General features: G+C 51.6%; 56 protein-coding genes and 2 pseudogenes (1 of these 58 running past the window's edge). 35 read left to right on the top strand and 23 right to left on the bottom strand.

Annotated elements, in window-relative coordinates; genetic code table 11:
• Positions 1 to 44, top strand: the final stretch of a protein-coding gene (locus J1779_RS07690) for a RidA family protein (protein ID WP_122095115.1). It extends 301 nt beyond the left edge of the window; only the last 44 of its 345 coding nucleotides appear in the window; the start codon falls outside the window, past its left edge; the stop codon is at positions 42 to 44.
• A gap of 63 nt (positions 45 to 107) precedes the next feature.
• On the opposite strand, the gene J1779_RS07685 is transcribed toward J1779_RS07690, so the two are convergent.
• Entirely contained in the window at positions 108 to 749 is a 642-nt protein-coding gene (locus J1779_RS07685) for a bifunctional 4-hydroxy-2-oxoglutarate aldolase/2-dehydro-3-deoxy-phosphogluconate aldolase (protein WP_056770031.1), read from the bottom strand.
• A 201-nt stretch (positions 750 to 950) separates the two neighbouring features.
• Positions 951 to 2,426, bottom strand: coding sequence for a glucose-6-phosphate dehydrogenase (gene zwf, locus J1779_RS07680; RefSeq protein ID WP_056770028.1), 1,476 nt, complete (start codon positions 2,424 to 2,426; stop codon positions 951 to 953).
• Between the two features lie 408 nt (positions 2,427 to 2,834).
• Between zwf and J1779_RS07675 the strand changes: the two genes are divergently transcribed.
• From J1779_RS07675 to J1779_RS07650, 6 genes are all read left to right on the top strand, one after another.
• On the top strand, positions 2,835 to 3,704 hold the full coding sequence (locus J1779_RS07675) for a MurR/RpiR family transcriptional regulator (protein WP_056771891.1): 870 nt from the start codon (positions 2,835 to 2,837) through the stop codon (positions 3,702 to 3,704).
• A gap of 199 nt (positions 3,705 to 3,903) precedes the next feature.
• Positions 3,904 to 5,346, top strand: a complete 1,443-nt coding sequence (gene pyk / locus J1779_RS07670) for a pyruvate kinase (RefSeq protein ID WP_056770023.1) — start codon at positions 3,904 to 3,906, stop codon at positions 5,344 to 5,346.
• A 643-nt stretch (positions 5,347 to 5,989) separates the two neighbouring features.
• Complete coding sequence (locus J1779_RS07665; protein ID WP_274388800.1) at positions 5,990 to 7,546, top strand: pyridoxal phosphate-dependent decarboxylase family protein; 1,557 nt, start codon at positions 5,990 to 5,992, stop codon at positions 7,544 to 7,546.
• A gap of 13 nt (positions 7,547 to 7,559) precedes the next feature.
• Positions 7,560 to 8,870, top strand: coding sequence for a lysine N(6)-hydroxylase/L-ornithine N(5)-oxygenase family protein (locus tag J1779_RS07660; RefSeq protein WP_217203385.1), 1,311 nt, complete (start codon positions 7,560 to 7,562; stop codon positions 8,868 to 8,870).
• Positions 8,871 to 8,882: 12 nt separating this feature from the next.
• A complete protein-coding gene (locus J1779_RS07655) occupies positions 8,883 to 11,267 on the top strand; it encodes a GNAT family N-acetyltransferase (protein WP_217203383.1) in 2,385 nt (794 codons plus the stop codon).
• 81 nt (positions 11,268 to 11,348) lie between these two features.
• Entirely contained in the window at positions 11,349 to 12,566 is a 1,218-nt protein-coding gene (locus J1779_RS07650; RefSeq protein WP_217203381.1) for an MFS transporter, read from the top strand.
• A gap of 73 nt (positions 12,567 to 12,639) precedes the next feature.
• On the opposite strand, the gene lpxM is transcribed toward J1779_RS07650, so the two are convergent.
• The 3 genes from lpxM to znuA all read right to left on the bottom strand — a co-directional run bounded on the left by lpxM (position 12,640) and on the right by znuA (position 16,013).
• Positions 12,640 to 13,620: a lauroyl-Kdo(2)-lipid IV(A) myristoyltransferase gene (gene lpxM, locus J1779_RS07645; protein WP_122095105.1), complete on the bottom strand. Its 981-nt coding sequence runs from the start codon at positions 13,618 to 13,620 to the stop codon at positions 12,640 to 12,642.
• A 106-nt stretch (positions 13,621 to 13,726) separates the two neighbouring features.
• Positions 13,727 to 15,061 carry a murein DD-endopeptidase MepM gene (gene mepM / locus J1779_RS07640; RefSeq protein WP_217203379.1) on the bottom strand — a complete coding sequence of 445 codons (1,335 nt, stop codon included), beginning with the start codon at positions 15,059 to 15,061 and terminating at the stop codon, positions 13,727 to 13,729.
• Between the two features lie 19 nt (positions 15,062 to 15,080).
• Complete coding sequence (gene znuA, locus J1779_RS07635) at positions 15,081 to 16,013, bottom strand: zinc ABC transporter substrate-binding protein ZnuA (RefSeq protein WP_217203377.1); 933 nt, start codon at positions 16,011 to 16,013, stop codon at positions 15,081 to 15,083.
• Between the two features lie 95 nt (positions 16,014 to 16,108).
• Here znuA and znuC point away from each other — a divergent pair, with 95 nt between their 5' ends.
• On the top strand, positions 16,109 to 16,867 hold the full coding sequence (znuC, locus tag J1779_RS07630; protein ID WP_056769997.1) for a zinc ABC transporter ATP-binding protein ZnuC: 759 nt from the start codon (positions 16,109 to 16,111) through the stop codon (positions 16,865 to 16,867).
• On the top strand, positions 16,864 to 17,649 hold the full coding sequence (gene znuB, locus J1779_RS07625) for a zinc ABC transporter permease subunit ZnuB (RefSeq protein ID WP_056769994.1): 786 nt from the start codon (positions 16,864 to 16,866) through the stop codon (positions 17,647 to 17,649). Before znuC ends, znuB begins: the two co-directional genes overlap by 4 nt.
• Positions 17,650 to 17,723: 74 nt before the next feature.
• Here the strand turns inward: znuB and J1779_RS07620 are convergent, their stop codons facing one another.
• A complete protein-coding gene (locus tag J1779_RS07620; RefSeq protein WP_217203375.1) occupies positions 17,724 to 19,070 on the bottom strand; it encodes a cation:proton antiporter in 1,347 nt (448 codons plus the stop codon).
• A gap of 138 nt (positions 19,071 to 19,208) precedes the next feature.
• On the opposite strand from J1779_RS07620, the gene J1779_RS07615 reads away from it, so the two are divergent.
• Positions 19,209 to 19,514 carry an EthD family reductase gene (locus J1779_RS07615; protein ID WP_217203373.1) on the top strand — a complete coding sequence of 102 codons (306 nt, stop codon included), beginning with the start codon at positions 19,209 to 19,211 and terminating at the stop codon, positions 19,512 to 19,514.
• Between the two features lie 100 nt (positions 19,515 to 19,614).
• Here the strand turns inward: J1779_RS07615 and J1779_RS07610 are convergent, their stop codons facing one another.
• The gene (locus J1779_RS07610) at positions 19,615 to 19,941 is read right to left on the bottom strand and encodes a hypothetical protein (RefSeq protein WP_056769987.1); all 327 of its coding nucleotides are present in this window, start codon (positions 19,939 to 19,941) and stop codon (positions 19,615 to 19,617) included.
• A gap of 465 nt (positions 19,942 to 20,406) precedes the next feature.
• On the opposite strand from J1779_RS07610, the gene J1779_RS07605 reads away from it, so the two are divergent.
• The 7 genes and pseudogenes from J1779_RS07605 to wrbA all read left to right on the top strand — a co-directional run bounded on the left by J1779_RS07605 (position 20,407) and on the right by wrbA (position 25,530).
• A complete protein-coding gene (locus J1779_RS07605) occupies positions 20,407 to 22,458 on the top strand; it encodes a YadA C-terminal domain-containing protein (protein ID WP_217203371.1) in 2,052 nt (683 codons plus the stop codon).
• Between the two features lie 58 nt (positions 22,459 to 22,516).
• The gene (locus tag J1779_RS07600) at positions 22,517 to 22,933 is read left to right on the top strand and encodes a hypothetical protein (protein WP_056769980.1); all 417 of its coding nucleotides are present in this window, start codon (positions 22,517 to 22,519) and stop codon (positions 22,931 to 22,933) included.
• Entirely contained in the window at positions 22,930 to 23,172 is a 243-nt protein-coding gene (locus J1779_RS07595; RefSeq protein ID WP_217203369.1) for a hypothetical protein, read from the top strand. Before J1779_RS07600 ends, J1779_RS07595 begins: the two co-directional genes overlap by 4 nt.
• An 18-nt stretch (positions 23,173 to 23,190) precedes the next feature.
• Positions 23,191 to 23,475, top strand: a complete 285-nt coding sequence (locus J1779_RS07590; protein ID WP_217203367.1) for a hypothetical protein — start codon at positions 23,191 to 23,193, stop codon at positions 23,473 to 23,475.
• 440 nt (positions 23,476 to 23,915) lie between these two features.
• Positions 23,916 to 24,248 (top strand): annotated as a pseudogene (locus J1779_RS07585) (STM2901 family protein); the annotation flags it as partial.
• Positions 24,242 to 24,568: a DUF1493 family protein gene (locus tag J1779_RS07580; RefSeq protein WP_217203364.1), complete on the top strand. Its 327-nt coding sequence runs from the start codon at positions 24,242 to 24,244 to the stop codon at positions 24,566 to 24,568. The pseudogene J1779_RS07585 and the gene J1779_RS07580, both read left to right, overlap by 7 nt.
• A 362-nt stretch (positions 24,569 to 24,930) precedes the next feature.
• The gene (wrbA, locus tag J1779_RS07575; RefSeq protein ID WP_136374854.1) at positions 24,931 to 25,530 is read left to right on the top strand and encodes an NAD(P)H:quinone oxidoreductase; all 600 of its coding nucleotides are present in this window, start codon (positions 24,931 to 24,933) and stop codon (positions 25,528 to 25,530) included.
• 72 nt (positions 25,531 to 25,602) lie between these two features.
• On the opposite strand, the gene fusA is transcribed toward wrbA, so the two are convergent.
• A complete protein-coding gene (fusA, locus tag J1779_RS07570; RefSeq protein ID WP_056769966.1) occupies positions 25,603 to 27,708 on the bottom strand; it encodes an elongation factor G in 2,106 nt (701 codons plus the stop codon).
• 302 nt (positions 27,709 to 28,010) lie between these two features.
• Here fusA and J1779_RS07565 point away from each other — a divergent pair, with 302 nt between their 5' ends.
• Positions 28,011 to 28,364 (top strand): ArsR/SmtB family transcription factor, encoded by a 354-nt coding sequence (locus tag J1779_RS07565; protein WP_056769964.1) that lies wholly within the window; start codon positions 28,011 to 28,013, stop codon positions 28,362 to 28,364.
• Here J1779_RS07565 and J1779_RS07560 read toward each other — a convergent pair.
• Entirely contained in the window at positions 28,361 to 29,278 is a 918-nt protein-coding gene (locus J1779_RS07560) for a LysR family transcriptional regulator (protein ID WP_217203363.1), read from the bottom strand. The two genes, J1779_RS07565 and J1779_RS07560, sit on opposite strands and share 4 nt — an antisense overlap.
• A gap of 122 nt (positions 29,279 to 29,400) precedes the next feature.
• On the opposite strand from J1779_RS07560, the gene J1779_RS07555 reads away from it, so the two are divergent.
• Positions 29,401 to 29,985 carry a chromate transporter gene (locus tag J1779_RS07555; RefSeq protein ID WP_056769960.1) on the top strand — a complete coding sequence of 195 codons (585 nt, stop codon included), beginning with the start codon at positions 29,401 to 29,403 and terminating at the stop codon, positions 29,983 to 29,985.
• A complete protein-coding gene (locus tag J1779_RS07550) occupies positions 29,985 to 30,503 on the top strand; it encodes a chromate transporter (protein WP_390972295.1) in 519 nt (172 codons plus the stop codon). Before J1779_RS07555 ends, J1779_RS07550 begins: the two co-directional genes overlap by 1 nt.
• Positions 30,504 to 30,563: 60 nt before the next feature.
• On the opposite strand, the gene J1779_RS07545 is transcribed toward J1779_RS07550, so the two are convergent.
• Positions 30,564 to 30,851: a Bor family protein gene (locus J1779_RS07545; protein ID WP_056769956.1), complete on the bottom strand. Its 288-nt coding sequence runs from the start codon at positions 30,849 to 30,851 to the stop codon at positions 30,564 to 30,566.
• A gap of 255 nt (positions 30,852 to 31,106) precedes the next feature.
• On the opposite strand from J1779_RS07545, the gene J1779_RS07540 reads away from it, so the two are divergent.
• From J1779_RS07540 to J1779_RS07530, 3 genes are all read left to right on the top strand, one after another.
• A complete protein-coding gene (locus tag J1779_RS07540) occupies positions 31,107 to 33,068 on the top strand; it encodes a glycoside hydrolase family 3 protein (RefSeq protein WP_217203361.1) in 1,962 nt (653 codons plus the stop codon).
• 383 nt (positions 33,069 to 33,451) lie between these two features.
• Entirely contained in the window at positions 33,452 to 35,569 is a 2,118-nt protein-coding gene (locus J1779_RS07535) for a TonB-dependent siderophore receptor (RefSeq protein WP_217203359.1), read from the top strand.
• A 360-nt stretch (positions 35,570 to 35,929) separates the two neighbouring features.
• Positions 35,930 to 36,850: a L,D-transpeptidase family protein gene (locus J1779_RS07530; protein WP_056771888.1), complete on the top strand. Its 921-nt coding sequence runs from the start codon at positions 35,930 to 35,932 to the stop codon at positions 36,848 to 36,850.
• 415 nt (positions 36,851 to 37,265) lie between these two features.
• Here J1779_RS07530 and tcyN read toward each other — a convergent pair whose 3' ends face one another.
• The 7 genes from tcyN to J1779_RS07495 form a co-directional block, all read right to left on the bottom strand.
• Complete coding sequence (gene tcyN, locus J1779_RS07525; protein ID WP_056769950.1) at positions 37,266 to 38,018, bottom strand: L-cystine ABC transporter ATP-binding protein TcyN; 753 nt, start codon at positions 38,016 to 38,018, stop codon at positions 37,266 to 37,268.
• The gene (tcyL, locus tag J1779_RS07520; protein ID WP_056769946.1) at positions 38,015 to 38,683 is read right to left on the bottom strand and encodes a cystine ABC transporter permease; all 669 of its coding nucleotides are present in this window, start codon (positions 38,681 to 38,683) and stop codon (positions 38,015 to 38,017) included. Before tcyL ends, tcyN begins: the two co-directional genes overlap by 4 nt.
• 77 nt (positions 38,684 to 38,760) lie before the next feature.
• A complete protein-coding gene (gene tcyJ / locus J1779_RS07515) occupies positions 38,761 to 39,561 on the bottom strand; it encodes a cystine ABC transporter substrate-binding protein (RefSeq protein ID WP_056769944.1) in 801 nt (266 codons plus the stop codon).
• Between the two features lie 176 nt (positions 39,562 to 39,737).
• Positions 39,738 to 40,748 carry a D-cysteine desulfhydrase gene (locus J1779_RS07510; protein ID WP_217203357.1) on the bottom strand — a complete coding sequence of 337 codons (1,011 nt, stop codon included), beginning with the start codon at positions 40,746 to 40,748 and terminating at the stop codon, positions 39,738 to 39,740.
• A gap of 177 nt (positions 40,749 to 40,925) precedes the next feature.
• Positions 40,926 to 41,432, bottom strand: a complete 507-nt coding sequence (fliZ, locus tag J1779_RS07505; RefSeq protein ID WP_056769939.1) for a flagella biosynthesis regulatory protein FliZ — start codon at positions 41,430 to 41,432, stop codon at positions 40,926 to 40,928.
• Between the two features lie 54 nt (positions 41,433 to 41,486).
• The gene (locus tag J1779_RS07500; RefSeq protein ID WP_056769937.1) at positions 41,487 to 42,209 is read right to left on the bottom strand and encodes an RNA polymerase sigma factor FliA; all 723 of its coding nucleotides are present in this window, start codon (positions 42,207 to 42,209) and stop codon (positions 41,487 to 41,489) included.
• Between the two features lie 290 nt (positions 42,210 to 42,499).
• The gene (locus tag J1779_RS07495) at positions 42,500 to 43,939 is read right to left on the bottom strand and encodes a flagellin N-terminal helical domain-containing protein (RefSeq protein ID WP_217203355.1); all 1,440 of its coding nucleotides are present in this window, start codon (positions 43,937 to 43,939) and stop codon (positions 42,500 to 42,502) included.
• Between the two features lie 253 nt (positions 43,940 to 44,192).
• Between J1779_RS07495 and fliD the strand changes: the two genes are divergently transcribed.
• From fliD to J1779_RS07470, 5 genes are all read left to right on the top strand, one after another.
• Positions 44,193 to 45,620, top strand: a complete 1,428-nt coding sequence (gene fliD, locus J1779_RS07490) for a flagellar filament capping protein FliD (protein ID WP_217203353.1) — start codon at positions 44,193 to 44,195, stop codon at positions 45,618 to 45,620.
• Positions 45,621 to 45,631: 11 nt separating this feature from the next.
• Positions 45,632 to 46,069 carry a flagellar export chaperone FliS gene (gene fliS, locus J1779_RS07485; protein WP_217203351.1) on the top strand — a complete coding sequence of 146 codons (438 nt, stop codon included), beginning with the start codon at positions 45,632 to 45,634 and terminating at the stop codon, positions 46,067 to 46,069.
• Positions 46,044 to 46,406, top strand: a complete 363-nt coding sequence (gene fliT, locus J1779_RS07480) for a flagella biosynthesis regulatory protein FliT (protein WP_122095064.1) — start codon at positions 46,044 to 46,046, stop codon at positions 46,404 to 46,406. Before fliS ends, fliT begins: the two co-directional genes overlap by 26 nt.
• Positions 46,407 to 46,759: 353 nt before the next feature.
• Positions 46,760 to 47,464 (top strand): helix-turn-helix transcriptional regulator, encoded by a 705-nt coding sequence (locus J1779_RS07475; RefSeq protein ID WP_238485097.1) that lies wholly within the window; start codon positions 46,760 to 46,762, stop codon positions 47,462 to 47,464.
• Positions 47,465 to 47,606: 142 nt separating this feature from the next.
• On the top strand, positions 47,607 to 47,783 hold the full coding sequence (locus J1779_RS07470; RefSeq protein ID WP_013575783.1) for a GhoT/OrtT family toxin: 177 nt from the start codon (positions 47,607 to 47,609) through the stop codon (positions 47,781 to 47,783).
• Positions 47,784 to 47,849: 66 nt separating this feature from the next.
• Here the strand turns inward: J1779_RS07470 and J1779_RS07465 are convergent, their stop codons facing one another.
• Positions 47,850 to 48,008: a YqaE/Pmp3 family membrane protein gene (locus tag J1779_RS07465; RefSeq protein ID WP_072158030.1), complete on the bottom strand. Its 159-nt coding sequence runs from the start codon at positions 48,006 to 48,008 to the stop codon at positions 47,850 to 47,852.
• Between the two features lie 68 nt (positions 48,009 to 48,076).
• Positions 48,077 to 48,331 (bottom strand): hypothetical protein, encoded by a 255-nt coding sequence (locus tag J1779_RS07460; RefSeq protein ID WP_056769914.1) that lies wholly within the window; start codon positions 48,329 to 48,331, stop codon positions 48,077 to 48,079.
• A 407-nt stretch (positions 48,332 to 48,738) separates the two neighbouring features.
• On the opposite strand from J1779_RS07460, the gene J1779_RS07455 reads away from it, so the two are divergent.
• Positions 48,739 to 49,014 carry a hypothetical protein gene (locus J1779_RS07455; RefSeq protein WP_056769912.1) on the top strand — a complete coding sequence of 92 codons (276 nt, stop codon included), beginning with the start codon at positions 48,739 to 48,741 and terminating at the stop codon, positions 49,012 to 49,014.
• 90 nt (positions 49,015 to 49,104) lie between these two features.
• Here J1779_RS07455 and J1779_RS07450 read toward each other — a convergent pair whose 3' ends face one another.
• Positions 49,105 to 49,374 carry a hypothetical protein gene (locus tag J1779_RS07450; protein ID WP_056769909.1) on the bottom strand — a complete coding sequence of 90 codons (270 nt, stop codon included), beginning with the start codon at positions 49,372 to 49,374 and terminating at the stop codon, positions 49,105 to 49,107.
• Between the two features lie 142 nt (positions 49,375 to 49,516).
• Between J1779_RS07450 and J1779_RS07445 the strand changes: the two genes are divergently transcribed.
• Complete coding sequence (locus J1779_RS07445) at positions 49,517 to 49,717, top strand: DUF7736 domain-containing protein (RefSeq protein ID WP_056769906.1); 201 nt, start codon at positions 49,517 to 49,519, stop codon at positions 49,715 to 49,717.
• A 68-nt stretch (positions 49,718 to 49,785) separates the two neighbouring features.
• Here J1779_RS07445 and J1779_RS07440 read toward each other — a convergent pair whose 3' ends face one another.
• Complete coding sequence (locus tag J1779_RS07440) at positions 49,786 to 49,959, bottom strand: hypothetical protein (RefSeq protein WP_162997812.1); 174 nt, start codon at positions 49,957 to 49,959, stop codon at positions 49,786 to 49,788.
• Between the two features lie 329 nt (positions 49,960 to 50,288).
• Here J1779_RS07440 and J1779_RS07435 point away from each other — a divergent pair, with 329 nt between their 5' ends.
• Positions 50,289 to 50,753: a GNAT family N-acetyltransferase gene (locus tag J1779_RS07435; RefSeq protein ID WP_122095616.1), complete on the top strand. Its 465-nt coding sequence runs from the start codon at positions 50,289 to 50,291 to the stop codon at positions 50,751 to 50,753.
• Between the two features lie 48 nt (positions 50,754 to 50,801).
• On the opposite strand, the gene J1779_RS07430 is transcribed toward J1779_RS07435, so the two are convergent.
• Positions 50,802 to 51,041: a hypothetical protein gene (locus J1779_RS07430; RefSeq protein ID WP_056771880.1), complete on the bottom strand. Its 240-nt coding sequence runs from the start codon at positions 51,039 to 51,041 to the stop codon at positions 50,802 to 50,804.
• A gap of 114 nt (positions 51,042 to 51,155) precedes the next feature.
• On the bottom strand, positions 51,156 to 52,061 hold the full coding sequence (locus J1779_RS07425; protein WP_056771877.1) for a bestrophin family protein: 906 nt from the start codon (positions 52,059 to 52,061) through the stop codon (positions 51,156 to 51,158).
• Positions 52,062 to 52,731: 670 nt separating this feature from the next.
• Here J1779_RS07425 and J1779_RS07420 point away from each other — a divergent pair.
• The 4 genes and pseudogenes from J1779_RS07420 to J1779_RS07405 all read left to right on the top strand — a co-directional run.
• Positions 52,732 to 54,942 (top strand): phosphoglycerol transferase I, encoded by a 2,211-nt coding sequence (locus J1779_RS07420; RefSeq protein ID WP_217203349.1) that lies wholly within the window; start codon positions 52,732 to 52,734, stop codon positions 54,940 to 54,942.
• Between the two features lie 812 nt (positions 54,943 to 55,754).
• Positions 55,755 to 56,114 (top strand): GtrA family protein, encoded by a 360-nt coding sequence (locus J1779_RS07415; protein ID WP_217203347.1) that lies wholly within the window; start codon positions 55,755 to 55,757, stop codon positions 56,112 to 56,114.
• Positions 56,114 to 57,031 (top strand): glycosyltransferase family 2 protein, encoded by a 918-nt coding sequence (locus tag J1779_RS07410; protein WP_217203344.1) that lies wholly within the window; start codon positions 56,114 to 56,116, stop codon positions 57,029 to 57,031. Before J1779_RS07415 ends, J1779_RS07410 begins: the two co-directional genes overlap by 1 nt.
• Positions 57,032 to 57,329 (top strand): annotated as a pseudogene (locus J1779_RS07405) (hypothetical protein); the annotation flags it as partial.

Raw genomic sequence — 57,329 nt, 5'->3', positions numbered from 1 at the left:
ACCCGAAATACAAGATTGAAATCAAGATCATCGCCGCCCGCTAAGCGCCGATCGTCAGACGAAAAAAAACCTCCGAACTGGAGGTTTTTTTATTTCTGAGCGATAAATCAGCTGGCAGCGCCCGACACGGCTTCTTTCGCTAATTCAGTAATGCGTGCGTAATCGCCGCTTTCCAGCGCGTCAGCAGGCACCAGCCACGAACCGCCAATGCACAGCACGCTTTTCAGCGCCAGATAGTCGCGGTAGTTCTTCGGTGTGATCCCACCGGTTGGGCAGAAACGCACCTGCGGGAACGGCCCGGCGATTGCCTGCAACGCTTTCACGCCGCCGTTAGCTTCCGCAGGGAAGAATTTGAACTCACGCAGACCGGCATCCAGACCCATCATCAGTTCAGACACGGTGCAGATACCTGGGATCAGCGGAATCGACCCGGCGTTTGCAGCTTTCAGCAGCGCATCGGTCAGGCCAGGGCTGATGGCAAACTGCGCACCGGCTTCGGTCACTTCGGCCAGTTGCTGAGGGTTAAGCACGGTCCCCGCACCAATGATCGCTTCCGGCACTTCTTTCGCAATCGCACGGATAGCATCCATCGCACAGGCAGTACGCAAGGTGACTTCCAGCACACGCACGCCGCCAGCAACCAGTGCTTTGGCCAGCGGTACCGCGTGTTCCAGCTTATTGATAACAATCACAGGAACAACCGGCCCTGAGGTCAGAATCTGTTCCGCGCTTGTTTTCCAGTTTTTCATCTTGTTCTCCGTTCATGCCCGCAGGCATCGTTGTGATTGATGGCGCGCCCCTGCCACAGGGTCCGGCAACTTTTTCTGAATGAAAAAATCAGCGGAAACCGACCACACCCGATTGGACAATACTACTATTCCTAACTGCTAAAAGACTTGATGTGTCATAAAAAAACGCTGCATAAGCAGCGTTTTTCTGGTGAAGAGCGTTTACTCGAACTCATTCCATGAACGACCATCTCGGGTGATCATCGCAACGGACGCCACCGGACCCCATGTCCCTGACTGGTACGGTTTTGGTGCTTCACTTTCCGCAGCCCAGGCATTCATGATGGAGTCGACCCATTTCCAGGCTTCTTCCACTTCATCACGACGCACGAACAACGCCTGGATCCCGCGCATGGTTTCCAGCAGCAGACGCTCATAAGCATCAGCAATATGCTGTTCGTTGAAGGTTTCGGTGAAGCTCAGATCCAGCTTGGTGGTTTGCAGACGGTGTTTGTGCTCCAGACCCGGTACTTTGTTCAGGACTTCGATCTCGATACCTTCATCCGGTTGCAGACGAATGGTCAGCTTGTTCTGCGGCAACTGCTGGTAAGAATCACGGAACAGGTTCAGAGCAGGGTTTTTGAAATACACCACCACTTCTGAACATTTGCTCGGCAGACGTTTACCGGTACGCAGATAGAACGGCACGCCCGCCCACTGCCAGTTATCGATATCCACACGGATAGACACGAAGGTTTCGGTGCTGCTGGTTTTTTTCGCGCCTTCTTCTTCCAGATAGCCAGGGACTTTTTTGCCCTGAACAAAACCGGCGGTGTACTGCCCGCGCACGGTGTTTTCACGCACGTTGGACTGATCGATGCGGCGCAGGGAACGCAGCACTTTCACTTTTTCATCACGGATGCGGTCGGTGCTCAGATCGGCCGGTGGAGACATGGCGATCATGGTCAGAATTTGCAGCAAGTGGTTCTGGATCATGTCGCGCATCTGACCCGCGTCATCGAAGTAACCCCAGCGGCCTTCGATACCGACTTCTTCAGCCACGGTAATCTGCACGTGGTCGATGGTGCGGTTGTCCCAGTTACTGGCGAAGAGGTTGTTGGCGAAACGCAGCGCCAGCAGGTTGAGTACCGTTTCTTTGCCCAGATAATGGTCGATACGGTAAACCTGAGATTCAGCGAAATATTCCGCTACCTGATCGTTGATAACCTGAGAAGACTCCAGAGAGTGACCCAATGGTTTTTCCATCACGACGCGCGCAGGCTCTTTGTTCAGCCCGGCTTCACCCAGACCCCGGCAGATAGCGCCGAAGTGACTTGGCGCAATCGCGAAGTAGTTGATGGTGGCGCGGTTCTGCTGGTCAAGCATTTTGCCCAGCACTTTAAAATGCTTCAGATCGTTGACATCAAGGTTACAGAAATCAAGACGGGCACTGAGTTTTTCCCACAGTTCCGGATCAATTTTTTCTTTCATGAAGGTGGTCAGCGCTTCTTTGACCACTTCGGTATAGGCCGCTTTGTCCCATTCCGCACGTCCGACACCGATGATGCGGGTATCAGGGTGAATGTGACCTGCTTTCTCTAACTGATACAGGGAAGGCAACAGTTTACGGCGCGCAAGATCGCCTTTTGCACCGAAAATAACCAGGTCACACGCCTGGGCTGTCTGGGTTACCGCCATGTTCTTCTCCTTAATGCAGGAATACCTTTTATATATCGGGCTGCCAATGCTTAAGCTGCAACCTGAATATCCGGGTACATATTGTAATTTTATTTCAGCAACAATGTACTCTGATTGCCCGTAAGCCGTAAACCTTGATCTGACTGCCCGCTGGCTCCGCGTAAAAACCCTTTTTTTATCATCACACTTCGGGATGCCATGAAATCCGGCTGTATCCTGTAATTTTATGACAAAACCGGACGGAATTTACCATACTGAAAGTTAGATCTCGGTCAAACTCTGACAAAAAAAGCCGTTATTTCGCCTGACTGACGCTGCCAACACGTTAATGCGCGTAGTATATTTTCATCAAACAGACAGGATTTCCTCTTTTCAAAGAAATCGTCGAAACCTATGAGTGGCATGCTTATGAATACGTTGGAAAAAATCCAGACTCATCTTGACATTCTGAGCAAGTCAGAACGTAAAGTGGCCGAAGTTATCCTGGCATCACCGAACATTGCTATCCACTCAAGTATCGCCACTCTGGCCCGCATGGCCGATGTCAGTGAACCTACTGTAAACCGTTTTTGCCGTCGCCTCGACACAAAAGGGTTTCCAGATTTTAAATTGCATCTGGCACAAAGCCTGGCGAACGGCACACCTTACGTTAACCGTAACGTTGACGAAGGGGACAGCGTCAGCGCCTATACCAGCAAAATTTTCGAATCCGCCATGGCAAGCCTCGATCAGGTGAAAAACACCCTCGACATCGCCGCCATCAACCGCGCCGTTGATTTACTGACTCAGGCCAAAAAGATTTCCTTCTTTGGGCTGGGCGCATCCGCCGCCGTGGCGCATGATGCCATGAACAAATTCTTCCGCTTCAACATTCCCGTGGTCTACTTCGACGATATCGTCATGCAGCGCATGAGCTGTATGAACTCCAGCGAAGGCGACGTGGTTGTGTTGATTTCGCACACCGGCCGCACGAAAAATCTGGTCGAGCTGGCACAACTGGCGCGTGAAAATGACGCCACCGTGATCGCCATTACGTCTTTTAACACCCCGCTGGCCCATGAGGCTACGCTGGCCCTGCTGCTTGACGTCCCGGAAGACACCGACGTTTACATGCCGATGGTGTCACGTATTGCCCAGCTCACGCTGATTGACGTGCTGGCGACCGGTTTTACACTGCGCCGCGGCACAAAATTCAGAGATAACCTGAAGCGCGTCAAAGAAGCATTGAAGGAATCGCGCTTTGATAAAGGGATCTTAATCCCGGTGCAGCCTGAGTAAATAAACATATCAGTAACAAGTTGCAGATTTAATAGGGAGTCTGGCAGAAAATCTACGCGCAAAGTGCGTTGGCGACGGCCAGACAGGAGGTCAGCGAGTCATACAGGTGACACTCTTTTGTATGACAATTACACCTTAATCCAATGTGGACTCGCTGTTTTTACACATTATCAGGCATCAGTTAACGAACGGAGTAAGTATGTCCAGAAGGCTCAGAAGAACGAAGATCGTTACCACACTCGGTCCCGCTACCGACCGCGATAACAACCTTGAGAAAATCATTGCCGCCGGCGCAAACGTCGTGCGTATGAACTTCTCGCATGGAACGGCTGAAGATCACATCCTGCGCGCCAACAAAGTGCGTGAGATTGCCGCCCGCCTTGGCCGCCACGTGGCGATCCTCGGTGACCTGCAAGGCCCTAAAATCCGCGTATCCACCTTTAAGGAAGGCAAAGTCTTCCTCAACATCGGTGACAAATTCCTGCTTGATGCCAACATGAGCAAAGGCGAAGGCGACAAAGAGAAAGTCGGCATCGACTATAAAGGTCTGCCTGCTGACGTCGTGCCCGGCGATATCCTGCTGCTCGATGATGGCCGCGTACAGCTGAAAGTGCTCGAAGTTCAGGGCATGAAAGTCTTCACCGAAGTGACCGTTGGCGGCCCGCTGTCCAACAACAAAGGCATCAACAAACTGGGCGGGGGTCTTTCCGCAGAAGCCCTGACCGAGAAAGATAAAGCAGACATCATTACTGCCGCGAAAATGGACGTCGATTTCCTGGCCGTTTCCTTCCCGCGTACCGGTGAAGACCTCAACTATGCCCGCCGTCTGGCGCGCGCCGCTGGCTGTAATGCACAAATCGTCTCGAAAGTGGAACGCGCCGAAGCCGTTGCCAGCGACGCGGCGATGGATGACATCATTCTGGCGTCTGACGTCGTGATGGTCGCACGTGGTGATTTGGGTGTGGAAATCGGTGACCCGGAACTGGTCGGTATTCAGAAGAAACTGATCCGCCGCGCCCGTCAGCTGAACCGTGCGGTGATCACCGCCACGCAGATGATGGAATCGATGATTACCAACCCGATGCCAACCCGTGCGGAAGTCATGGACGTGGCGAACGCCGTGCTCGACGGCACCGACGCCGTGATGCTGTCAGCGGAAACCGCCGCCGGTCAGTACCCGTCTGAAACCGTCGCGGCGATGGCGCGCGTGTGTCTGGGTGCGGAAAAAATCCCAAGCATCAACGTTTCCAAGCACCGTCTGGACGTGGAATTCGATAACACCGAAGAAGCCATCGCCATGTCCGCCATGTATGCGGCCAACCACCTGAAAGGCGTGACGGCGATTATCTCGATGACGGAATCGGGGCGCACCGCGCTGATGCTGTCGCGTATCAGTTCCGGCCTGCCGATCTTTGCCATGTCCCGTCACGAACATACGCTGAACCTGACCGCGATTTACCGTGGTGTGACACCGGTGTTCTTCGACAGCCAAAACGACGGCGTGGCGGCCGCTCAGGACGCCGTGAATCTGCTGCGTGATAAAGGCTACCTGCTCTCCGGTGATCTGGTGATCATCACTCAGGGCGACGTCATGAGCACCATCGGCACCACTAACACCAGCCGCGTACTTCGTGTGGAATAAACACAAAGCCAGCAAATAAAACTGTAATAAAATATTATTTAAGCCGGCTGAAAAGCCGGTTTTTTTATTTCTGCCAAAAACAAGCCGTTCCCCTGTTTTTAATGAGGCCATCTCAAGGGATGAACTGATCATTATTTTGCCATTCCGGTGTCATATTGATGAGGTTTTTATCTCTGCGTGGATCCGCTCCGTTTTATTACCCCTTCGCTTATTACGTCTAAATATAACTTTTTGCCTTCTCAGGCTGCCGTCTGAATGTCTAAAAATGAATAAGAAATACAGATTACTCCGCTGGGATTATCAGTAATTTGATTCATCACCGGCCAGTTATGTGATATTCGTCACATAAAAACATGAAATACGCCGGTATGTGATAAATGTTCAATGCCAACATTGAATGATAATGATTTGCATTTATAATGATTCGCATTCGTTAAATCCTTGTATAAATCCGCACTAAGGAAATCAGACAAGAGAAAACACTGTAAATTTTTGTTAAATCAGACTTTAAAAGCACACTCTTTGCAGGCGTGGCCACCGGCCCTGCCCGCAGACGCACACGTTCAAAACATGATCCCTGTAAATTCCGGGCGGACGCCCCACGCCCGCAGCGGAATAAATGCCACACAAACAAGGTGCCAAAATGAGCCAGATGAATAATTGGGAATTAATGCAAACACCTGCCGAAATGCAGACCCAAATAAGCAAAAATCAGGGCTATATTTTCAATCAAAATAGCACGCCGGAATGGCAGGCGCAGATCGAGCAAGGCATTGCGTTAATTAAATCTCACATAAACCATACGGAAAAACCTTTTTCCGGCGTGTCGCCCGCTGAATTAGCTGAGCAGTTTCGTCATATTGATTTAACCAAACCTTTAGCCGGAACCCGGCTGGCGCTGGAAGAACTGGATGATTTATATCTCCAGCATGCCGTCTATTTCCATCATCCAAAATACCTTGCTCACCTCAACTGCCCGACGGTGGTTCCCTCTCAGCTGGCGGAGTTATTTATCAGCGCGATCAACTCCTCCGTCGATACCTGGGATCAGAGCGCAGGCGGGACGTTGATTGAGCAGAAGGTGATCGACTGGACGCTGGCGCGCATCGGTTTCGGCGCGCAGTCGGACGGCATTTTCACCAGCGGCGGCACCCAGTCCAACCTCATGGCGATGCTGCTGGCACGCGACAGCTACTGCAAGCGCACCCGCCCGCAGCACAGCATCAAGCATCAGGGGCTGCCACCGGAAGCGAACCGCTGGCGCATCTTCAGCTCTCAGGTCAGCCACTTCAGCATTCAAAAATCCGCCGCCCTGCTCGGCCTGGGCTATGACGCCGTGGTGCCGGTGGCCTGTGACAGTGCGTTTCGCATGGACATCGGTGCGCTGAAAACCGAAATTGATCGCTGCCATGCCGAAGGCCTGATCCCGATTGCGATTGTTGCCACCGCTGGCACCACCGACTTTGGCAGCATTGATCCGCTGAATGAGATTGCAGAGATCTGCCGTAAAGAAAAAATCTGGATGCACGCCGATGCCGCGTACGGTTGCGGATTGCTGGTGTCGCCGCAGCATCGTCAGCGTATCGAAGGCATTCATCTGGCCGATTCGGTTACCGTGGATTATCACAAATCCTTCTTCCAGCCGGTCAGTTGCAGCGCGTTTCTGGTCAGCGATCACAGCCATCTGGAGCACGTTACCCACCATGCGGAATACCTCAATCCGTTGAGCGCCAAGCTGGAGGGCACGCCAAATCTGGTGAACAAAAGTATTCAGACCACCAAACGTTTTGATGCCCTGAAAATGTGGCTGACGCTGCGCGTCATGGGCCAGCAGGCGCTGGGTGAGTCCTTCGACGTGTTGCTGCAACGTGCCATCGAAACCCATCAGATGATGGAAAACAACCCGAACATCGAGGTGCTGCATAAGCCCGAACTGAGCACGCTGGTGTTCCGCTTTGTTCCGCGCCTGTCCATGAGCCATGAACAGATTGATGCGATCAATGCCGACATCCGCAAAGCGATTTTCCGCGACGGCAGCGCGGTGATTGCCGGCACGAAAGTCCATCAGCGCCAGTACCTGAAGTTCACCCTGCTCAACCCGATGACCACCACGGAAGACATCGCCGATGTGCTCGGCCTCATCACGCATTACGGCAAAGAACTGACTGCCGCCGCGCTGAGCGCCGCTAAAAACCGGTAACAGGAGCTGTACTATGAACATCAACCCGACCACACAAACTTATGATTTCATCGCCATCGGCATCGGCCCGTTCAACCTCGGGCTGGCCTGTCTGACCGAGCCAGTGGACGCGCTGAACGGCCTGTTCTTAGACCAGAATGACGGCTTTGACTGGCACACCGGCATGATGCTGGAAAGTGCCCATTTGCAAACCCCGTTTATGGCGGATTTAGTGACCCTGGCCGATCCGACCAGCCGTTACAGCTTTCTGAATTACCTGAAGCAGCAAGGCAAGTTGTACTCTTTTTACATCCGTGAAAACTTCTTCATGATGCGCAAAGAGTTCAATCAATACTGCCAGTGGGCATGCGAGCAGCTTACCAGCCTGCAATTTTCCACCCGTGTGGAACTGGTGACCTGGGATGCCGCGCTGGAGTGCTATCTGGTTCACGCGCGATCCACCAAAAGCGGTGAACAGCAGGTTTACCGCGCCAGACGTCTGGTGCTCGGCACCGGCCCATCGCCGTGGATGCCCGCCTGCGCCCGTCAGGCCGGTGGCAACGTGCATCATTCCTCGGCTTACCTGCCAAATAAAGAGCAGGTGCAAAACGCCAAATCCATCACCGTGGTCGGCAGCGGCCAGAGCGCGGCGGAGATTTATTACGACCTGCTCTCAGATATCGAAAAGTACGATTACCATCTGACCTGGGTGACCCGCGCCCCCCGTTTCTACCCGCTGGAATACAGCAAACTGACGCTGGAAATGACCTCGCCGGAGTACATCGATTATTTCCATGACCTGCCGATGAGCAAACGTGACCAGCTCAACCGCGAACAAAAAGGGTTGTACAAAGGCATCAACGCCAGCCTGATCAACGATATCTACGATCTGATGTACACCAAGCGCCTCGACGGACCGCTGAAGGTCGATATGTACACACACTCCGAGCTGACGGATCTCACCCGCAACCGCAACGGCACCCTTGAAATGCACCTGTTGCACCATGAACAGCAGCAGGAATATCGCCACAAAACCGAATCGGTGATCCTCGCCACCGGCTACAGCTATCAGCCGCCGCAGTTTATCGAAGGGATCCACAACCGCATCCGCTGGGATAAAGCCGGACGCTACGCCGTTAACCGTAACTACAGCATTGATGCGCACAACCAGATTTTCGTGCAAAACGCCGAGCTGCATACCCACGGTTTCGTCACGCCGGATCTGGGTATGGCGTGCTACCGCAACAGCACCATCATCCGCGAAATGCTCGGCAAAGAAGTCTACACAGTGGAAAAATCCATCGCCTTCCAGACTTTCTGCGCCCGCAGTCTGGCAGACAAATAAGGAGATCAGGACATGTTTGATACAACCCCAGCCAGCCTATTTTCCTGCCCGCGTGACGCCGGATTGCTGACCCTGCGCCCGCTGAATCTGGCGCAGGACGCCCCGGTGTTGCACGGATGGATGACCCGTCCCTATGCCCATTTCTGGGGAATGCAGAACAGCAGCGTCGCGGAGGTTGAGGCGTTTTACCGTGATCTGACCGCCGGAAAACCCCATGCGGCGCTGATGGGCGAGATTGATGGCCAGCCGCGCTTTTTAATCGAATGCTATCCGGTGCAGGATGATCCGCTGCGTGAACATTATGACGTCCAGCCGGGCGACATCGGCATGCACATTTTGCTTTCACCGGCAGAAAAACCGCTGCCCGGTTTCAGCTGGCAGGTGTTTTCCGCGGTAATGGAATACCTGTTCAGCCTGCCCGACGTCAGACGCGTGGTGGTCGAGCCAGACGTGCGCAACGAGAAGATCCACACCCTGAATAAACGTGCCGGTTTCCGTTATCAGAAACAGGTTCAACTGACACACAAAACGGCCTGGCTGGCATTTTGCCAGCGTGAAGATTTTTTGCAGGCCAGCCAGAAGGAAAACACCCACATGACATCTGATCACTTGCAATCCGGCCAGCACCTGCAACCTGAGATCTGGTCCAGGGCTAACGCCCTGCTGTTGCGTAAATGCCTTTCCGAACTGACCCACGAACGCCTGCTCGCCCCTGAAGCATTGCAGTCCGACGGCGTCTGGACCGTTTACCGGCTGGCCGTTCCGGCGTCTGAGGTGGAATACCGATTCCGCGCACGCCAGTTGCCTCTCAACGACTGGATGATCGATCTCGACAGCATTCAGCGTCTGGACAACTTCACCGCGCAGCCGCTTGATGCCCTGAAATTCATCATTGAATTTGCCGAACAGATTGGCATTTCGCAGGCCATGCTGCCGACCTATATGGAGGAAATCAGCAGCACGCTTTACAGCAGCGCCTACAAACTGGCGAACAATCACACCACCGCCAGACAACTGACAGAAGCCGATTTCCAGACCGTGGAAACCAGTATGACGGAAGGTCATCCGAGCTTTATTGCCAACAATGGCCGCATCGGTTTTGATGCCGGTGATTATGTGCGTTATGCCCCGGAGGCCGCGAATCCGCTGAAATTAGTGTGGGTGGCGGTACATCACGACAAAGCGCATTTCGCCAGTACGGAGAATTTGCCGTATGAAAAACTGATCGCCGAAGAGCTGGGCGACGCGCAAATTTGTGCGTTCACGCAAAAGCTGGTGGATATCGGCGTCGATCCGAAAAACTACTACTTCATGCCGGTGCACCCGTGGCAGTGGCAGAATAAATTACTCACCGTTTTTGCCCCGGACATCGCCCGTCAGTTCCTGATTTTCCTCGGTGAAGGTGAAGATCAGTATCTGGCACAGCAGTCGATCCGTACGTTCTTCAACGCCAGCCAGCCGCGTCACCGTTATGTGAAAACGGCGCTCTCCATTCTGAACATGGGCTTTATGCGCGGGCTTTCGCCTTATTACATGGCGACCACACCGGGCATTAATGAATGGCTGGCAGAGCTGGTGGAAAACGATACGTATCTGCAGTCCACCGGCTTCAAAATTTTACAGGAAGTGGCGTCCCTCGGTTATCACAACCATTACTTCGAAGAGGCCATCAAAGGCGACAGCGCCTACAAGAAAATGTTTGCGGCCTTGTGGCGTGAAAACCCGGTGGCGCAGTTGCAACCTAATCAGCGCCTGATGACCATGGCCGCGTTGCTGCATACCGATAAACATGGCGATGCGCTGATTGTTGAGATGATTAAATCCTCCGGTCTGGGCACCAGCGACTGGCTCAAGCGCTACATGCATGCGTATCTCAGCCCGCTGCTGCACTGCTTCTACCAGTATGATTTAGTGTTTATGCCGCACGGCGAAAACCTGATCCTGCGTTTTGAAAACAACATCCCGGTGAATGCGTTCATGAAGGATATTGCTGAAGAAATTGCAGTGATGAACCCGCATGCCAGTCTGCCGGAAAAAGCCAAACGGCTGGCGGTGGATGTCCCGGAAGAGCTGAAAATCCTGTCAATTTTCACTGACGTTTTCGCCGGGGTATTCCGCTTTATCGCCCGTATTCTGGAAGAGCATGGTGACTATCCTGCCGGACAATTCTGGCAGGTGGTGGCGGAAGTGGTGCGCGATTATCAGATTCAGTATCCCGAACTGGCCGAAAAATTTGCCCGCTATGACATGTTCGGTCCGGAGTTCACCCACTCCTGCCTGAACCGTCTGCAACTGGCGAATAATCAGCAGATGATCAACCTGTCCGATCCGGCACAAAACCTGAAATTCGCCGGTACGCTGGAGAACCCGATCGCAGCCTACGCCAACAAATACTAAACACAGATTTATTTGGTGCGTTTTTAGCGCGGCCTGAGAGGGCCGCGCTTTTCTGATTTTACGTCGTGGAGAATGATTGTTATGTCGTCCGTTTCCGACCCTGCCTCAGGGCTGAATGTTCGCCGGTGGCTCTTCCCGCTGTCACTGGTGCTGTTCGAATTCGCCACCTACATCGCCCACGATATGATCCAGCCGGGCATGTTGCAGGTGATCAGCGATTTCAGCGCCAGCGCTGACTGGGTGTCCACGTCACTGACCGCCTACCTGTGCGGCGGTATTTTACTGCAATGGCTGCTTGGCCCGCTTTCTGACCGGCTTGGCCGCAGGCCGGTATTGCTCACCGGCGTGGCCTTTTTCACCCTGACCTGTTTTCTGACTGTCTTCACGCAAAGTATCGAACAGTTCATTCTGATGCGATTTTTACAAGGGATGAGTCTGTGCTTTATCGGCGCCGTGGGGTATGCCGCGATTCAGGAAGCGTTTGATGAAACGCTGAGCGTAAAACTGATGGCACTGATGGCAAATATCACGCTTATCGCCCCGCTGCTCGGGCCGCTGGCCGGTGCGGCGTTCATCCATTACGCGCCCTGGAAAATGATGTTTGCCCTGTTCTCGCTGGTGTCGGCACTCTCATTTTGGGGGTTGTGGCGCAGTATGCCTGAAACAGCGACGGGCCGTGATGGCCGCTTTTCAATGCGCCGCCTGCTGGCTGATTATCGCGAAGTGCTGAGTAATAAAGGCGTGATCCTTGGGTCGCTGTCCATCGGGCTTATCACCCTGCCGCTGCTGGCATGGGTCGCGCAGTCGCCGGTGTGGCTGATTCAGGATGCCGGAATGACGCCGCTGCAATACGGCGGGTTGCAGGTGCCGGTGTTCACCGGGCTCATCATTGGCAATATCGCACTGAGCAAACTCAGCGGCAACGTTAACATCCGTACCCCCATCTGGCTCGGCCTGATCCCGATAACGCTGGGGCTGGCGATCGCCGCTGGTGCAGCCCTGTTCATGACCCACGCGTGGCAATGGATTATCGCCGGGCTTGGCCTGTACGCGCTGGGTACCGGGCTGGTGAATGCCGGACTTTACCGACTGACACTGTTTTCCAGCCCGACGGGGAAAGGCACCGTGGCGGCGGCGCTCGGGCTTATCACCATTGTGGTGTTTGCCGCGGGTATCGAAGTGGCGAAAAAACTCTATTTCGCCCAGGGTAGCGGCATCTTTATGCTGGCGGGTTTGGTAGCCGGTCTGGCCGGAGCGGTGCTGATTGCTGCGTTTTTGTCGAAAACGCAAAAAAACTGACCCGCGCACCAGGATTGCCTAAAAAGCAAAAGGCTGAGGTTTAACACTCAGCCTTTTTGTTTTTCTTTCACCGTTATTTTTTCGGGAAAAGCTCTTTGCGGGAATAAGGTTCCGGCTCGCCCGGTTTACGGGTTTTTAGCAGTTTAAGGATCCAGGTGTATTGCTCAGGATTCGGCCCCACCAGCAATTCCACTTCTTCATTCATCCGGCGCGCAATGGTGACGTCATCGGCGGTGGCCAGATCGTCCATCGGCGGGCGCACAAAGATATCGAGCCGTTGCTCGTGGCCGTTATACACCGGGAACAGCGGCACGATAGCCGCGCGACACACTTTCATCAGCCTGCCGACGGCGGGCAGCGTGGCTTTATAGGTCGCAAAGAAATCGACAAACTCGCTGTGCTCCGCACCGTGATCCTGATCGGGCAGATAGTAGCCCCAGTATCCCTGTCGCACTGAACTGATGAAGGGTTTAATGCCGTCGTTGCGGGCGTGCATTCTGCCGCCAAAACGACGGCGCACGGTATTCCATAAATAGTCGGTCAGCGGATTTTTTTGATTGTGGAACATGGCCGCCATCGGCTGACCACTTGCCGCCATCAGCATCGCCGGGATATCCACGGCCCAGCCATGGGGCACCAGGAAAATCACGTTTTTGCCCGCGGCCTGCATCTGGTCGATGATTTCTTTACCGTGCCAGTGAACGCGATCCATGATTTTTTTCGGGTCACGCAGCGCCAGCTCAGCCATCATCACCATCGACTGCGGTGCGGCGGCAAACATTTCATCAATGATGTGTTCACGCTCGGCTTCCGGTGTGTCTGGCAGGCAATACAACAGGTTGATTTGCGCACGGCGGCGCGCACCTTTGGCGAATTTCCCGGCCAGGCGGCCAAGACTGCCTAAAATCGGATCACGTATTTTGGCAGGCACGTATGCCATACCGGCCATCGCACCGACGCCCAGCCAGACGCCCCAGTAACGCGGATGGTAAAAGGCTTTCTGAAATTGCGGAATAAATTCAACAGGCGTTCGTTTTTCTTTTTCTGGCTGCATACTCAGGCTCTTATGACAAATTCTGGCTTAATGATAAGTGCAGTGATTTATTTTGCAATAAATCACTGCACGTCAGCATGTAGCACGGGGGCAGGATCCTGAATAATCAGTCCAGCTTGAGTTGCGGCACGACTTCGCGAACGGTGGCCAGATAGGTACTGCGATCTTTGCCGGTCAGCCCTTCGGTACGAGGCAGTTTGGCGGTCAGGGGATTGACGGCCAGCTGGTTGATCCACATTTCAAAATGCAAATGCGGACCGGTAGAACGTCCGGTGTTACCTGAAAGCGCAATGCGATCGCCACGTTTCACTTTCTGGCCCGGTTTGACCAGCAACTTACGCAGATGCATGTAACGGGTCATGTACTGACGGCCATGGCGGATCGCCACATAGTTACCGGCCGCCCCGCCATTTTTGGCCACAACCACTTCGCCATCACCGACGGCCAGCACCGGCGTTCCCACCGGCACGGCGAAATCGACGCCACGGTGCGGTGCCACACGGCCAGTCACCGGATTCAGACGACGTGGATTGAAGTTAGATGACACACGATATTGCTTACCGGTCGGGAAACGCAGGAAGCCTTTTGCCAGGCCGCTGCCGGTACGATCGTAGAACTTACCGTCTTCCGCACGCACCGCGTAATAATCTTTACCGCCGGTGCGCATATGAACCGCCTGCAGCTGGCTCTGTTCATTTTTACCGTTCAGCACTTCGTGAGACATCAGAACGGCGAAATCATCACCTTTCTGTAATTTACGGAAATCGAGCTGCCATTGCAGCGCTTTAATGACGGCGCTGACTTCAGAACTGCTCAGCCCTGCGGCTTTGGCGCTGGTGACAAAACTGCCGTTCAGCCGCCCCTTAATGACGCTGTCTTTCCAGTCGCCCTGCAGGGTTTCGAGGGAAGATTTAAAGCCGTTACCTGTGCGGTCAAAGGTGTAGGTTTCGCGGCGGGATTTCTCCCACGTCAGGCGCTGTAAGTCGCCGGCGTCATTGAGGGTCCAGGAGATTTGCTGACCAATTTTCAGGTTACGCAAATCCCGGTTGGCGTCGGATAATGCCGCGATCTCGGACATATCAATGCCGTACTGATTCAGGATGCTGCTGAGGGTATCACCGGTGGACACCACATATTCATGCACGCCCGCTTCGTTGACGATTTTATCGTCGAGATCATCCTGTGGGATGTCATCTTCAGCGGGTGAAGTTTGATCGATAGGCTCACTGGCTTCGGGAAGCAGCGAACGCAACTGTTCGTGGTCGAGGGCGATACTTTTAACAATAGGTCGGGTATCTGAGAGGTCGTTATCCGGGTGATAGGCTAACGGCCTCCAGACGGCAACGGCCAGTGTGACAACGGTAAGCGACCCCAGCATGATGCGGTGGGGCCGGGGAAGGTTGCTATACGCCATAGCGATAGATCGGGCGATCAGCTGCACTTAATTCTGTCCTTTTAGCTTACTTCAGGCAGCTCAGGTATTGGTTCGTCAGCTGTGACAGGAAGTTCACGTAGCTGTCCGCACCCAATGCAACGCCGCTCCCCAGCGGATCCAATGTGCCCATACGCACTGTTGTCCCCTGGGCAACAGCCGATATGACGGCTGGCCTGAATTGTGGCTCAGCAAAAACGCATGTCGCTTTTTGCTCAACCAACTGAGTTCGAATGAGATGTAAACGCTGTGCGCCGGGTTGAATTTCGGGATTGATCGTAAAGTGACCAAGTGGCGAAAGGCCGAAGTGTTTTTCAAAGTAGCCATAAGCATCGTGAAAAACAAAATATCCCCTACCCTGCACAGGCTGCAGCATAGTACCAATATTTTTGTCAGTTTTTGTCAGGCTTTCCTCAAAACGTGACAAGTTTGCATCTAATTGTTGCTTTTTCTGCGGCATGAGTTCGAGAAGTTTGTTATGGATCACGATCGCCGTCTCGCGAGCTATCTCCGGAGACAGCCAGACGTGCATGTTGTATTCACCGTGATGATGCTCTTCATCGTCATGCCCGGTGCCGTGATCGTGGTCATGTTCGTCATCATCCGTGCCTTTCATCAGCAACGGTTTTACCGCCGCCAGCGTGGCAATTTCGACCTGACGGTTCGCCGATAACTGCGCGGCAGGCTTGGTCATAAAAGCTTCCATTTCCGGCCCGACCCACACCACCAGATCCGCACTGCGAATGCGCTGAATGTCAGAAGGACGCAGCGCAAAATCGTGTGGCGATGCGCCATCCGGCAGCAGCACCTCCGTTGGCGTCACACCTTCCGCAATGGCTGAAGCGATAAAACCCAGTGGACGAACAGACGCCAGAACGGCGGCCTGCGCGCTGAAAGCCGCGGTGGAACTGAGGATTGCGGCAGCCAGGAACATCCGTTTAACGCTTTTTTTCTGTATCATGCGGGGTGAACTCATCTTCATGTTGGGGGAAAACTGGTTATTTTTCGCGAAACGCAATATTATAACATCCGATTTGTTCTGCAAGACCCAATGACATGCCCACATTAGCAACGCTTAAAAATATTTCGGTCACTTTCGGTTCCCGCCGCGTGCTGTCTAACATCTCGCTGGCGTTACAACCGGGAAAAATCCTCACCCTCCTTGGCCCGAACGGCGCAGGGAAATCGACGTTAGTGCGCGTCGTGCTTGGCCTGATTGCGCCAACCGAGGGCACCATGACCTGCGAACCCAACCTGCGCATCGGTTATGTTCCGCAAAAAATTCACCTTGATCCCACCATGCCGCTGACCGTCAGCCGCTTTATGCGTCTGAAGCCCGGCGTTAAAAAAGCCGACATTTTGCCTGCGCTGAAACGCGTTCAGGCAGCGCACCTGCTGGAACAGCCTATGCAAAAACTGTCCGGCGGTGAGAATCAGCGTGTATTACTGGCGCGGGCATTAATGAACAGCCCGCAGTTGCTGGTGCTGGATGAACCGACTCAGGGCGTTGACGTCAACGGTCAGCTGGCGCTTTATAACCTGATCGACAGCCTGCGCTGCGAGCTGGGTTGCGCCGTGCTGATGGTGTCGCATGACCTGCATCTGGTGATGGCGAAAACGGACGAAGTGCTGTGCCTCAATCAGCACATCTGCTGCTCCGGATCCCCGGAAGTGGTGTCCACACACCCTGAATTTATTGCCATGTTCGGTAACCGCGGTGCGGAACAACTGGCGATTTACCGCCATAACCACAACCATCGTCACGATTTGAAGGGAAAAGTCATTTTACGCAACAGCGGAGGTCGTGACGCATGATCGCTCTATTATTACCCGGCTGGCTGGCGGGTGTGTTGCTGGCGATTGCCGCCGGTCCGCTGGGCTCTTTCGTGGTCTGGCGCAGGATGTCCTATTTTGGCGACACGCTGGCGCATGCGTCTTTACTCGGCGTGGCGTTTGGTCTGCTGCTCAATATCAATCCGTTTTACACCGTGATTGCCGTGACCTTACTGCTGGCGCTGGTGCTGGTTGTGCTCGAACGTAAACCGCATCTGGCGGTGGATACCCTGCTCGGCATTATGGCGCACAGCGCGTTGTCACTCGGCCTGGTGGTTGTCAGCCTGATGTCCGGCGTTCGCGTGGATCTGATGGCGTATCTTTTCGGGGATTTGCTGTCTGTCACTTACAGCGATATCTGGATGATCGGCTGCGGTGTGGCGGTGGTGATCGCCGTGCTGTGCTGGCAATGGCGCTCGTTGCTGTCGATGACCATCAGCCCGGAACTGGCGCACGTCGATGGCGTCAATCTGCAACGCTCGCGGGTGATTCTGATGCTGGTGACGGCGCTGACAATAGGCCTGGCGATGAAATTCGTCGGTGCGCTGATCATCACCTCACTGCTGATCATCCCTGCCGCCACGGCCCGCCGCTTTGCCAAAACACCGGAACAGATGGCGTCAGTGGCGGTGGCTATCGGGATTGTGGCGGTAACGGCCGGTCTGGCACTTTCGGCATTTTACGATACACCGGCCGGTCCTTCGGTGGTGCTTTCAGCAGCCGTGCTGTTCATGTTCAGTCTCGGCAAAAAGCAGACGGCCTGAGTCAGACCGGTAAAATAAAAACGGACGCCACTGAGCGTCCGTTTTTATTTATCCCGCAAGTATTTCTGCGGCGATCACTCCTGTTCTTGCGCGGCCTCCCGCCTCGCCTGCCGCCAGTGCATCACCGGCGAAACCGTTAAGCCGTGGATCACCACGCTGGCGACAATGACCGTGAACGCGATATTGGTCATGTAACTGGCTTCTGCGCCCTTCAGCCCGTGGGTATAAGCGTAAGCAATATAGTTCATGCTGCCTATCCCGCGAATGCCAAACCAGCCGATCATCAGCCGCCGCCCGCGCGGCACGCTCACGCCGAGAGTCGTGATGTACACCGACAGCGGACGAATGACGATAAACAGCAGCGCTGCGAAGACAAGCCCCATCGGTTCCCAGTGTTCAGCAAGCGTGATGCCCAGCACCGTGACAATCCCGGCTGCGAACAATCTTTCAATGGTGTCACCAAACGAGAGCGCGTCTCCGACCATCAGACCGATAGAATTGGCAGGCCGTTCCGCCGACATGGAATGCCGCTGATGCGGATTAACCAGCCCTTCTGCCGGCGGCGGGCGCGTGCCTTCGGTGAGATCTTCCGGCGGATTAAGCGTCCAGACACGTAACTCCGCACTGCGTAACCCGACGCCTGCCGCAAATGCCGCCAGAAAACCAGAGGCATCGACACTTTGCGCGACGGCATAACTCAGTGCGATCAACGCGAGCGCCAGAAAATCACTCGGCGCCACCGAACGCTGGCGGCTGTGGAAACGCGTCGCACTCAACCCGACCAGCCGTCCCATCGCGTAACCAATCGCCAGCCCGCCCATCAGTGCCCAGACCACATCCCGCCAGGCCCAGTCCCACAGTGCCGCCGATGAAAGGCCGTCTTGCGCGGTAAACAGCATCAGTGCCAGCATCAGAATGGGTAACGCAGAACCGTCGTTCATCCCCGCTTCGCTGGACAACGCCACGCGTAATCCGTCGTCGTCATTGGCATCATTCACCGCAATCATGCTCGCCAGCACCGGATCGGTCGGCGCAATGATCGCCCCCAGCGCCAGAGCCAGCGGCCAGGAAATCCCTGCCAGATAGTGGGCCAGCGCGGTAACACTCAGCACCGTCAACAACATCGCCGGAAAAGCCAGCAGCACACCGACCCGCCAGCTCTGCGAGCGGAACGGCAAACGCAATTTCAGACCGGTGATAAACAGCGAAGCCGCCATGGCGATTTCGGTAAAGCGTGCGGTGAGCGTCGAGTATTCCACCAGGTCAACGTGTAATAAGTCCAATACCCAGGGGCCGCAGATGATGCCTGCTGCCAGATACACCCCAAAGGTGGTCACAGGCGCACGCGAAATCCAGCCTGATGCCAGTGACATAACCAGCAGCAGTCCGCCGACCGCCGCAGTCCATTCTAAAAAACCCATGTAAGCTCCCTGAAATTAAGATCTTTTAAGCGTAGTACATCGTCAGCCGGGGTGTGACGCCGGGCACAAAAGGCGCGGCGGGATCGGCGGGTGTACGCTAAAATATGTTTTTCATTCCTGCAAAAAGGTTCATAAAAAATGATTAAATACAGTGTGCTATACCCAAATGTCAAAAACGGAACCTTTGATCATGAGTACTACCGCAATGTGCATTTACCGCTGATCAAAGAAAAGATGGGCGCGTATTGCCACTCCTATGCCATCGACAAGATCCAGGATGGCGCTCCGGCAGATACGCCATTTATCGCGGCCTGCCACATTTACTGCCGCTCGATAGAAGATTTTGAGAAAGTTATGAAGGATCACGCTGAGGAGTTTGTGGCGGATGTGGCCAACTTCACCAATATCGAACCGGTTAAGATGATTTTCGACGTGGTGGTTTAAAACATCGGACGATAAAAAAGGCGATTACTCCGTGGCCCTGAACGGGTTAATCGCCTGATTTAATGTGTCTCTGACAACGTTGCGAAGTCAGATTCAACATCTATTTCGTGAGTAATTTTTTAATCGGCGCACTCGGTTCCCGCCTGATGGTATGCAAAAACATCTGTGCTTTATCATTGGCCGCGTAATCCGCTGTCACACCAAAATCCTGCACCATTGCCCACTTCTCAAACAGCACTTCATCACTCTCGCGCATAAACCAAAGCATTCTCACTGCCGTCACGGCCACCTGTGGGATTTGGGTAACAGTACCGTTAATCCACTTATTCAGGGTGCTGCGTGGCAGTCCAAGCAGAATACACAACGCGGGCTGATCTATTCCGAGCCGCTGGACATAGTCCAGGAATTCTTTTGCGTTATCTGCCATTCACTTATCTCCAGTTCTTATAACCCTGCGCATTGTACAGGAATCTCGTAGAGATTTCATGCCGTCGCTAATCGCTACGAAAAATCCTAGTTTTTACCCTCTCAGACACAACAAAAAGCGCCCAATAGCGACAAATACACGCGCTACATGAAACATATTCATGTAGCGCTATAAGTTTACGTTTCTTGACATAAGTCAAATGCATGGTGAATGTGTGAAGAAAGTCACATTCACGGCATGTATGATTTTCATAGGGAGACAAGAAGAGCGTTCTGATAATGCTTCTTATTTGTCGCTATCAGATACTTATTTCAATGTCGGAAAAAACTTATGAATTCCCATGTTACAGAGCGCAACACTCAAATCATCGCTGCCTACACAGCGGGGAACCGTAATAAATCAGAATTGGCACGCTATTTTGGTGTATCCGCAACAACAGTCCGGCGTGTGCTGGCAGGTGTTGTGATGACGATGACGGCGACCTCTGCAGCACATGCTGATTTGTTGAAAGACTACACCGATATGGGGTTTTCAAATTTCACAGCGAAGTGGGTAAACATGACCGCCAGTGAACAGGCCACTGTGCGGGAAGCGCTTCGTAGCGAAGGCCATGAAAATCTCTTATTAGATCTTGGGGATAAATTAAACCAGTCAGCGCCGGAAATCATTCAGCCAGCACAACCGCAGGCCACGCCTCACAATCAGACCCTCGCGCCGACCCTGACCGCACAGCTGACGCCGCAGGCAACCCCACAGGCCACGCCGCAAAAAATGGCCGTCGCACCAACCCTGACCACGCAGCTGACGCCGCAGGCTACGCCGCAAAAAATGGCCGTCGCGCCGACCCTGACCGCGCAGCTGACGCCGCAGGCAACTCCGCAGGCCACGCCGCAAAAACTGGCAGTCGCACCAACCCTGACCGCGCAGCTGACGCCGCAGGCAACCCCGCAGGCTACGCCGCAAAAACTTCCTGTTGCACCAACGTTGACCGCGCAGCTGACGCCGCAGGCAACTCCGCAGGCCACGCCGCAAAAACTGCCCGTCGCACCGACCCTAACCGCGCAGCTGACGCCGCAGGCAACCCCGCAGGCTACGCCGCAAAAATTGGCCGTCGCGCCGACCCTGACCGCGCAGCTGACGCCGCAGGCTACGCCGCAAAAACTGGCCATCGCGCCGACCCTGACCGCGCAGCTGACGCCGCAGGCAACCTCGCAGGCCACGCCGCAAAAACTTCCTGTTGCACCAACGTTGACCGCGCAGCTGACGCCGCAGGCAACCCCGCAGGCCACGCCGCAAAAACTGCCCGTCGCGCCAACCCTGACCGCGCAGCTGACGCCGCAGGCAACCCCGCAGGCTACGCCGCAAAAACTGGCCGTCGCGCCGACCCTGACCGCGCAGCTGACGCCGCAGGCTACGCCGCAAAAAATGCCCGTCGCACCTACCCTGACCGCGCAGTTGACGCCGCAGGCAACCCCGCAGGCCACGCCGCAAAAAATGGCCGTCGCACCGACCCTGACCGCGCAGCTGACGCCGCAGGCAACTCCGCAGGCTACGCCGCAAAAAATGCCCGTCGCACCTACCCTGACCGCGCAGTTGACGCCGCAGGCAACTCCGCAGGCTACGCCGCAGAAAATGCCCGTCGCACCAACCCTGACCGCGCAGCTGACGCCGCAGGCAACCCCGCAGGCCACGCCGCAAAAACTGGCCGTCGCGCCGACCCTGACCGCACAGCTGACGCCGCAGGCAACCCCGCAGGCTACGCCGCAAAAAATGGCCGTCGCACCGACCCTGACCGCGCAGCTGACGCCGCAGGCAACTCCGCAGGCCACGCCGCAAAAAATGGCCGTTGCACCGACCCTGACCGCACAGCTGACGCCGCAGGCAACTCCGCAGGCCACGCCGCAAAAACTGCCCGTCGCGCCGACCCTGACCAAGCAGCTGACGCCGCAGGCAACCCCGCAGGCTACGCCGCAAAAACTGGCCGTTGCTCCAACGTTGACCGAACAGTCAACTGTTGAGAAAACCCCAATACGGGCTGCAAACTCATCCACAGTTCAGGAAGTCACCTCAACCCCGGCTCAGCAACCGGTGGTTAAGCAAGAAGTTCGTTCAACTTATTACGATAAACAAATCACGGCGCTGAACGCAGCCGCTGAACAAGATCACGCCGAAGTCCTTGCTGAATCTCACAGCCGCGCAGTGGGTGATGCCAACACGCTGAGCCAGGCAAATGATTACACCAATAAAAAGTTCTCTGACCTGAAATCTGAAGTCGATGACAACAAAGATCAGGCTAATGCAGGCACCGCGTCCGCCCTCGCTGCTGTCGGGATCCCACAGGTAGAAGCAGGTTCTGACTTCATGGTCGGTGCCGGTGCGGGCACTTATGGTAATCAGTCTGCCATTGCGGTGGGTGTATCAGGCCATATCACCGCAAAAACAGTGACCAAATTAGCGGTAACCGGCGACACAAATAACGGTGTCGGTGCTTCCGCAGGTATTGGCTGGAACTTCTAAACTCATTAAACAGCCAGCCCCACGGGGCTGGCCTCACTTCAGGAAAAGGCAGACTGACATGAAAAAAATTTTTGTCATTGTAGCTATCACGTTGCTCGCGGGCTGTTCCACTCAGGCGTCAAGAATGGCGAACTGCCAGGCACAGGGGATTTCAAAAGATACCTGTTACCTCGCCGAGCAAAATCGTCAGACCGGTATACAAAATGCGGCACTGAAGCAGGCCATGGAAAATGCCGCCAGTCAGTACGGCCAGGCGACGAAAAAAGTCATTCACGCGAAGATTAAGGGGATTGATATCAAAATCTTTCCCGGCGATAAGCAAGGGTATATCGAAGGGACTGCAGCATATCTTGATGAAGATAACGCGGATGCTCAGGTCTATCGCAAAGGTATTTTCACAGCGATTTATTACAAGCGCACACACAAGCTGGTTCTGATGCGCAACGGTCAGATTTACGGTCGGGCGACAACATGAAAAGACATCATACCGATCAGTTTAAACATCTGTCGCCGGAGCAGCAGCTTACCTGCCTGAAGATGCTTCAGCGCGTGGAGGAGACGCCGCTGTCCAAAGGGATCACCGGTTTCGCCGTCTCGGTGATCATGAATAACGGGCATACCGCGACGCTGAGTAAGTTCATCGCGCAACCTGAAGAAGTATCCGTGTTAGTCAGCTGGAACAATGATCAGCGCGGTAATGACCGCAGGGATTAATAAGGACGTTTTGCTCCCATGCATGTGATAGACCTGACCAGAAAAGAGCGTTCGTCTACCGGCGTTTTGTTTCTGCATACACTGAAAGACAAAGGGTATGTTTACCGGCTGAAAAGAGTTGAAGTGGAAGAACTGACGCTGCGTTTAATTAAACTCAATCATTTTCACCATTTTTCCAGCATGACCGGTATTCATACCTCAAAGATTTATAACGATAAAATCGAGGCAGCGAAGAGCCTGTGTCACTTTATAGAAAAGGTGACCGGCGCAAAATGCACGGCAGATATTTTAAACACGTATTAAATTGAGGTAAGGAGGATGAGCGCGGCATAAAATCGCGCTGAAATCTGTTTTCAATCTTACCGTTATAGAATCCAGCGCGATCTGCCCCGAATCTCCCCATCCCAGATTTCAACACCCGTTTCACTTGCCCGCACATAGCTACCCGTTGAAAGGATTGGTGTAACACTCGATGACATCGTCGTTGCTTATCATAAGTGGGTTAGAATCAGCAAAAATCGCCAACAAAGAACTTTAGCGAGATTTGAGGATATGTTTTGCCCCATAGGCCCGCTCGCTCATTCACCCGCTCCTACTGAATCTGAATCCCTTCAAAGCGGCACACAAGCTGCTCCCGGTTTATCTTAGGTGCACTGCACCTACGCCAGACCAAACTTAAGTCAAATTAACCATGCGAATATCGCTCCGCTTGCTTTAACATAACCTTACTTTTCATATGGGGTGGCGTGGCTGATTTAGCAGGGCTTGCGATGTTCATACTTGGCCAGCCAATCATGATTACACGCGCCAAGCCGATGGGGACAACCAAGGGGACCTCACCGCTGAGCTACTATTTGCGTCAGTGGCTGAAGACTGAGGTGAAGCAGTGGCCGACCCTGACCACCGGGAGTATAAAACGCCTAAAATTCTCATATGTCAGCAATCTTGGTGCATTTGTCGGACGATGGACTCCCTTCCTTGGTGTGATAATTCTGGCGAGTGATATTTCCCAAATTGTCTGGAAAAGCACCAACCGTTACAACTCAATCGCCAATGAGAAAGACCGCCTATGGTAAGTAATGAGGATATTCTTGACTGGTATAATGCAGGATGGAACAAGTCAGGGAAATGGCCTGTCACGATTGACACCAGCCTCACCACGGGGCGTTATGTCTGGGTGTGGGAGACGGGTGAAGAAATCATGGAAAGTTATACCAAGACCTTTGGTGCAGACATGACAGGGTTTAATTTCCTGAAATACTGGCCCGATGAGAAAGGTATGATTCCTAACTTCCTGCTTCCGAAATCTCGCCGTGTGAAGAGTGTTGAACCTTCCCCGCTAACACTCCGTATGCTCGCAGAATCTGCGCGGGCTGGAAGATGGCTTTATGATTAAAATTTTCCCGCTAAATGAGCCCGGACGGTGTTTAACATTTACGGCACCTGCATGCCGTAAAGCATTGCAGAGCAAGTGGCGATGCTAAATTTTAAGTCAGGCAGTGATGTCCCATTCATACCTTACCGGGAATAAGTGGCTCTATAAATAAGCCATCATGCCCTAATTAATTGAAGAGTCTGTTCAAAAAATTGCGTTTGTAAGTCACGCCTTATGCGCGGACGATGAACTCTCTTGCTCATCACAACGCTGAGTCTGGCGCAGGAGTTAACGTGGGATTTTTAAGCGAGATTTTCGCCCGAATTGCCGGCCAGAAGTCTGCACCCCATCCGGTAACAACATCACCTCAACAGGAGTTAACAATGGCAAAAGTACTGGTTCTCTATCATTCCATGTATGGTCATATTGAAACGATGGCGCAAAGCGTTGCCGAAGGTGCACGCAGCGTACCCGGTGTTGAAGTCACGATAAAACGCGTCCCTGAAACCATGCCTGAAGAAGCGTTTAAGGCTGCGGGTGGCAAAACCGGTCAAACGGCAGACGTTGCTTCTCCGGCAGAACTCGCTGATTACGACGCCATCATTTTCGGCACACCAACCCGCTTTGGTAACATGACCGGTCAGATGCGCACCTTTCTTGATCAAACCGGCGGCCTGTGGGCCAAAGGCGCACTGGCAGGCAAAGTCGCCAGCGTATTCAGCTCAACTGGCACCGGCGGCGGTCAGGAAATGACTATCACGTCGACCTGGACCACCCTCGCCCATCACGGCATGATCATCGTGCCAATCGGTTACACCACCCCGGAATTGTTCGATATTTCACAGGTTCGCGGCGGCACGCCTTATGGCGCGACCACTATCGCCGGTGGCGATGGCTCACGTCAGCCGAGTGCCGAAGAGCTGCGTATTGCCGTGCATCAGGGTAAACACGTCGCCACGATCACCAGCAAACTGGTCGGTTAATTTTTTTAAAAACCCCAAAAAAAAGGGTTCGGCATCCATTGCCGAACCCTTTTAGTTTTTACGTTTTAACGCTTATTTACCACGCGACGCAATGATGTTTTCAGCGACATTGCGCGGTGCCTCGGCATAGTGATTGAACTCCATGCTGTAGGTTGCACGGCCTTGCGACATTGACCGCAAAACGGTGGAATAACCGAACATTTCAGACAATGGCACTTCGGCTTTGATAATTTTACCGCCGCCGCCCGCGATCTCTTCCATGCCCTGCACCGTGCCGCGACGTGACGACAAATCACCCATCACGCCACCGGCATACTCTTCCGGCGTTTCCACTTCCACTTTCATCATCGGTTCGAGAATCACCGGGTCCGCACGTTTGGCCGCTTCCTTGAAACCAAAGATCGCCGCCATTTTGAACGCCATTTCCGAGGAATCGACCTCGTGGTACGACCCGAACGTCAGCGTGACTTTCACGTCGACGACCGGATACCCCGCCAGAATGCCGTTATTCAGCGCTTCTGTTACCCCTTTCTCAACGGCAGGAATAAATTCACGCGGAACAACGCCCCCTTTGGTCGCATCCACAAACTCAAAACCGGTGCCTGCCGGCAGAGGTTCAAGCGTGAACACCACGTGGCCGTACTGGCCTTTACCGCCGGACTGACGCACAAATTTCCCGTCCACATCTTTCACCGTTTTACGCACCGTTTCGCGGTACGTGACCTGCGGTTTACCGATGTTAGCTTCCACGCCAAACTCACGTTTCATGCGGTCGACGATGATCTCCAGATGCAATTCCCCCATACCGGAAATGATCGTCTGCCCGGATTCCTCATCAGTACGGATACGGAACGACGGGTCTTCAGACGCCAGCCGCGACAGCGCAATGCCCATTCTCTCCTGGTCGGCTTTGGTTTTCGGCTCGATGGCCTGCGAGATCACCGGATCCGGGAACTCCATGCGCACCAGCGTAATAATGTCAGACGGGTCGCACAGCGTTTCGCCGGTTGTCACGTCTTTCAGCCCCACGCAGGCGGCGATATCACCGGCACGAATTTCGTCGATCTCGATGCGGTCATTAGCATGCATCTGCACGATACGGCCAATACGCTCTTTCTTGCCGCGCACCGGGTTATATACGCTGTCGCCTTTTTTCAGCACGCCTGAGTACACCCGGACAAACGTCAGCTGGCCGACATACGGGTCAGTCATCAGTTTGAACGCCAGCGCCGAGAACTTCTCGCTGTCATCGGAATGACGAAATATCTCGTTGCCGTCTTCGTCAGTACCCGCGATTGGCGGAATATCCAGCGGCGAAGGCATCAGTTCGATCACGGCGTCGAGCATGCGCTGCACGCCTTTATTCTTGAACGCGCTGCCGCACAGCATTGGCTGGATTTCACCGGCGATGGTACGCAGGCGCAAACCTTCGGTGATCTCATCCTCGGTGAGCGCGCCTTCTTCGAGATATTTATCCATCAGCCTGTCATTGGCTTCTGCCGCTGCCGACACCATTTTCTCGCGCCACTCTTCCGCCAGCGCCTGTAACTCCGCCGGGATCGGTGCATAACTGAAGGTCATGCCCTGCGTTTCGTCATCCCACAAAATGGCGCGCATTTTGCGTAAATCCACCACGCCCGTGAAATGCTCTTCGCTGCCGATCGGGATAACGATCGGGATCGGATTGGCTTTCAGGCGGTCCACCATCATCTGGCGAACGCGGAAGAAATCTGCACCCTGACGGTCCATTTTGTTCACAAAAGCCAGGCGCGGCACTTTGTATTTATTCGCCTGACGCCACACGGTTTCAGACTGAGGCTGCACGCCGCCGACGGCGTCATACACCATCACCGCGCCGTCGAGAACGCGCATGGAACGTTCCACTTCAATGGTGAAATCCACGTGCCCCGGTGTGTCGATAATATTAATACGATGCTCATCGAACGAGTGATCCATCCCGCGCCAGAAACAGGTCACCGCGGCGGAGGTAATAGTGATGCCGCGCTCCTGTTCCTGAGCCATCCAGTCTGTGGTCGCACCGCCGTCATGCACTTCTCCCAGCTTATGATTCATGCCGGTATAGAAAAGAATACGCTCGGTGGTGGTGGTTTTACCTGCGTCGATGTGTGCTGAGATACCGATATTGCGGTAGCGCTCGATTGGCGTTTTGCGAGCCATATAACGTCCTTACTGGTTGATGGCTAAGTTGGCGGGGAGTGGTTTTCACGTCCCGTCACAAAGTATTGGGTACTAAATTTCTTAATGCGGAGAGTATACTACAATTGTACGTGTATATTCGTACAATTAATTTGGTCTATCAATGAAATTGGTCACAGGCCGTCACGTTGTACAGCCGTTGAGGGATAGGCTATATTGCGCGGCCGCCGATAATTTAAAATTTTAGCCAAAATAATTCTGGTTGCAGGAAGGCGGCAAATGCATCTGCAACCTGAAGTATGACGGGTAAAGAGGATAGTCCGATGATAGCCAATCACCCCGAACGCGAGCAGATCCGCCTTGAAAATGTCCTGACTGCGCTGGGTAATCCGTTACGTCTGGCCGTGGTACGCACGCTGGCAAAAGGCGGCGAACATCCGTGCGGAACATTATTGCAGGGGCTGTCGAAATCGACGCTGACTCACCACTGGCGCGTATTACGTGACAGCGGCGTGATCTGGCAACGTCCGGATGGCCGCGCCAACTTGCTTTCACTGCGCCGCGACGATCTGGACGCCCGCTTCCCCGGCCTGCTCGATTCCCTGCTTAACGCCATCGAATCCGACGGCATTACGCTGGAATCCACCCAGAAACATATCTCCGAGCAACACCTTTAATTTTCCGCCAGTTGTGATTTCACCAGCGAACAGAACGTATTAATGATAGACGATCCGTGGCTGTCCTCCCGCCGGGCGAGATAAAGCGGTGCGCTGAGTTTTGTGGTGGCATCGAGAGGCAGAAACACCACGCCGTCGCCACCGAGGCGGGTCATCGAAGCGGGCACAATCGAAATGCCCAGCCCTGCGCCCACCAGACTCAGACACGACGTCAGCCGTGGCGCTTCCTGCACAATGTGCGGGCTGAAACCGGCGCGGACATACGCCGCCAGTATTGCATCGTACAGCCCCTGCCCGGCGCGCCGCCGGTACAGCACAAAAGGCTCGTTACTCAGTTCTTCCAGTTTTAAAGGCTGATCGCCCGGCTGAGAGGCCAGCCGATGTCCCGCCGGAACCGCCACCCACATCGGTTCTTCCAGCACTTTTTCCATCTCTAATTCCGGCATATCTTTTACGCGCATGCGCACAAAAGCGACGTCAAGCTGCCCGGCCACCACGCCCGCCAGCAGCTCACCGCTGCCATTTTCCTCAAGCAGGGTGCTGACCGACGGGTAAATTTCACGATACCGGCGCAGCAGTGCGGGCACAAAGGTATGCAGAGCAGCAGAGCTGGTGAACCCGATGCGGATGCGCCCCTGTTCACCCAGCGCCGCGCGTTGCATCGCAGCGCTCAACTGATCAGCACGCGCCAGCACGGCACGGGCTTCATTCAGCAACACTTCACCGGCTTCAGTCGGGATCACCCCGCGCGGCAAACGCTGTAACAAGGCCACGCCGAAATCCTGCTCCAGCCCCTGCAACAGACGGGTTAGCGGGGGTTGCTGGATAAAAAGCAATTCTGCGGCGCGGGTAATGCTCCCGGCCTCGACAACGGTCACGAAGGCATTCAGACGTTTCAGCTCAATCACTGCCATACTCTCCAGGTATCGGTATTCACTATTATAGGCATTAGACATCATGGCACGTCGACGCGCATGATCCTCAACAGAATTTACGCCTTTGGCATCATTGAATTACATTTAGGGAGAGTGCAGCAATGGCCGACTGTTCACAGGAAAAAATCATGCTCGATCTGGAAGAACACACCGCACCGCAACCCGATTGCGGACAACTGTTTATGGGCTTTTTCGTCCTCGGGCTGACCGGGTTTGGCGGCGTTCTGCCAATGGCACGACACATGCTGGTGGATAAACGCCGCTGGCTGACTGCCGATCAGTTCACCGAGTTGCTCGGGCTGTGTCAGTTTCTGCCGGGCGGCAATATCATCAATTTGTCCGTTGCGCTGGGAATGGAGTTTCGTGGCCTGCGCGGTGCGCTCTCGGCCATTCTGGGGCTGATTCTGGCGCCGACCCTTTGCGTGGTATTGCTCGGCCTGATTTACGCACGCTATCAGAATGAACCGCTGGTGGAGCATCTCTTTGCCGGAATGGCGGCTGCGGCAGCGGGTTTACTGCTCTCAACCGGCATAAAAATGCTGGCCCCGCTGCGCGGAAAATGGCTGCAACTGGCGCTGGTCGCGGCGGGCGTAGTGGCCATCGCCCTGTTTCGTATACCGATGCTGCCGGTCATGCTGGTGCTGGCACCGGTCAGTATCTTCATCTGTGCAAAAGGGAAATTCTGATGACAGTTTTATTTTCGCTGGCCCTGTTGTTCACTGAACTTTCCCTGCTGGCCTTCGGCGGCGGGAACACTATTTTGCCGGAAATGCAGCGTGCAGTGGTCGATGTGCATCACTGGATGAGCGCGCAGGAGTTTAGCGCCCTGTTCGCCCTGGCGCAGGCAGCCCCCGGCCCGAATATGATGATCGTACCGCTGATCGGCTGGCAGGTGGCGGGTTGGTCCGGGCTGCTGGTGTCATCTCTGGCGAAGTTCGGCCCGTCATCCATCGTCACGCTTATCGTGATGGGTGGGTGGAAACGCTACAAAGACCGGCCATGGCGGCAAGTGATCCAGCGCGGACTGGTGCCGGTCACCGTCGGGCTGGTGGTGTCGAGCGGATTGCTGATCGCCGAAGCCTCCGCCACCAACGCCCTGATGGGCGGCATTATCGTGGTGTGCACCCTGCTGGCGATGAACAAACGCATCCACCCCCTCTGGGTGCTGGCCGCCGGTGCGTTGCTGGGGCTGGTATTGGGTTAACGGTTCTTTCCATTAAAAAGGCTGCCACAGGGCAGCCTTGATGGGGTGTACCAGCGCGAATTAAGAACAGAATACGCGGGCTTCACGCGGGGTATAAATACCAAAGGTCACCAGCCCCAGCAGGCCGTTGACGAAAGTTTGTTGGGTTTCAACGCGAACCACTTTATCCGCACCACCGCAGACTTTCGCTGCATCGATGGATTTCTTCTGACCAATACCGCTGACGAAGAAGTGATGTGTGGTCACTTGCTTAGGCGCAGTGGCAATCCCCTGACCCATGTTGAAAGTTTGCTGTGCACAGCCGGATAACAGAACGGCAACGGCCGCCGCAAGAATAACCTTTTTCATGACAATCCCTTTATAGAAGACCCTAACGGTCAATAAGTATCGATATCAGTCTGCCGGTGCGCCCTGTAAAAAGCGGGCGGGATCAGCAGATTCAAGGGTGTTATCGGAAGACTGACGGAAAAATTTAGGCTAAAGACTGAAAACAGTGCATTTATTGTGGTTTTTTAATTGCGAACCCGATCTCAGCATCTTTCCAATATATAGCGTATTGATGATTTATTGAGTTTCTATATATATCAATCGTTAAGGATGATAATGAAAACGACACCTCTGAGCCTTGCCATTTCTGCCCTTCTGCTTTCTACTGCTGCCGCCTCCGCCAACGATACCCCGCCCGAACTTAGCCAGCGTGAAGTCACCCTGCTGACCGTTGACGGCTTGCCGTTCAAAGACCTTAACCGCTCCGGGAAACTGGAACCTTACGAAGACTGGCGGCTGACCCCTGAAGAACGCGCTGCGGATCTGGTAAAGCGTATGACGCTGCAGGAAAAAGCCGGCGTGATGATGCACGGTTCGGCACCGACGGCCAACAGCCCGATCGGCGCAGGCACACATTATGATTTGGCGGCAGCGGAGAAAATGATTTCCGGTGCCAGGGTGAACAGCCTGATCACCCGGCTTTCAGCGGAAGACCCGGCGGTGATGGCGGAAGAGAACAATAAATTACAGCAGATTGCCGAAAAGACGCGGCTCGGTATTCCGGTCACCATCAGCAGCGACCCGCGTAATTCTTTTGAGTATCTGATTGGCGCCAGCACCTCTTCCGGCAAATTCACCCAGTGGCCGGAAACCTTAGGGCTGGCGGCCATTGGCAACGAGAAAGTCACCCGCCGCTATGCCGATATCGTGCGTCAGGAATATCTGGCCGTCGGCATTCGTGAAGCGCTCTCGCCGCAGGCCGATCTGGCAACCGAGCCGCGCTGGGCGCGCATCAGCGGCACCTTTGGCGAAGATCCGACCCGCGTTCACAACATGGTGCGCGGTTACGTGGAAGGCATGCAAAACGGTGCCGATGGCCTGAATCAGGGCAGCGTGATTTCGGTAGTGAAACACTGGGTCGGCTACGGTGCGGCGGAAAACGGCTACGACAGCCACAACGTCTATGGCAAAAATGCCGTCTTTCCCGGCAACAATTTGAAAGAGCATATTTATCCGTTCACCGGCGCATTTGAAGCCAATGTCGCCAGCGTCATGCCGACTTATTCGATCCTGAAAGATGTTTCCCTTGAAGGCAAACCGCTGGAACAGGTCGGTGCAGGGTTCAGCCACCAGTTGCTCACCGATATTTTGCGCGGGCAATACGGCTTTAAAGGCGTGGTGCTGAGCGACTGGCTGATCACCAGTAATTGCGAAGGCGAATGTCTGAACGGTTCGCCGCAAGGCAAAGACCCGGTGCCGGGCGGCATGTCCTGGGGAGTTGAAACCCTGACACCGCAACAGCGTTTCGTAAAAGCGGTGCTGGCAGGTGTCGATCAGTTTGGCGGCGTAACCGATTCACAGCTGCTGGTTAACGCGGTGAATGAAAAGCAACTGACAGAACAGCGCCTTGATGAGTCTGTCGTGCGTATTCTTGAACAAAAATTCCGCACAGGCTTATTTGAAAATCCGTACGTTGATGTGCAAAAAGCCGTGCAAACCGTGGGTCGTGCCGACTGGCAGAAAGAAGCAGATTCAGCGCAAGGGCATTCTCTGGTGTTACTGCAAAACACCGGTGACACATTGCCGCTGAAGAAGGGCCAGAAAATCTGGCTGTACGGCATCGCACCACAGGCCGCAAAAGCCGCCGGTTTCACCGTGGTGGATACGCCGGAAAAAGCGGATATTGCGCTGATCCGCGCTCATGCGCCGTATGAACAACCGCATAAAGCCTGGTTCTTTGGCAAACGTCATCATGAAGGCTCGCTGGCCTATACCGATGACAATGCGGATTATCAGGCGATTGTGAAAGCCAGCAACGCGGTGCCGACGGTGGTGACCGTTTATCTCGATCGCCCCGCCATTCTCACCAACGTGAATGACAAAGCGAAAGCCATTATCGGCAACTTTGGTGTCAGCGATGCGGTGCTGTTTACCCGCCTGACCAGCACCGAAGCCTATACCGGCAAACTGCCGTTCGAACTGCCCTCCTCCATGGATGCCGTGCTCAGACAGAAATCAGATATGCCGCACGACAGCGAAAACCCGCTGTTTGATATTGGCTTCGGGCTGGCACGTTAATCTGCTGGTCCCTTAAGAATGTCCCGTCTTTTGGCGGGGCACTCTTCAGCGGGTTTGTCTGACACATTGCCATTTAGCCACCACCTGCCCGGCCACTACCTCGTCTTCCCTGCCCTGAACTGCCCGCCTCAAAACCATAAAAACCATCAGATTCATGCGGATAAAAATGCGTCACTTCACACTTTTGTCGTAAAGTTCCCTTGAATTTGTAAAATAATAATGATAACAATTATCATTAAGTTTAACATTCGTCTCGTTTTCGTTATCACCCGCCTTATTCAGGACGGGCTTTCGTGCGGAACACTGTTGGCTTCTGGGCTTATTTACACACGCATCAATTAATTACTCGATTATTAATCGGGTTATTTATAGGGACTATTAATATGTTGTTGGCTTTTCCCCTCAAACGCTCGGTGCTTTTGTGCGCCATGGCCGTCGCTGTTCCGGCTTCCTCTTTGGCCGCCGAAGATACCGTGGTCATCAAAGCCTCTCAGGCTGATACCGCAGATGCACCGACGCAGGGTTACAGCGCGAAAACGTCTAAAAGTGCGACCAAAACCGATCAGCCACTGATCACCACAGGTCAGGCCGTGTCCGTCGTGACCCGCCAGCAAATGGACGACCAGAACGCCACCACCGTCAATGCCGCGCTGAACTATACGCCAGGCGTGTTTACCAACTTTGCGGGCGGCGCAACGCGTTATGACACCATTTCCCTGCGTGGCTTCCACGGTGGTGACGTCAACAACACATTCCTCGATGGCCTGCGTATTCTGAGCGATGGCGCAAGCTATAACTCCATTCAGGTCGATCCGTGGTTCCTCGAACGTATTGATGTGGTGAAAGGGCCGTCCTCTGCCCTTTACGGCCAGAGCATTCCCGGTGGCGTCGTGGTTGAAACCACCAAGCGTCCGCAGTTTGCGGAAGAAGGCCATTTCCGTCTGTCCGGCGGGACGCAAAACACCAAAGGCGGTGCGTTCGATTACACCAATGCAATCAACGACCAGTGGGCATTTCGTCTGACCGGCATGACCCGCAGCAGTGATACGCAGTATGATCACCAGCGCGAAGAGCGTTATGCGATCTCCCCGCAGCTGATGTGGCAGCCGGATGAAAATACCTCGCTGTTACTGCGCGCCTACCTGCAAAAAGATCCGTCCGGCGGTTATCACGCCGCGGTTCCTGCCGACGGCAGCCTGTATGGCCAGAAACTGAGCCGTGGATTCTTCGACGGCGAAACGGATCGTAACCAGTTCAAACGCTGGGAGCAGATCTACAGCTACGAATTCCAGCATGCGTTTAACGACGTCTGGTCCTTCCGCCAGAACGCCAACTACACCCATTCCAATACCGAACTGGATCAGGTGTATCAGGCTGGCTGGAACGCAGACCGCACGTTGATGAACCGCTACTATTCCGGTGAGAAATCCTCTCTGGATACCTTCGCGATTGATAACCAGCTTGAAGCCGATTTTGCCACCGGCGAACTGGCGCACAAAGTGGTGCTGGGCTTCGACTATTCTCACTTCGTCAATGATCTGAAATCTGACGGCGCCATCGCAGGCACGCTCAACCCGTACACCGGTGTTGGCAGCGATGCGCTGGACTATTACAGCCTTTCTCGCGGCAAAAACCGTTACGAGCAGATGGGCACCTATCTGCAGGATGAAATGAGCTGGAACAAGTGGTTCCTGACCCTGTCCGGCCGTTACGACACGCTGAAAACCGACAGCCGCAGCTACGAAAGTATCTATGGCAAAGAAAGCAGCAGCGAGCGTAAAGACAGCCACTTCAACAGCCGAGCTTCCCTGTTGTATGCCTTTGACAGCGGGATTTCCCCGTACGTCAGCTACAGCCAGGCGATGACGCCATCGGCCCTGCCAGGCTCTGATGGCACGCTGCTCAAGCCGATGCAGAGTGAGCAGTACGAAGCGGGGATCAAATATCAGCCGGTCGGCACATCCGATATGTACAGCGCGGCACTGTATGACCTGACGCAGGATGACGTAGGTAACCGCGTAGTGGTGGGCAGCTATTATGAACCTGCGGGTAAGATCCGTTCACAGGGTCTGGAGCTGGAAGCCAAGAAACAGGTGACCGAGCGCTTCAACGTGATGGCCGGTTATACCTACAATAAAGTGCGTATTCGCGATGCCAGCCAGAATAACGGCAACACGCCATACGTGACGCCAAAACAGATGGCGTCTATCTGGGGTCAGTACAATACGCCGGTCGGTGTGGATCTGGGCGCGGGTGTGCGTTACATCGGCACACAATGGGCGGATAACGAAAACACCCGTCACATGCCTTCCGCGACGCTGGTTGATGCATCACTGCGTATGAATCTGGTGCAGTTTAATCCACAACTGAAAGGCGCATTCGTGCAGCTGAACGCCAATAACCTGTTCGATAAGAAATACGTCGCTGCCTGTTACGGCACCAGCTATTGCTACTGGGGTCAGGAACGTACCGTGGTCGCGACCGTGGGTTATGATTTCTGATAGCTAAACGTGTTGAAAGAACCCTGAGAAATCAGGGTTTTTTTATGCCCTGAAATCGCCTGCCACAACAGTCCGGGCAGGCGTATCTGACCGCGCAGAACGGCTTAATTGTGAAGGAATTGTGTGGAGATCCACAAAAAATGCCTTCGGCGCAGGGAACTTTTCCAACAGCGTGAGAAAGCTTTGGCCTGTTTGAAATAAATCCTTATAATTAGCGACCCTGAAATGTGATTCGTTACACATACTGAGTCTCATTAAAGTGCCTGTGAACGTACACTGTTCCTCCGGTTGAAAGCAGGCCGGGGGGAAATCAACATCCTGACAACAACTGCCAGTGTGGCATTAACGACCAACGAAAATATGAAAATGAGCATTCGCGCGATAGTTACCCTGGTTTTGGCAGTTGCTGCATACAGCCAGGCATCTTTTGCTGTGGTTTATCCTCTTCCGGCGAACAATGGTCGTCTGATCGGTGAAAATATCACGGTCACTGTTCCACAAGGCAGCAGCCTGCCTCTGGAACATTTTGCAGCGCAATACCAGATGGGTTTGAGCAACATGCTCGAAGCTAACCCTGGCGTTGACCCGTTCCTGCCAACCCCTGGCACTGTGCTGACGATCCCACAGCAGTTAATTCTGCCGGATACGCCGCATGAAGGTGTTGTCATCAACAGCGCAGAAATGCGTTTGTACTACTACCCGAAAGGCACCAATACCGTCGTTGTTCTGCCAATCGGTATCGGCGAACTGGGTAAAGACACCCCGCTTAACTGGGTGACCACTGTTCAGCGTAAAAAAGCCGGTCCGACCTGGACACCAACGGCAAAAATGCATGAAGAATACGCGGCACGCGGCGAATTCCTGCCAGCCGTCTTCCCTGCCGGCCCGGACAACCCGATGGGTCTTTACGCGCTGTACGTGGGACGTCTGTATGCCGTTCACGGCACCAACGCGAACTTCGGTATCGGTCTGCGCGTGAGCCACGGTTGTGTGCGTCTGCGTGATGCTGACATCAAATGGCTGTACGACAACGTGCCGCAGGGCACCCGCGTTCAGTTCATCAACGAGCCGGTGAAAGCCACGGTTGAGCCAGACGGCAAGCGTTATGTTGAAATCCATAACCCGCTGTCTTCCAACCAGGAAGAATTTGATTCCCAACAACCGATTCCAATCAGCCTGACGGGCAGTTCAAATGCCGTGGCGATGGATCCGAGTGTGAATCAGACTGTGGTTCAGCGTGCGATTGAGATGCGTGCCGGGATGCCGGTTCAAATCAACTAAGCGTAAGGCCTGGAGTTGTGTGAGAATTTGGAAAGCCCCGAAAATTTTTCGGGGCTTTTTTTTGGGGATTTTTTGCTCCTCCACGGCAAAGGGGAGGAGCTGTCCGGGTTGTTTTGAAATGATGGCAAGCTGTTTGCTTTTCTCATCCTGAGCAGGTGAAGTTGTGACCTTAAAAGCCTCTGGTCGCGTTCAAAAATCACGCCGCAGGAAGAGGTGGAAAACCGCGAGGTTTTTTTCGCGGGTTGTAACCCGACCGGAGGGAACCGCGCAGCGGCGGGATTTTGCGGCAATAGGAGGAGTTTCTGAAACGGAGCCGGGATGCATGGCACGTGTTTTAAAGAGCCCGGGATTCTCAAGGGTGGTGGCGACGGACCACCCTTGAGGCCGGTTTGGGCGGCAGCCCAAGGTCTTGAATTTAATGTGCCAGAAACTTCTCCAGAAACTGCTTAGTCCGCGCATGCTGCGGATTCGAAAACAACTCCTTCGCTGGCCCCTGCTCGACGATCTTCCCCTGATCCATAAAGATCGCCCGATCAGCAACGTCTCGCGCAAAGCTCATTTCATGGGTGACGATCACCATCGTGCGGTGCTCGAGCGCCAGGGCGCGGATTGTGTTGAGCACTTCGCCAACCAGTTCCGGGTCGAGGGCTGAGGTCGGTTCGTCGAACAAAATGACTTCAGGCTCCATCGCCAGTGCGCGGGCTATCGCCACACGTTGTTGCTGGCCGCCCGATAAACGGCGCGGATAAGCATCCTCTTTGCCGCTCAGGCCGACTTTCTCCAGCAGCTTGCGCGCGGCGGCTATCGCTTTCTCTTTCGGTTCACCCTTCACGATGACCGGCCCTTCAATGATGTTTTCCATCACGGAACGGTGCGGGAACAGATTGAAGTTCTGGAAGACAAACCCGACCTGCTGACGCAGTTCACGGACTTTGTTTTTTTGTTTGCTGATCGGCTTGTTGCCATCAATTTCGATGTTGCCCACTTTGATGGTGCCGCCGTCCGGCTCTTCCAGCAGATTGATACTGCGCAACAAGGTGGTTTTACCGGAACCGCTTGGGCCAATAATCGCCACAACTTCGCCAGCGTTGACCTGTAAATCGATACCGTGCAATACCGTTTGGCCGTTGAATTTCTTAGTCAGTTGCTTAACGTCAATGGTACTCATGAAGGCTCCTGATCCTGACGGTTAACGCGGTCTTCCAGACGGTTTTGCAGGAAGGATAATACGGTCGCCAGCACCCAGTAGATGATCGAGGCGGCCAGATACATGGTGAACACTTCCAGCGTGCGCGAGGTGACCAGTTGCGCCTGGCGGAACAGCTCCGGCACCTGAATGGTCGCCGCCAGTGAGGTGTCTTTCACCAGACCGATAAAACTGTTGCCCAGCGGCGGCAGCGCGGTGCGGGCGGCCTGCGGTAAAATCACGCGGCGCAGCGTCTGCCACGGGTTCATGCCGATACTGGCAGCAGCTTCCCACTGCCCTTTTTCGATCGACGAAATCGCCGCACGCAGGGTTTCAGAGGTGTAAGCCGCGGTATTAAGCGACAGGCCGATCATGGCAGCCGGAATAGGATCCAGCTCAATGCCAAACTGCGGCAGGCCGTAGTAAATCATAAACAGTTGCGCGATAAGCGGCGTACCACGAAATACGGACACGTAAAAACGTGACAGCCATGACAGCGGCCAGAAACGCGAAAGGCGCATCAGCGCCAGCATAAAGCCCAGTAATAACCCGAAAATCATCCCGCCGAGACTCAGCTGGAGCGTAAACAGGGTGCCCTTCAATAAAAATGGTGCTGAATCCAGCACCAGTTGAATACTTTCTTGCATCCGATAAAGACCTTCTGGATGTTTGCTCTGAATGGATCCGGGGCGGTGTGATGCGCCGCCCCGGTCATCGTGAGCGATTATTTGGTGACGTCAGCCCCGAACCATTTTTCAGAAATCTTGGTCAGTGAGCCGTCTTTCTGCATATCAGCAATGGCTTTGTTAATCGCAGCCAGCAGTTCCGGGTTGTTCTTACGCAACGCCACGCCTGCTTCCAGACGGGAGAACGGCGCACCCGCAACGGCTAAGGTATTGCCGGTTTTCTTGACCAGATCCAGCGCGGCCAGACGGTCCACCAGAATGGCATCGATACGGCCTACGCGCAGATCCTGGTATTTTGTCGGGTCATCATCATAGGTACGGATATCCACGCCCTGAACATTTTCACGCAACCACTGCTCGTAGTTACTGCCCAGACCCACGCCTACTTTCTTACCTTTCAGATCTTCAGGTTTAGCAAAATTGGCCTCATTGCCTTTTTTGGTCAGCGCCTGAATGCCGGAAACGGTGTACGGCGTGGAGAAATCATATTTCTTCTGACGCTCCGGGGAAATCGTCACCTGGTTAATCGCCACGTCGATACGTTTTGATTCCAGGGAAGCCAGCATACCGTCCCACTTGGTCGGTTGCAGCTTGGCTTTCACGCCCATGTGCTGCGCCAGCGCATCTGCAAATTCCACTTCAAAACCGGTCAGTTTGCCGTCTTCACCCTGAAAACTGAACGGAGGATAGGTGCCTTCCAGCCCGACGATCAGCGTGCCGCGCTCTTTAACTTTCTTCAGTAAACCTTCATCGGCGAAGCTGTTGCTGACCATACCGGCAGTCAGCGAGACGGCGACAGCACCCAGAAGTAAACGACGACGCAGTGTAGAAAAAATCATATTCACCTCATTTATAGTTAATTATAAAACGTTATATACCCAATGAATTTGCGCACAGTAGCACCCGCCGCAACAGTTATCAGGAATATAATTCTATAATCTTAGCTCAAAATGGAATAAGCACACGTTAAGCCATCAACACCCTCTTTTCCACCCATCACAACGATAAGTCATGCCTATACAAAAGGGTGATAAGCAAAGAGTGCCGGAGCCCCGCCGGTGTGAATAAACAGGATCGGGCCTTCGTCCGGGAACAATCCGCGCTCGATGCCGTCGAGCAGCCCCGCCATCGCTTTGCCGGTGTAAACCGGATCAAGTAACATCGCTTCCTGTTCTGCCAGCAGTTTGATCGCCGCCATCCCGGCGTCATTAGGCTCACCGTAGCGCGGCGCAAAATACTCATCCCATAAAACAATCGTTGGCGATGTGTCGTCAAACTCTAAACGGGCCGCCACTTCACGCGCAATGGCCTCGACTTTCGGACGTTGCTCATGCGCCTTACGTGACACTGTAACGCCAATCAGTGCTGTGTCCGGCATCAGATGGCTGAGGGCGACCGCCAGCCCTGCGTGAGTTCCGGCGCTGCCGGAGGCAACTACGACGGCGCTGAAATCCACAAAACTGGCCGAGGACTGCTCGGCGATTTCCAGCGCACACTGAACATATCCGAGCGCACCCAGCGCGTTCGAGCCGCCCACCGGCACGATGTACGGACGAAAACCCTGGGCTTCCAGACGCTCTGCCTGCTCTGCCAGCTGCGCCATCGGGTCGTGCAACGCATCGCACATCACCACTTCGACGTTAAACAGATCCAGCAACAGACGGTTGCCATTGGTCAGATAGTTAGCTTCTTGCGTGCCGATAGGATTTTCCAGCAGCGCCACGCATTTCAGGCCAAGCTTCGCCGCCACGGCGGCGGTCTGACGAACGTGGTTAGACTGGATCGCGCCTGCGGTGACTAACGTATCCGCGCCTTCTGCCAGCGCATCGGCCACCAGATATTCCAGTTTTCTCAGCTTGTTACCGCCCATCGCCAGCGGAGTGACGTCATCACGTTTGATGTAAATATCGCGCCCCAGATGTTCTGAGAGGCGGTGTAATTTCTCCAGCGGGGTGCTGTTACCCAGTAAATCGAGACGATCAAAGGCATCCAGCCGGTTTTTAAGCAATGAAATTTTAGCAGGCACAATGTTCCCCTGACGCGCAGCCGCATCGCTGAGCGAAACCGTAAATGTGGATTATTAGGATATGAAAGGAGCGTAATGATGAAGTATATAAAGAATGTATACAAACTGTAGACAAAAAAACAGGCTCCCGGAGGAACCTGTTTGTGGTGTTACTTCGTCAGTCTGTGCTGAACAGTCTCAGGCTGATTTCTGCCAGGCCAGATACTGATCGTATTTGCGCAAGGCAATACGGTAGTTATCATGCGCCGCCACCGGCAGATCACTGATGATCCGCTGGTGGATACTGTCCCCTTTCAGTTTATCGAGAGGATAGTTATTGGCAGACAGGATGTCATCCAGACGGCGGAGGCGGACAACATATTCGCGCACCGTGCTGTGATTCATTTCAGTCTGTTCAAACAGATATTGCTTAAACGCCATAATGTCAAAATACGACGAATGGCTGTTACAGCTAATCTCACTGCAAAAACGACACAGAGCGGTCAGTTCTTGCGACAGGTTTTGCCACACGTCATCATCAATAGGCTGGTCCATCTTAGCGATGGCCTCTTTATTAATGATTTGCCCGCGAAACACCAGCGCCATCCTGTCGAGTTCTTTTGCGCACTGTGAGCAGTGAGTCTGACTGTGTTTAAAATCTTTAAGATAACGGCTTAAAGGCCTTGTTTTGATTCCCGCTGGCATAAATTTATTCCTGATAAGGGACATAAAATGTATAACCGGCCAGGAAAAAGCGGATCAGTGGTCGTTAGCCAGGCGCGTTCGCAATCGCTTAATCGCCTGACTGTGCAGCTGGCTTACGCGGGATTCCCCGACCTCCAGCACTGCCCCGATCTCTTTTAAATTCAACTCTTCCTGGTAGTAAAGCGTAAGAACTAACTTTTCCCGTTCTGGTAACGCATCGATAGCTTCCATCACCCGGTGGCGTAAATTGCCCTCCAACAGATGATGTAACGGGTTGGCCTCTTCGTGCCCTTCCATCAATGCCTCGGCTGAATCGCCGTGCTCTTCACGCCACTCGTCATAAGAAAACAACTGGCTGCTGTTCGTATCCATCAGTATTTGCCGGTATTCCTCGATGGGAATATCCAGCGCCTGCGCCACCTCTCCTTCACTCGGTGGTCGCCCTAAACGTTGTTCTGCGTGATGCATCGCCTGGGAGACTTCACGCGCATTGCGTCTGACGCTGCGCGGCACCCAGTCGCGGCTGCGCAGCTCATCGAGCATCGCCCCGCGAATTCGCTGGACAGCGTAAGTGGTAAACGCCGTACCCTGCATTGCATCAAAACGCTCAACCGCATTTAACAGGCCGATGCCCCCCGCTTGCAGTAGATCATCAAGCTCTACGCTGGCGGGAAGCCGTACCTGCAAACGCAGGGCTTCATGGCGCACCAGCGGTACATAGCGCTGCCACAAAGAATTTTTGTCTATCACGCCGTCGGCGGTATACAGATCGCTCACTGTCGTAACCTGTAAAATTAAGGGTCTGTATCATTGTGACAGTGGAAACCCTGTTCAATCGGCAGAATAAGGACAAAAAAGCGCGGCTATTTTGATTATGTCTCGAACATTGTCCTCGCGGCACCCTTTTGTACGCCGCTCACAATAGCTCATTTTGTGATCAAAACATAAAGATTATCCTAAATTATACCAGCCGGCGCGAAGAAGGGATTCAGAATAATCGTAAGTTTTGGTTAAAAAAAACCCCGCCGAGGCGGGGTTGGACTGTGTTTTTCGGGTTATCCGAAAAATTAGCCTTGCAGCAGGGACAGTACGGACTGTGGAACCTGGTTAGCTTTGGACAACACTGAAGTACCAGCCTGTTGCAGGATCTGCGCTTTAGACATTGCAGAAACTTCAGTCGCGTAGTCAGCATCCTGAATACGGCTCTGTGCAGACTGCAGGTTGGTAGTGGTGTTTGCCAGGTTAGTGATAGCAGAATCGAAACGGTTCTGAATAGCACCCAGTGAAGAACGGAAATTATCGACTTTGCTAATTGCTGCGTCGATCGCTGCCAGCGGATCAGTAGTAGAGGTTTTGATTGAAGTCAGAGTCTGAGTTTTCAAGTCAGCACCATCCAAATCATCAGCTTTGTAAGTTTTGGTATTTTCGCCTGTACCAACTGTTACAACCTCAGTAAGACCATCAGTTCCGCCCAGTGTAACATTTGCTCCGGTTACTGCAGTACCGCTAGCATCTGTATAATCAATGGTTTTAGCTTTTACAACACCGTTAGTTACATCTGCTGCATACAATTTGTTATCAGTACCCTTAAGTGCATAAGCGGTATCTCCTGAAGCATTAGTAACTTGATACAGTTTTGCACCAGTAATAGCAGTTACAGATGCATCAGTCATATCGATAGCTTTGTTAACAGTAACTGAAGTCTGAGCCGTTGAATCAGTAACTTTAACAGAGGATTGATCTGTAATTTTAGAACCAACGGTTACCGCACCCGTACCATTATCGATAGTTACTGAATAATACCCTTTATCTGAAGCAGTAGTAGCTGCTGTCATATTGGCATAATAGCTGCCATCGTCTGCTTTAACAATTGAACCAGTACCACCAGGTGCAGCCGCAGCAATTGCAGCTGCAGTGCCGGTAAGAGTAACTGAAGTTGGGACTGTAGTCAGCGCTTTACCAGTAGAAACGTTAGCAGTTTGTACGTTGAGACCATTCAGACCAAGAGTGTTAGAGTCGATTTTCTGCAGGTCAATGTCGATAGTTTCGCCATCGTTAGAACCTACCTGAATTTTCATGGTCTGGTTTGAAGCTAATACTTTCACACCGTTGAACTGAGTCTGACCAGATACGCGGTCAATTTCGTCCAGACGGGAAGTGATTTCATCCTGGATTGAAGACAGGTCGGAATCAGAGTTGGTGCCGTTAGCAGCCTGAACAGACAGCTCACGAATACGTTGTAAGTTGTTGTTGATTTCGCTCAATGAGCCTTCAGTGGTCTGCGCAACGGAGATACCGTCGTTGGCGTTACGTGAAGCCTGAGTCAGACCGTTGATGTTAGAAGTGAAACGGTTAGCAATTGCCTGGCCCGCTGCATCGTCTTTCGCGCTGTTGATACGCAGACCGGAAGACAGACGCTCGATAGCGGTGCTGAGTGCGGACTGGGATTTGTTCATGTTGTTCTGAGTCATCAGAGACAGCGTGTTGGTATTGATAACTTGAGCCATGAGTGTATTCCTTCAAATCTGGTTAAGGGTTCGGGCTTATTGCCCACGGCGTTCATCACCGTCCAAACTTGTATCGGCGCTTCACCCACAACCTTTAGAGATATTTCATAAAATTTCTCGATTTCTTACTTTGAGAATTACCCCTCCTTATACCGGCTATTCACGCCATTACTTTTTATTGTAATCCATTAAACTTTTTCTCCGTCGTGCCGATAGGGCTTAAAGACTCTTATACAACTCGTAAAGGATACATATGGCCACTATATCTTCATTAGGTATCGGCTCAGGTCTGGATCTGTCCACCTTACTGGACAATATGACCACGGCAGAAAAAGCGCGTCTGACGCCAATCACTACCGCTCAAACCAGCTATAGCGCAAAACTAACTGCTTATGGAACTTTACAAAGTTCACTGCAGTCATTCGCTGATGCGACCGCTGCGCTAAACAGTGCAGATGTTTATGCGGCAACGACTGCCACATCAAGCAACTCTTCAGCTTTCACCGCTACTACTGCTGCAGGGGCAGCGGCTGGCAAATATACGGTGAATGTGACCACGCTGGCGCAGGCGCAGGTCTTAGTTTCAGGTACTGCGAAAGACACCAGTACTGCGTTGGGCGGTACATCCACTAATGGCACGCGCAGCCTCTCTATCACTCAGGGTGATGGCAAACCAGTCACAATTTCATTAACTGATGATCAAACCTCGCTGGCTGGCATGCGCGATGCCATTAATGGCGCTGATGCCGGGGTCACGGCCAGTATCCTTAAAGTATCCGACGGTAGTTATCAGCTCATTGTTTCTGCTGACGATACAGGTACAGATTCAAAAATGACGATCGCCGTAACTGGCGACGACACTCTCAATAAATTTATTGGGTATGACTCTGCGACTAACACAGGCGGAATGACTCAAAACGTTGAAGCCAAAAATGCTCAACTCAGTGTTAACGGGATTGCACTGGAACGTCAAAGCAACACAGTGACCGATGCACCAGAGGGCATCACGCTGAACTTGCTGGCAACAACTGATAGCGCAGCGACCCTGACCGTTAAGAAAGATACCAGTGACGCCAGCACCAAGATTCAGGCGTTTGTTACTGCTTATAATGCGCTGCAAACTACGTTTTCTAATCTGACCAAATACACCGCAGTTGACAGTAATACAGCAACCCAGGACACCAGCAATGGCGCGTTGTTGGGTGATAGCGCCCTGAGAACCATCCAGACTCAATTGAAATCAGCGGTTTCCTCTGCGTTTAATTCAAATGGGATAAGTACGCTTTCAAGCATTGGTATCACGACAGATCCAGATACAGGCAATCTTGAAGTTGATAGCACTAAGCTTGATAAAGCGTTATCTGACAACACCAGTGATGTAAAAGCGATGCTGCTTGGCAACGGTACAACGACAGGCGTTATTACAAAGCTAAATAATCTCAATGTTTCCTATCTCGATTCAGATACCGGAACTATTGCGAATGCGAAAACTGCGGTTAATACCACGCTCAAAAGTTTGACTGAGCAGTACAACAAAGTGAACACCAGCATCAACACCACCATTGCCCGTTATAAAACGCAGTTCACTGCGCTTGACGTTGCGATCCAGAAGCTCAACAGCACGGCGGATTATCTGACCAAGCAGTTCGATGCGATGTCCACGTCCAGTTCAAGTTCGTAAGGAAGAAGATTATGTATAACGCTAAAGGAACCCAGGCCTACGCACAGGTAGGTTTAGAAAGTGGCGTAATGAGTGCCAGCCCACATCAGTTAGTGGTGATGTTATTTGACGGGGCGCGCAGCGCCCTTATCCGTGCCGGCATTTTTATGCAGCAGGGAAATATTGCCGATAAAGGCAAAGCACTCTCCAAGGCCATTAATATTATCGACAGCGGACTGAAAGCCGGAATGAGCCGTGAGAAAGGCGATCCTGATTTAGTGGATAATCTGGAAGCGCTCTATTCCTATATGGTTCGTCGTTTATTACACGCTAATTTACACAACGACCAAGAAGCCATCATGGAAGTGCTGGGCTTACTTGAAAATATAGCCGATGCCTGGCGGCAAATCGGCCCAAACTATCACCCGTCGCAGGACCACTATAATGGATCAACATCAGTATCTGGTTAATGAATATCAACTGATCCTGACTTTAAGCGAGCAGATGTTGCGGCTGGCGAAAGAAGAGAAATGGGATGAGCTGGTCGAGCTCGAAGTCAGTTATCTGAAGGCCGTGGAAGCGACCACCACGTTGCCGGTATCAGAAAGCACATCAATGGTTATCCAGTATGAAGTACGCCGATATTTGCGTCAGATTCTGGACAATGAAAATACCATTAAAACGTTATTACAAGCGCGGATGAATCAACTGACCGAGCTGATTGGACAGTCGACAAGACAACAACAAGTGAATATGACTTACGGAAAGATAGATCTCCGTTCGATCGCGTTTGGCGATCGCCAATAATTATTACTTTTGTTTTATTTTATATTGTTCTATTTTATCTAATATTTCTTGTACATACTAAGGTTTCAGAGGCAGAGAGCACACGGCTGCCAGGGCTAATGCTCTCTGTCTCCTTCCCTGACTTTCGCCTCAACCGGTGACCGGTTTGTATTAGTAACAAAGTCGCGCAACGTTTGTTTATTACAGACAGCAGGTCGCCGTCGTCGTCATATTCGGGCATCATCAACATGGTACGTAAAATAAAAGTCACCCCAGGAATAGGATCGACCTCGTTGCTTATTCAGCACAGTGAACTTTTTATTCAAGATGTGTATATCGACAAACCGCAATTACTCCTGATTCAAAATGGAAGTATGACGATAACTTACCAGGATCAGGAAATTTCGCTGCAAACAGGTGAAATGCTGGTGCTCAACAGCGGGCAAACGCTGGGTCTGAAACATCAGTTATCCGATAACGGCCCGTTCAGCTGCGCCATCATGGCATGGGATCCGACGCTGCTGGCCGATGCCGGCCTGCACACTCAGGCATTTAAACCGCCACTGATTACCGTCGATCATATGCAGGTGATCCCCCACGTCCCCAGCGCCTTCAAACAAAGTTTCACCGATACCCATAACGCCATTTTGTGGCATCACGGCCTGCCTGCGCCGATCACCCGCCACCGGATGCTGGAGCAATTATTATGGCTGTCACAACTCGGTGTGCGCTATTCCCTGCATCACAGCGAAAGCGTGACCCAGCGGGTGCGTGAACTGCTGGTGAATAATCTGCATAAAACCTTCACAGCGGCAGAGGTGGCGGAACAGCTGATGATGAATGAGGTGATGCTGCGACGCCGTCTGGCGGCGGAAAACAGCGTATTGCGCAATGTGATGATAGACGTGCGTATGACGCATGCCCTGCGCCTCTTGCAGTGCACGGATCTGGCGATTTCACACATCGCGCATCAGGTCGGGTATGAAAGCGGCTCACGCTTTGCAGAACGCTTTCGCAAACGTTTCGGTTTCGCGCCTACCGCCATCCGCGGGCATTTGCGCGCCTTGTCAGTACACTGATCCAGCACAAGTCATGTTCAATAACAATTGATGTCAAATGCTCACAACGCAAATCCATGCGTAACATCACACAATAATTGATTACCAGATGTTAACGGATTACCATACCCGCCGGTTTTTTGTGAATGGTCAGGGGTTGGTTGTGCATGTTTGGTGGGAAGTGATTAAAACGATTTACTGGGGCGGGCTGGGTATCGCCGTGCTGTTCACCCTGCTGGTGAGCCGCGATACGATTAAGATCAGATTGTTAACGTCAGGCATTATTGGATTTACCTGGCCGATGAGCCTTCCGGTGGTACTTCTCTTCTCTCTGTTCTGACCTTCCAAAAAGAAAACCCGGCATTCACCGGGTTTTCAGAAACATACTTTTTGAATCTGTGTGCTGTTATTTGCGCGTCTGAACCCAAAAACCGTGGATCAGACCCGGGAAGTAGCCCAGCAAAGTCAGTAAAATGTTCAGCAGAAATGCCCCGCCGAAACCGTTACCTATCAATACGCCTAATGGCGGCACCAGAATGGTGATCAATACTCTCCAGAATCCCATTTTTTATCTCCCTTTGGTCATGATGTTAATGATAGCCCAGCATGGATATTGCAGACATAAGAAGAAACCTAATTGATCAGTTCGAGCATCACTTCCACATCACGCCGGGTCTTTTCCAAAATCTCCACATCACCCTGACGGTATTCTGCATCGCTCACCTGATGGATCTGGCGCATCTGCCATCTCACCTGATTTTTCTGCTCTTCGGTCATGCTCCGGCACATCACAATAATAAAATTGCGCAGCATCAGATGTTGCATAGCCGTTTCTTCAACGTGTTTATTGACCGACATGACCAAATCGACAACCTGATTCTCTGCCATTGCTGTTCCTGCTGGAGTGAAAGATTCAACAGCGCCACAGTAGCATGACGGATCCCGCGGCAATGCCGGTAGCTGAGACGATTAACCCCGCTAATTCGGCGCGTAGAATTTACCGGCGATATCGAAACCTACAAGAAAAAAACCGGCAATTTCAGCAGCCTGAACGGTTTAAAACACATCACAAAAATCATCTAAAAATAAAAAAGTGATTCTCATCACATTTCGGCGTTTTTCTCGGCCCAATGCTGTGATCTACTCTATAGTTTACGTATAAAAAAATAGGATGTCCGGGCGGTACGTTATGCCTCTTGTTGTCTCTCTTGTTTTGCTTTTTGGGTACGAAAATCCAGGTAGATCCCTTGTAGTCAGGACAATTACCCCATCATATTTGGGGTTCAGGAGGCAGTATGTCGGAATATCATTATTTACTGGTTGGCGGAAGCCGCGACGGACAACGGCATGTTGATGCGTGCCATCAGTTCTCGTTGTGTTTCTGGGAAGATGCATCACAGCACAGGGATCGTGAGTTTTACGGAAAGCGTAACGAACGTTACAAAGTGAATCCGGAGAAAGGCGTTGACGGAAAATGGTATCTGGTCGGTTATTGTGGCAGTTGCTCGAAAATTCCTGCCGATGAACTGACAAACCAGGCACACACCAAACACGTTAAGCCAATGATGTAACTGCGGTTATATCAGATGTAACGAGTGAGAAGTAAAGAGTAAGCAGTCCCTTAAGACCCCGCCCTGAAAGCGGGGTTTTGTTTTTCCGGTTCAGGAGGCAGTCCCCTGAATATTACCTGCAAAGAACGCCACCTGCCCGCCCAGCTTAAAATGCCCCTCCTCGTGCCCTTGCCGGCCAAGCGGGGCAATACGCACAATCTCCCCTTCAAATTCGCCGTCCAGAATACGGGTGATCGCCACATCCAGCTGATAGCTGGCAGGATGCACGCCCACCGGGAACGTGAGTAATTTCACACGATCACCCACCTCAAAACGGGTTAACAGCGGCAAAGGTGCCTGTTCGAATAAGTCCTGATCCATCGGTGACTCCTTGTTTTTCAGTAGGATTAATTAGAGGATAGGCCATGTTGCGACGTTTTGCAGAAACCCGGCGTGAGGCACTTCTCTCTTTTAACAACTTTTCAGAAAACGCTTTTCAGACACTCAGCGTAAGGAACGTAACGTGACCAAATTGACACCCCAGCAATGCATCATCCTGACCGGTTTTACCGGCATTCTGCACGGAGAGTTTGAATGGTTTCACGAGGACCTGGAAAAACGTCTGGGTCGCGATGTACAGACCTCAGAACTGGGTTATCCGGAGTTTATTCAGGAATGCCGGGAATTGTACGAGGAGGATTTTAACGCGCTGATGCCGGACTGACGGCGGTAAAGCAGAACGTGGGTGAGAGGCCGGGCGGGCAGCAACGTGCGCCCTGCCCGGCCATGCAGTTAAGGTTTTATTATCCCGCGAATATAGTTCTCATTCACTTTGATAACATTACCTGTCTCCACATTCATCACCTGATATTGCACGGGTGATACCTCAGTCAAAATTGCGACAACTTCAAACAAACCTGGTGTAAAAGTAAGCGTGACAAAAACGCCAACAGGATAGACGGTCATGATTTTATCCTTTATTCAAACACTTATAACGTGTTTCATTTATCTCACAGCGCCATTTTAACGTGAATTACTCACCGTGAGTTATTGCATTATATCCGTTTATTACAGTGGAAGAATATGAGGTAAAAGAGACGGGTAAGACAGATAAAATGCTCATGATTTGATCAATTCAGATAACTCTGACAGACGTGGCGAAGAGTTCCTCTTATATGACTGTTTTCTTACATTCACCTGTCCGACACTCCGACCGCTCTCCTGCCAGTCCCTTGTTTTCGGTGCGATTTCAGTTAAGAATATAAATCCATAATGTTGCAATGAGAGCCCACGCCGTGAGTGCCCAGATTTTCGAAACCGATGTCGCCCACCCGCATTTAGCCCGTCTTATCGCCGAACTGGATGCTTACCAGTACCCGCTCTACCCGCCAGAATCCTTTTACGGGGTCAACATCACGGAGCTCAGTGAAGGGGAAATCACCTGTTTTATGGCGCGCGTCGATGATGACTGGGCGGGTTGCGCCTGTCTGTACATCTCCAAAAATAGCATTGCGGAAATGAAACGGGTGTACGTGAATCCGCTGTTTCGCGGGCAAGGTGTTGCCTCGTTGCTGATCGAGGCCATGGAGAAAAAGCTCAAAACGCTGGGGCATAAAGATCTGTATTTAGAAACCGGCGTGTTTCAGGAAAAAGCCATCACGCTGTATGAAAAACTCGGGTATGCACGCACGGAGGCATTTGGCGACTACCGGCAGGCACCGGATCCGCTCAGCGTGTTTATGATGAAAACGGTGGCGTAGCAAAGTGCTCCATAACACTGTCAGCATGGCAGTGTTATGGAGACTGTATCACATCAGTACGTTGCTTTTGGTGGCAGGCAGGTCATTGGAGGGAATGACCCATTTCTTGAGTGTGATAATAAAAAAATTCTTACCCTTGGTGATTTTCGCACCGCGGTCGCCGCATTCCAGCGCGAGTTTAAAAAACTCATCACTGTTAATACTAAAAGCCAGTTCGACTTTTTTTACCATACCGGAATTCAGCAGGTCTTCGGCTTCGTGCAGGGATTTGGCCTGAATGACTGACATAAATACCTCGAGATAGCTGACGGACATTGTGAAGTTGCCCGTCTACGCTATTTCATTTTTGTTGCGTATTTATGACAGTCTTATGAATATTGGCAGAACCGTGACACAGACAAATTAAGTCAGACGGTAATGCGCATCCGGCATCGGCGTGTCCGGCAGCTGCGTCTGGTTATTCATCTCAAGTAAATTGATTTCAATGTTGGTGCACATCGCGTCCATCGGCAGATGGTTATTGGCGTAACCAAACGGCATCTCCAGCTCTTCGGCCAGCGTATCAAGAGAAAGGAACGTGTAGGAGATGAAGCCGGACACCAGCAGCGTCATGTAATGTAAGTCCACCACCAGCGCGAACGGCAGCAAACTGCAGAACAGATACACCGTGCGGTGCAACAGCAGCCCGTAAGCAAAAGGGATCGGCATACTGACAATACGCTCGCAGCCGCCGACGACCTGAGAAAGCTGTAACAGCGTGGTATCCATATGCGCATACACCACGTCCGACATCTCCCCGCTGCGCCGACGCTCCGCCAGCCACTGCGACAACCGCAATTGCACCATATTGGTCGGTGCGCGCCGTGAAAGAATATCCTCGGCATCCTCCCCGAGCAGACGCTCCAGATCGGGGCGGGGATCGCTGTGCCGCAGCTGATGTTTAAGGCTGTAGCAGAAAGCCAGCAGCAGTGCGGTAACCCGCGGCGCTTCACCGGGACACACTGCCATCATCTGACTTTGCAGCGTGCGACAGGCAATCAGTAACCCGCCCCACAGCTGACGCGCTTCGATATAACGCGAGTACGCTACACTATTTCTGAACCCCAAAAAGATCGCAATCGACACGCCGAGCAGGCTGAAAGGGGCAAGCGTCAGCTTCACGCCCAGCGTCTCATACCAGGGCAGGCAGAGAATGGCGGCCAGTGACATCAGCAGATTTAAACTCAGGCGGAACATAATGCTGGGCAGCACGGAGCCGTGCCAGACGAACAAACGCAGGAACCAGTGACGCGGTGGACGGATTATCATGTTAGACAGGTGCTTTTTGCAGGTGGGACCATTTTTTTGCGATTTTGGCAAATAAACCTGCACAAGCAAAGGACAATTTTGTGACACAGGTAACATTTTTTCTTGAATGGTCTACCAATCCATTACATTGAAATAATAACGCAACTAAATAATTTGCAACAATTCTTCACGGCAACTCAAGTTTTGCTCTGATATTGTCGATAATACAGGTGTGTAATTATTCTTAACCAAATATTTTTACGTTCGTCTGTAACATTCGAACAATAGTCTATGAACAGCAACCGAGAACTCATAGAAAAATGTCAACATTCTAGAAAGGAAATGAGCTTTGATATACCTAGTCCTCATCATAGCTTTTGTCGTTTTCATAGTTTGGTACGTACTGAGAGCGGCAGTGAAAGACATCGATAACGATTATTGATAGTTCTTGCATTGAACGCCCTTTGCTGTCGGTGCAATGTGGTTTGTCAGCACTCATTTATGCTTTTCAGTTTTTTCCATTCAGTCCCCCCTTTCTTCCCTTCTAAATTTGTAAGTTTCTAATACAGATTCCCTATGTATCTGAAAAATTCACATGCTTAAAATCTGCACAAATAATGCTTAACATTTATTTGATAAACAAAGTTGTGGCATACTGTCATAATTCCTTAACAAATGTTGAACCGCTAGAATGACTTACTCACTATTAGCTCTACTGATTTTATTCACAATTTCATCACCAAAACTCATAGTTACCAAAACAACTGTGACGATAGTCGCACTACTGGCCTTCGCCTTTTGGTATATATCAAATATGTTCACAGGCAACGGTGTTAATGACGCTGTCTTTTACCATTTACAAAACAGTTCAGAAGGTGTTTCAGTAGATGATCTCATCCCCAAAATTAAAGTTGCCTCTTTTTTTATAGTTATAATTTTAGTCCTTACAATCTACTGCATCCTTACCAAGCTTAAAAAAATAAAATCGCTAAATCTGCCAATGTCGTCCTTTTTATATTTGTTGGCACTTGCTTCTATTTTTTCCTCGTCATTTTCAATAAATATCTACAACGCAACGAAGGAATCTTTCTTAAGCAAGGGCAACCCAGAAGCAGTTAAAAACGAATATATTACCCCAGATAAAAATCTGGATAAAAAATATAACTATGTTTTCATCTATGCTGAAAGTTTAGAACGTACATTTCGTGATTTAGAAGGTGAAAATTACCTGCCAAACCTCAGTGCTCTGGCTGACAATTATGCAGACTTCACCAATATAATCCAACCAGCCAACAGGGGTTTTGGCTGGACAATGGCCGGCATGGTCAATACTCAGTGTGGTATACCCTTAGTCATGGCACAAGGAAATGCTGGGGGGAATTTATCAGAGTTTCTGAATAAAGCTAACTGTGTGGCGACATGGTTAACGAACCAGGGATATAACACAGAATTTCTTAGAGGTAGTGATAAGGAATTTGCAGGCGGTGATAAGTTCTTTTCGCAACATGGCTGGAACAGACAGGACGATCTTAATTACTTTGTCAGTAATGGTCTGGCGTCATCTGAACAAATAAGTAGTTGGGGGGTTCATGATGATGTTCTCCTTAATCATGCATGGATGGAATTTAATCGTCTGTCCAAATCCCAGCAACCCTTCCTTTTATCATTTCTGACTGTAAATACACACTCACCTGATGGCTTGTTCCTTTCCGACTGCAAAGATAAAGTTGGGATTAAGACAGACTACGCGATGTTATCTGCAGTTCAATGCTCTGACTATTTGCTTTCTGATTTCATAAAAAAAATAATAAACAGCCCATCTTTTGACAACACGATTATTGTTCTCGTATCAGATCATCTTATGATGGAAAATGATGCGAGCGCACTGCTCGATAAAAATAAAGACCTGAGAAGAAACAATTTCATCATCATTAAAAAGGGGCTTAAATCCTTAAAAAACAATACGGCCGGTACTTTGATGGATGTATGGCCTACGGTACTCGATATTTCTGGATCTGACACCAAATCTCTTGGCTTTGGCAGGAGTCTTAATAAAGATGAAGAAAACAAATATGTAGCTGATTATAAATCAGGGAAGAATGCGGACTACTTAGCCTTTGCTTCAAACTTATGGGGGGTAACATCCCTCAAAGACAAGACACTCCAATCTGGGGACAAGCTTCAGATAGGGTCGCAAAAGTTTTCACTACCCATTTACTCGCCGATAACTGAGGGCAAACTCAATTCATTGTGGTTTGAAGCCTTCGCAAAAAATATATTTAAAATAACCTCAGAAGACAACTCATTTTTCTATGCAAACGCCTGCAAAAACATAGGAATAGATGATAATGCCATATGTGGATACGTTGTTTCGCCAGAAAAAATCATAAAACTAAGAATCACCCCACAGGGCATAGTCTCGAGTAAACAGTCGAATTATCAGTCAATATTTTTCAAACGGGATATTGAAGGGATATCTTCAGCGCCTTACTTTATAGAAAGCGGTTTCTCCGCTTCCGGCACTAACAATAGTCTTCCAAGCGGAATCAATTTTCTCTCTCCGCAGGGCTTATCTTTTAAAGTCGAACAAAATTATCAGACTTGCACTGGTGCTGTAGTTGATGATAATGCGGTACAAAATATGATTAGAAAAAATAAAATTTCGATTATTGCTTCAAGTGATTCCATTATCTGTAGCAATGACAATGGTTATATAAGTCTTAATGGCGTATTAACGAGCGATGTATTTACGTCGGTACAATTTAGACAGCAAATTATCGGAGTGGTTAAGGATGGTAAAAGCGAATTCATCAAAGGTTTACCTGGTATTCCTTTAGATGCTTTTATTGATACAGGTAAAGGTCATCTGATAAGCGTATGCAAAGCGTTTGATGACTGCTGACACAGTGAATTAGCTTAATGGCCAACAAAAAGTTGGCCATCGCTATCATGAGTAAAATCAAGACAATCATAAATCATTATTCAAAAAACTGATTAGAGATAAATACAGTCCCCATGACAGATGATTAGACATTGTTCCATCCATGCCTGAAAGAATAAAAATCAAAGCATTTATTTAAAACAACCGGTTCCTCACTTGCACCGACACCTTCATCATATGAGGCTTAATATTCTGAAAATAAAGAATAACTCTTAAGAGCAGATAACATGCTGATAAGTAACCCAAACCAAAATTCGTTGCAGGATGGAGAATGTAAGTTCGCGTTGATTTTTTGCCTCAACCATGCCACATAGAATTTTCATGAACTCCGCAGAAAGAAATATTCAACGTCTTCATGGAACCCTACAATCTGTGACACTATCATCCGCAGCATCATCAGATAATCGATCCCCTGACTCAGCGACGCCGGCGCTTCAATCACATAGCTAACTAAATATCATACGCCTGGCCCAATCAAAACCTCAGCCATACTCTTTGTTGCGTTAAAAGAACACGTATATGCCCGGCTCTATTCTCTTCCTGGTCTGACCGCGGTACATCACATCAGAACCTAAATCCTTAGCAACCATAACTGACCCAGCAAAAAACTGTATATAAAAACAGCACAAGTCCAGACTTCTCATCATTTTAAGTGCTTGACAAAGTGTGGTTATTTCTAACCAGAAAAAAAAGTATTACAATTCTTTACGCATCCTTGCCTTAACCGTTACAGGTGCTAGGATCGACCAATCAATTTTTTTAAGACCAATCTAATGTTAAAAGTATTTTTAAAGTATGCAGTCGTAGGAGGCATGAACACGGCCTTACACTGGGTAACATTCGCAGTAGTTTTCTACTCCTCAAGCCATAACCAAATGCTGAGTAACTTCGCAGGTTTTTGCGTTGCAGTAACTTTCAGCTTTTTTGTAAATGCTAAATGGACTTTTCAGTCTGAGCATACAACCTCAAAATACTTCATGTATGTCGGCTTCATGGGGCTACTAGCCCTGGCGTGTGGATATCTTGCTGATAAAGCTTCCCTGAATCCGATCATCACCTTGTTAGGCTTCTCAGCAATAAGTCTTTTTGTAGGTTTTTTGTATTCTACATACGTTGTATTTAAGGAAGAATAATGAATATTTCGCTGGTTGTTCCCGTCTTCAATGAAGAAGACACCATACCGATTTTTTATAAAGAAGTGCGCGAATATGTAGAGTTTTCACAACATGTGGTTGAAATTGTTTTCATAAATGACGGAAGTAAAGACTCAACGGAGTCAATTATAAATGCGTTGGCCCTGTCTGATAAAAACGTAAAGGCCATTAACTTCACGAGAAACTTCGGCAAAGAGCCAGCTCTGTTTGCAGGACTTGAGCATGCCTCAGGTGATGCAGTTATTCCTATTGATGTTGACCTACAAGACCCAATCACCGTCATACCAGAACTAATAGAAAAATGGCTTGCAGGAGCAGACATGGTCCTAGCAAAAAGATTTGACAGATCAAGCGATGGTCATATCAAGCGCAAAACAGCTGAAATGTTCTATAAACTGCATAATAAAATCAGCACACCAAAAATTGAAGAAAATGTTGGCGATTTTAGACTTATGTCCCGTGAAGTTGTAGAAAATATAAAACTACTCCCCGAACGCAACTTATTTATGAAGGGTGTTCTTAGCTGGGTTGGGGGGAAAACTGACGTTGTACAATACCGGAGAGCTGAACGAGTTGCTGGGACTTCTAAATTTAACGGATGGAAGCTTTGGAACTTGGCTTTAGAAGGTATAACTAGTTTTTCAACATTTCCACTTCGGATGTGGACATATATTGGCTTGCTAGTAGCTGGATTTTCTTTCTTATACGGGGCATGGATGATATTTGATACTATCGCTTTTGGTAACCCAGTCAAGGGGTATACGTCCTTACTGGTATCTATTCTTTTCTTAGGAGGCATCCAACTTATCGGCATTGGCGTTCTAGGAGAATACATTGGAAGAATTTACACTGAGTCAAAACAAAGACCTCGTTACATCGTCAAAAAAGGCAAGTAAATGAACATCTCTACCAAACAGATTATTGCGTCTATTGCGATAGGAATCGTGATAGCTATAACATCCAGTTCGCTTTACATGGTTAACACAGGTGATTATTACAGATCTATATTTCCATTTATAGATAACATCAACCAGTTTACAAAAGACATCCCGCAATCATTCCCACTAAAGCCGGAAATTGATTCTATTTTTAGCTATGACTACATAAGCTCATACAGTTATTTGGTTTATACATATGCAATTATTATTAGTTTCTTTACTGACCATTTTAGCTTGTCGTTATACTCATCAATAT

Source organism: Rahnella rivi (genome assembly GCF_019049655.1).
Taxonomy (GTDB): domain Bacteria; phylum Pseudomonadota; class Gammaproteobacteria; order Enterobacterales; family Enterobacteriaceae; genus Rahnella; species Rahnella rivi.
The sequence above is the reverse complement of the archived record's forward strand: the minus strand, read 5'-3'. Positions and strand labels throughout refer to the sequence as shown.

Bases quoted from the DNA above. Each gene is read 5' to 3' on its own strand.
- tcyL (WP_056769946.1), bottom strand. From the start codon at position 38,683: ATGCAAGAAAGTATTCAACTGGTGCTGGATTCAGCACCATTTTTATTG.
- J1779_RS07475 (WP_238485097.1), top strand. From the start codon at position 46,760: ATGACGATAACTTACCAGGATCAGGAAATTTCGCTGCAAACAGGTGAA.
- J1779_RS07530 (WP_056771888.1), top strand. From the start codon at position 35,930: ATGAAAATGAGCATTCGCGCGATAGTTACCCTGGTTTTGGCAGTTGCT.
- J1779_RS07615 (WP_217203373.1), top strand. From the start codon at position 19,209: ATGATTAAATACAGTGTGCTATACCCAAATGTCAAAAACGGAACCTTT.
- J1779_RS07545 (WP_056769956.1), bottom strand. From the start codon at position 30,851: ATGAAAAAGGTTATTCTTGCGGCGGCCGTTGCCGTTCTGTTATCCGGC.
- J1779_RS07420 (WP_217203349.1), top strand. From the start codon at position 52,732: ATGACTTACTCACTATTAGCTCTACTGATTTTATTCACAATTTCATCA.
- J1779_RS07465 (WP_072158030.1), bottom strand. From the start codon at position 48,008: ATGGGATTCTGGAGAGTATTGATCACCATTCTGGTGCCGCCATTAGGC.
- J1779_RS07660 (WP_217203385.1), top strand. From the start codon at position 7,560: ATGAACATCAACCCGACCACACAAACTTATGATTTCATCGCCATCGGC.
- J1779_RS07495 (WP_217203355.1), bottom strand. From the start codon at position 43,939: ATGGCTCAAGTTATCAATACCAACACGCTGTCTCTGATGACTCAGAAC.
- fliD (WP_217203353.1), top strand. From the start codon at position 44,193: ATGGCCACTATATCTTCATTAGGTATCGGCTCAGGTCTGGATCTGTCC.
- J1779_RS07560 (WP_217203363.1), bottom strand. From the start codon at position 29,278: ATGGCAGTGATTGAGCTGAAACGTCTGAATGCCTTCGTGACCGTTGTC.
- J1779_RS07450 (WP_056769909.1), bottom strand. From the start codon at position 49,374: ATGGATCAGGACTTATTCGAACAGGCACCTTTGCCGCTGTTAACCCGT.
- J1779_RS07565 (WP_056769964.1), top strand. From the start codon at position 28,011: ATGATAGCCAATCACCCCGAACGCGAGCAGATCCGCCTTGAAAATGTC.
- fliT (WP_122095064.1), top strand. From the start codon at position 46,044: ATGGATCAACATCAGTATCTGGTTAATGAATATCAACTGATCCTGACT.
- J1779_RS07605 (WP_217203371.1), top strand. From the start codon at position 20,407: ATGACGATGACGGCGACCTCTGCAGCACATGCTGATTTGTTGAAAGAC.
- J1779_RS07550 (WP_390972295.1), top strand. From the start codon at position 29,985: ATGACAGTTTTATTTTCGCTGGCCCTGTTGTTCACTGAACTTTCCCTG.
- znuC (WP_056769997.1), top strand. From the start codon at position 16,109: ATGCCCACATTAGCAACGCTTAAAAATATTTCGGTCACTTTCGGTTCC.
- znuB (WP_056769994.1), top strand. From the start codon at position 16,864: ATGATCGCTCTATTATTACCCGGCTGGCTGGCGGGTGTGTTGCTGGCG.
- J1779_RS07410 (WP_217203344.1), top strand. From the start codon at position 56,114: ATGAATATTTCGCTGGTTGTTCCCGTCTTCAATGAAGAAGACACCATA.
- J1779_RS07600 (WP_056769980.1), top strand. From the start codon at position 22,517: ATGAAAAAAATTTTTGTCATTGTAGCTATCACGTTGCTCGCGGGCTGT.
- J1779_RS07675 (WP_056771891.1), top strand. From the start codon at position 2,835: ATGAATACGTTGGAAAAAATCCAGACTCATCTTGACATTCTGAGCAAG.
- J1779_RS07655 (WP_217203383.1), top strand. From the start codon at position 8,883: ATGTTTGATACAACCCCAGCCAGCCTATTTTCCTGCCCGCGTGACGCC.
- J1779_RS07610 (WP_056769987.1), bottom strand. From the start codon at position 19,941: ATGGCAGATAACGCAAAAGAATTCCTGGACTATGTCCAGCGGCTCGGA.
- J1779_RS07455 (WP_056769912.1), top strand. From the start codon at position 48,739: ATGTCGGAATATCATTATTTACTGGTTGGCGGAAGCCGCGACGGACAA.
- tcyN (WP_056769950.1), bottom strand. From the start codon at position 38,018: ATGAGTACCATTGACGTTAAGCAACTGACTAAGAAATTCAACGGCCAA.
- J1779_RS07460 (WP_056769914.1), bottom strand. From the start codon at position 48,331: ATGGCAGAGAATCAGGTTGTCGATTTGGTCATGTCGGTCAATAAACAC.
- zwf (WP_056770028.1), bottom strand. From the start codon at position 2,426: ATGGCGGTAACCCAGACAGCCCAGGCGTGTGACCTGGTTATTTTCGGT.
- J1779_RS07425 (WP_056771877.1), bottom strand. From the start codon at position 52,061: ATGATAATCCGTCCACCGCGTCACTGGTTCCTGCGTTTGTTCGTCTGG.
- J1779_RS07555 (WP_056769960.1), top strand. From the start codon at position 29,401: ATGGCCGACTGTTCACAGGAAAAAATCATGCTCGATCTGGAAGAACAC.
- fusA (WP_056769966.1), bottom strand. From the start codon at position 27,708: ATGGCTCGCAAAACGCCAATCGAGCGCTACCGCAATATCGGTATCTCA.
- J1779_RS07685 (WP_056770031.1), bottom strand. From the start codon at position 749: ATGAAAAACTGGAAAACAAGCGCGGAACAGATTCTGACCTCAGGGCCG.
- J1779_RS07590 (WP_217203367.1), top strand. From the start codon at position 23,191: ATGCATGTGATAGACCTGACCAGAAAAGAGCGTTCGTCTACCGGCGTT.
- lpxM (WP_122095105.1), bottom strand. From the start codon at position 13,620: ATGCAGCCAGAAAAAGAAAAACGAACGCCTGTTGAATTTATTCCGCAA.
- J1779_RS07595 (WP_217203369.1), top strand. From the start codon at position 22,930: ATGAAAAGACATCATACCGATCAGTTTAAACATCTGTCGCCGGAGCAG.
- J1779_RS07540 (WP_217203361.1), top strand. From the start codon at position 31,107: ATGAAAACGACACCTCTGAGCCTTGCCATTTCTGCCCTTCTGCTTTCT.
- J1779_RS07650 (WP_217203381.1), top strand. From the start codon at position 11,349: ATGTCGTCCGTTTCCGACCCTGCCTCAGGGCTGAATGTTCGCCGGTGG.
- J1779_RS07535 (WP_217203359.1), top strand. From the start codon at position 33,452: ATGTTGTTGGCTTTTCCCCTCAAACGCTCGGTGCTTTTGTGCGCCATG.
- tcyJ (WP_056769944.1), bottom strand. From the start codon at position 39,561: ATGATTTTTTCTACACTGCGTCGTCGTTTACTTCTGGGTGCTGTCGCC.
- J1779_RS07665 (WP_274388800.1), top strand. From the start codon at position 5,990: ATGAGCCAGATGAATAATTGGGAATTAATGCAAACACCTGCCGAAATG.
- wrbA (WP_136374854.1), top strand. From the start codon at position 24,931: ATGGCAAAAGTACTGGTTCTCTATCATTCCATGTATGGTCATATTGAA.
- J1779_RS07440 (WP_162997812.1), bottom strand. From the start codon at position 49,959: ATGACCGTCTATCCTGTTGGCGTTTTTGTCACGCTTACTTTTACACCA.
- znuA (WP_217203377.1), bottom strand. From the start codon at position 16,013: ATGATACAGAAAAAAAGCGTTAAACGGATGTTCCTGGCTGCCGCAATC.
- fliZ (WP_056769939.1), bottom strand. From the start codon at position 41,432: ATGCCAGCGGGAATCAAAACAAGGCCTTTAAGCCGTTATCTTAAAGAT.
- pyk (WP_056770023.1), top strand. From the start codon at position 3,904: ATGTCCAGAAGGCTCAGAAGAACGAAGATCGTTACCACACTCGGTCCC.
- J1779_RS07415 (WP_217203347.1), top strand. From the start codon at position 55,755: ATGTTAAAAGTATTTTTAAAGTATGCAGTCGTAGGAGGCATGAACACG.
- fliS (WP_217203351.1), top strand. From the start codon at position 45,632: ATGTATAACGCTAAAGGAACCCAGGCCTACGCACAGGTAGGTTTAGAA.
- J1779_RS07580 (WP_217203364.1), top strand. From the start codon at position 24,242: ATGGTAAGTAATGAGGATATTCTTGACTGGTATAATGCAGGATGGAAC.
- J1779_RS07430 (WP_056771880.1), bottom strand. From the start codon at position 51,041: ATGTCAGTCATTCAGGCCAAATCCCTGCACGAAGCCGAAGACCTGCTG.
- J1779_RS07620 (WP_217203375.1), bottom strand. From the start codon at position 19,070: ATGGGTTTTTTAGAATGGACTGCGGCGGTCGGCGGACTGCTGCTGGTT.